We start from the raw sequence: 47,600 nt of genomic DNA, 5'->3' as shown, positions 1-47,600 counted from the left end.
TTTCCGGAGCAAGCAATAACTCAGCAAAAAAATTTCTTGTGTAAATATAATAGTGAGCAGAAATATTTTACTTTTTCAGGAGTCAGGCACTTACACAGCAAAAATTTTATTGTGATAAATATAATTTTTACTTTTCCCGGAAGTAAGCAATAACCCAGTAAAAAAATTTCTTGTGTAAATAAATAAATTTTCGTTAAAGATAACAGCGCAGAATACCGAGAATTAACACAAAATCAGAGTTACAAAAATTTTTATCAGTGAGAGGAGTGAACACGATGATAGGCAAAATTTCAGGGCAATATAACATTGACGCTCTGAATAACAGGAAAGCAAAACGCAATGTATCTTACAACGGCAATTTTTCGGCAGAGTCTGACAATGCAAATATAAGCTCATTCGGCTCACTGCTTGCAAAGGTAAACGCTGAAATGAAAAATATTCCCGAAGTACGTGATGACGTCGTGGCAGACTTTAAGGGGCGAATCGAGTCAGGGACATATAATCCCCCGTTAGATAAAGTTGCCAATGCCTTAATAATTGCGGGAATGCTTGATATTGAGTAATCATGCGTGCCGAAGTTGAGAATTTAATTAATGCTGTTCTTGATGAGGCAGATTCTATAGATGACCTTGTTGACGCTATTAGAGAACAGCGCGAGGCAATGAGAGCAGGCGACAAAGAGTCAATTAATTCTCTCATGGACGAAATTAGAGATTTATTCTTTGACTCTCAGACTCGTGAAAATCTACGCAATGATTTAGCAAAGAAACTCGCCGCAAAATTTTCATGTGAGCCAAAAGCAAGTTCTCTCGCGTCAAAAATGGAAAACGACGAACGCGCAAAATTTGACGGGGCTGCAAACAGATTAACACAGTCCGTCTTTGTATTAAAATCTGAAATGATCATACTTGAAGGCCTTATAGATCAGAACGAGAAATATACGGCAATGCTGCTCTCTGAATATCGCAGAATCTCAGCCGGCTCGCCGGGTTTTCCGTTAGGGGGAGACGTTGCACAAGCTGGTTCGGCTGATTTCACGGGCTAATTATTTATTTAGGGGGAAGTATAAAAATGGGTAGCACATTCGGAGGCTTAGAACTCGGCAGAAATGCTTTAAACGCTTTCAGACTGGGAATGCAAACTGTCGGGCATAATATTTCAAACATGGGCACAGAGGGATATTCTCGTCAGCGCGTAAATTTAGGGTCAGCCGTACCTATGGATTTGCCGAATATAGGCCAAGTCGGTCAGGGCGTAAATGTCGAGAGCATACAGAGAATCCGCGATCAATTTCTTGATTTCCAGTTCAGAGACAATCAAGCATTATTAGGTTACTGGGAGAAAATCAATGATTTATACGACAATATACAAAGCTATATAGCTGAGCCGAATTCTACGGGGATTCGTTCGGCAATGGATAATTTTTTCACCGAATTGCAGACCGTCCAGCAATCTCCTGAAGATACTTCAGCAAGAAGAAGTCTTGTTGAGGCGGCTCGTTCAATAGGTGATATGCTTTCTGCTTTGGACGCAAATTTTGACACTTATAATAATTCCATAAATCTTGAGATTCAGGAAACTGTAACGGAAGCAAACGGCATGTTATACGATATTGCCGCGTTGAATCATGAAATCTACAAGGCCGAAGCTATGAATCAGAACGCTAATGATTTGCGGGATCAGCGCGATTTATTACTTGATAAGCTCTCTAAAATGATCGATATTTCTTATAATGAGCCGTTAGAATCAAACGGAGTCCCCGGTGAATTCTTTGTTACTCTTAACGGTAAAGCTATAGTGCAGGGCGATAATGTTCGAGAGTTAAAGGCTCATGCTTTCATGTGGGACAATAAAGTTTATTATGATGTCCAAGTCGCGCAGAATGAATTTGACATTGTAGAGAATCCGGCAGTTGCTGACATTTTAGCGGCTGGCCCTGAAGGTAATTATCAATTAGCAGTTGACAGGCTCGCGAACGGTGTAGAATGGACGACGGGCGGCGGCGATGCTCACTGCTTAGAGACTCGTGCGGCTATTACTTCAAGTTTTGAGGACGGCATAATATTAAGTTATGATAACTCCGCTGATATTCCCTATAAATTATCATTTAGAAGTCTTGACGATGACGAGACACCCCACGTTTTGACTATTAAAATCGACAAGGACTCAGGCGGGTGGAAATTGCGCGCAAAAATTGACAATACGCCCGAAACAAGCACGGACTCCGATGGAAATGTTACAGTTATTTATGAGACTGTATCAGGAGATTTAGATATTCAGACTCTGGCAGATTTCATAAATAATAAAGCAAATTCTAACACACTAGGAATCCCCGTAAATCTTGAAGTTACAGCGGACACAACAAATAACACTCTTGAATTCCGCACGACTTCAACAAATGAAGAGTCCCCGCTTGAAATCACTGATTATACAGGAATGTTAGGAGCTTTAACCGAACAGAAAGCAGAATTAACCGGCGTAAACATGAGAAGCAGGCCACTAGATCCTGATGATGCGTTAAATATTTCGGGTTCGTTTAGGATTCAGGTCGGGACTCAGGGGACTCGCGTAACGTCAAAAATTTTTAATGATAATCAGGGACTCGGTCTCGAAAAGGGCGAAATTTTACCAGAAGGCACAGCGGGCGAAAAATATACTTTCAGAATCGGCGTATCTGATGATCAAGTTGATATTTCCGTAAATTGGAATAATTCAACAGGAAAATGGGTTCTTAGCAGCGACTTAGGCAACACTACAACGGCGGGCGAAACTTTAACAGTTCAGGACATGAATCAATTTATAGCTGACACCATCACGAAATCAAAGAATTCAGGCGGCGGCGATTCAATTGCTAGACTCAATGTTGTAGCAGGCCCGGCATCAGGAACTAAGACTCAATTTTATATTGAATCACGAGATAATTATTTGCTGTCAATTTCCGATATAACCGGCGATCTAGCTTCACGAATGGGACTCGCAAATGACAATCCCATTATTACAATTGACGTAGAAAGCACGGACTCACTCACGACTATACGCAATAAAATTAATGAAAAGTATCAGGCAGAATTTGGACTCACTCAGCCGGAACAATGGGTTCACGCGTCAATTAATCAAGCATCCGACCAGTCATATTATTTGACAATTTCCGCCGATGTTGCAGGAGAAGCACAGAGAATTACTCTAATGGGATCAGAAGACGGAAATATGCAGGTTTTGCGCAGGCTGGGACTCACTCGAAACGAACAGATTACTCTTGATAATATTCTTGATGACAACGGCGACCCTGTTACGAGTTATCGAGAAGTCGCGTATATTCCCAATGACGGCATAGCAATGGATGCTTCTTTCTCATTGAGCGGAGTGCGTTATTTATCAAGTGATAACATGTTTAACAAAGCCCGCAGGATTCCCGCAGCAGGTAAGACGGCCGATTACAGCGCGTCATTATTAACAGAAGTAAACGAGGGAATGTGGTTCAATCTCAAGAATACCGGAGTAACTGGCATAACAGTAAGACATCATGTGCGGGGCGGTTCAGTTAAGGGACTTGAGGAATTGCGCGACGGTTTTGTCCCGAATTTGAAAGATTCACTTGACGAGATAGCATACAACCTCGCAAAAAATATGAATGCTTATCAATATTCAGGCTACGGGATTTCTTCAGATATTAATATGACCGGAGTAGCTTTCTTTAACAGTCTTGCAACTAAGGCCGGAGCAGCAAATAATTTAACTGTTACTGATTTAATAGAGGCTAACCCTTCACTGATAGGCGCGGCAATGGGCAAGAAGGACGGGAACGGACTCGCAATGAGCGGAACAAGCGGGGGATCAGGAGACGGGACTAATGCGTCAAGAATGGTGAATCTTAACTGGGCTAAAGTAGTAGCAGACGGAACTATGACTATTGCCGGAGTTTATGACTCAATGCTCTCTGAAATCGGGGCGGACGCTTCACACGCAAAATTAATGTATACTACTCAAGCTACAGTGAGCGATCAAATTGATTCACAGCGTCAATCAGTCAGCGGCGTTAATATCGACGAAGAATTAATGGATATGATAATTCTAAATCGTGCGTTCGGGGCGATGTCGCGATATGTTACTGCAATGGACGAAATGCTGAATACTATAATTAACGGATTCGGACTCGTCGGCAGATAAAAATTTGCGTTAAAATCTGCGGGCGATTGATTGAATAATTTATATTTATTGACCGATAAATAATATAAACCCGTTGAAATTTGGCAGCTCTTCCGGAAGGATACGGGAGGGCGTTTATTTTATAGATATAGAGATTCAAAAAAGGAGAAAATAAAAAATGTATGGCCGGTTAACTACAGCGACAATGTACGGGAGTTTGCTAGATTCTTTACAGGCGAGTCAAAGAGGTCTGCAGGAATTACAAAAGCAAATTGCTACAGGAAATAAATATACAAAACTTTCGGATAATGCGGCGGCGATTTCGCGTTCACTCTCGATTCAGTCGGCATTGAGTGCTAATGATCAATATCAGGAAAATACAAGCAATGCTATAACACTTTTACGGCATTCACACAGCGCAATGAATAATATTTTAGACGCTGCCCAGGCTATTCGTGATCTCATTGTTGAGGCAGGGGACGCAGCACTTGACTCGAGTCAATTACGCGATATTTCTGACCAGATCGAGGCCAATAAAAAAATTATGCTCGATAATCTTAATACAAAAGTTGCCGGGCAATATATTTTCGGGGGCACTGACACGACGACTCAACCTTTTGTAGAATTAGCAGACGGGAGCATTGAATATCGCGGATCAGACGAACGAATTAAATACGCCCTTAGTGATAGCTTGCTCGGTGATGTGAGTTTTGCCGGAAATAATTTAATGCCCACTAATGAGAATACTTATTTTATCTGCTCGCATTATGTTCCCATTGATTGGCAGTGGACAGGCCGCGAAGAGAAAGTACAAATCACTGTAGGAAACCGCACACTCTCTGTATTTATTCCTGAAGACTGGCAGGACTATGACAGCAACAAGACTAATTCAGGCAATGTAAATTTTTCTGATGATAACGGTTATAGAGACCCGAACGAGGTTACAGGAATCAGCCTTGACGATTTAGCTACGATTATAAATAATTCGCTCGAACAGCAGGGAGCCGATATGCTTGTACATGCTTCAATTGAGAAGGACTACGAGAACGGAATCCAGCAAATGATTTTACGCAGCAACACAGGCGAGAAAATCGGCATAACAGGGTGGCCTGATACTGATTATATGCCTATGGAGGCGACAATAACGAGTCTTGATTTAGACGGAGTCGACTGGCAAAGCGGTTCAGGCAGCATTAACGGACTCATGGGCAATACAAATATTGTAGGCTGGCACGGCACGGACGACTCGGGAACTCTCACAATTTCAGTTGACGGCAATGATTACGATTTTGATTTAACGGGTATAACTACTTCAACGGCATTAATTGACAAAATCAACGAGACAATTTCAGGCGAGGCCGACGGGACTCCATTTGCCGCAATGACATCGGGGAATCTTTCAGGCCGGTTAATTATGCAGTCGACTAAGGGAGAAATCACCGTAACAGGAACAGGAAACGCAATTAATGAATTATTCGGAATCTCTGAAGACTCAATCACAAGTACTTCAAGCTCATTGACTATAATATTAGGCGATGACCCGGCTACAACTTCAAAAATTTTTATCAATGAAGGCGACTCATTAGAAGACGTTGCAGATAAAATTAATGCTATTTCCGGAGTATATTCGCGGGCTTCTGCTGATGGTAATAGATTAGTTGTTACTGCTCAGAGAACGGGGCAGTTACCTGAAGACAGACTCGCAATAAATGAGGCCTTAGAAGCTCTTAATTATCCCTCGCTTTCTATAATAGGCGACGGCGGAGCTTTAAACATGTTCGAATTCACGTCAAATAATTCAATAAAAGCTACTTATCAGACAAGAATAATAGATCACAGCCATATGGATGTATTTGATTATTTAGGCATGGAGACGGCAATGAAGAGTCGCGAGTTTGACCCGTTGAACGAAAATTTTACGGTGAAAGACGGCGAACAGTTACACTGGAAAGTTATGAGCGGCGGGAAGTCAGTAGAAATAAAATTAAATCCCGGTGATTACAGCCTTGATTACATAGCAGATAGACTCAAGAATGCCGGGGCGGGATGGCTTGAAGTTACAGTCAGTGAAGATAAAGACGATGACTGGGGACGCAGCACGGCCGACTCTGAAGCAGCAACAAAGAGACTCGTTATTCGCGGCTATAACGGTGAGCAAGTTATATTTTTAGATATGAACTCATATAATTACGCTGATAAATTAGGACTCTCGACTGCACTAAGAACTGACGGCTACACTGACTCAAGCGCAGGGACTGGCACAAAATGCGTAAACTTTCCTTCTGCTCCCTGTGTTGATGATAATATAGGCGTTCAAATGCGAGTCCAAATGAACTGCGGCATGACTTATGACGTAAATATCAAGAAAAACGCAGTAATTGACCCTGAAACAGGCTTTATTGATAGAAATAAAGTAATGAAGGCAATAGTTGACGGCGTAAATTCTCAAGCTGGCGAGCAAATTATGGGATATAATGCTCACGTTGACAGCACAGGCTCGGAACTTGAAGACTCTTCAGCGATTTATTTTCTTTCAGGTGAAGCCTTCACAGTTGTAGATCTGCCCTTCACTGATCCTGAATGGAATGATTATTCAGGCGGTATAGCTGCACAAATGGGAATTCACGGCGGAGTAACTTCAAATTTAAAGCAGACTCTTGTTCCCATGAAAGATAACGCAGCTTTTGAAGATGCCTACTCAGACGCAGGCGAAAATTTTAGAGACGGCACAATCAGACTCGAAAATCTCGGCCACTCCGTAGAAATTGACATCAGCGCAACTGACACAGTAAAAGACATCATGGACAGGATAAGGACTCAGGCGGGCGATTGGCTTTACGTGAATTATTATGACGAACATATGGGACAAGACGCGACAAGAAACACCGGCGATTATCCGTTAATTTCGATCTCATCAGTTGACGGCTCAGCAGTAAATATTATTGACGTAAAAGGCCATATTGCACAGGACGCACTCGGAATTTCTACCAGCATTCAAGGCAGACTCAATCCCGACGGCGATAATGACGGCATAATGGACTCTAGTTTTGAATGGGATATTGAAAATCAGAACTTCCCGGCGAATTCATTAACTATCAAAGTGGCGGGGTATTCTCACACTTTAGATTTAACGACTTTGCGCGATGTTACGGACGACAGCGTAATTAAGGCCGATGATGTTGCAGAATTCATTAATGCGAGAATGCAGGATTATGACGTAAGAGCCGAGATTAACGAAGATAATGAGCTTGTTTTATGGTCTCAGCGCGGTTATAGTCTTGAGATAAAATTTTCTGATGAGAACGGCAGCGACATAACAAATGATTTCTTAGGTGATGAAGAATTATTCAGGACTTATTACAGAGGCGGCTATAATCTTGAGGGCAAATCTTACGGGACTGACTCGCGGGGGATTGACTCGAGCAGCCTTTACGACTCCGGCATTCACACACAAAACGCAACAATCAGGAGCGGCGCAAATACTGCAAAACAAAACGGGTTCGGAGTAATCAATGATATTATTTCAGCTGTAAATTCAGGCAACAGGGACGCAATCACTGAAAAAATGATCCCTAAAATCGATAATATAATAAATAATATTTTAACTGTGATGTCATCAAACGGGGCATTGCAGGCAAGATATAATTATAATAATGATAGACTCATAAGCGAGAATGCAATCATGACGGAAAATTATGATAATCTCGTGAAAGTTGACCCGGCCGACGCAATTTCGCAGTTAATGGTAGCTGATTATATGTATCAGGCGAATTTAGCAATAATTTCACGTTTGATTCAGCCGTCATTACTTGATTTCTTGAGCTAAAAAATTTTATTATTCCCCTTGCTTGTATGAGTGAGGGGGAATTTATTTACTTCTTGACTCCCGGCCAAGCTGCATTAAATCGTCTTTGTTCCCTTGCCTCATTTAGTGAACGCACCGACTCATTAATTAATCCTGAAATTGTCTCACTCCTGCTGTAATTCTCATATTTTGCAAAGCCTATATTTACCCGCAGGAAAAATTTTAATTTATTCTTGGCCGCCTCATTGCTGATATAATTTCTCACTCTTTCTGTGAAAATCTCAATCTCGTTATTATTTATATTTGCGCTTATCATGAACTCATCGCCGTAATATCTCGCTATATAGCATGTATACTCGTGTTCGCTGAAATTTTTTAGTGCCTGAGCAGTGATAATTAGTGCCCTGTCGCCCTCAAGTCTTCCAAATTTGCCGTTAATCGCGCTTAAGTCTTCTATATCAATCGCAAATAAATGCAAATTTTCTCGTTCGCCCGTCATGAATTTATGAGTCAAATCCCGTATAAAACCGTTTCGATTTGAAATTTTTGTCAGTGGATCTATAGAAATCAAGCCGTCTACATAACTAATATATACAAGCATATCAGCTATAATCATAGCAAAGCACAAGAAGGGCACGCGGGGACTCAATAATTGAACAGGGCCGCAGATTAAGAATAAATCCGGATAAATTGCCGCAATGTCATATTTATTATTGATTCGTCCGCGAGAAAATACGAGAATCAACGCCGCCGCAGGATATAATAAATCAAGAATTAACATCACAGGAAATAACGCGCCTTCTTTCATGACAGGGCCGGAAATATCAAGATATAATCCCGTGAAGGGAGTCAATAAAAGCATTATGACATTAAACGCAACTGGCAAGCATGAAATAATTTTATTTTTCAGCGAGTCAAACATTTTCGAGTCCTGATATAATTCACTGTAAATGAATACAAGCCAGCTTATAAGGCCGAATAAAACAAAATTTATGAAAGCTGCTATATATTGCATGAAGGGGGAATTATTTATTATGTTCACGTCAGCGAGGACTCTAAAAATTTTAGCGAGGCAGTAAAGAAATTGCACAAATATAATTCTCGACCAAATTATGCGGACTTCTTTCTGATCTGAAAAATTTTGCTGCCTGAAAAATAATATTCCCAGTATTAACGCGCAAAATATATGTGCCTCAATGTTAAAGAAAGCATATCCCGACGAGTTAAAAGCCTCTGAAGTGTCCTGAATTAAACGCGATAAATTTTCCATGTAATAAATATAGTCCTCATTTGTTATAGAATTAACGATATTATAATTATAATAAATTTTTTGCCGTAAATATTATTGCACAAACAAACTTTTTAGCGAGTCTTGACTCTCATAATATAAAAGCTAAGTGCTTTAACTGTTGAATGAGCTTAAATTTTTTGTATAATAGCTTGCGTAATAATTCCATGACAAAATTTTATATATACACGCGACGGGAGGTGAACATTACAAAATGGCGGATAACCCTACAATAGCCGAGATTAAGGCCGCAGAGACTCAAGCAGCTGAGTCCGTTCAGAAAGCAAGAGAAGACGCAGCCAAGAAACTCAATCGGGCAACTGCAGACGCAGAAAACTCTTTGAAGGAAGCACGGCAAAACGCAGCACGACAATTCAGAGACAAAATCCGCAGAGCAGAAGAGGCCGCAGAAACTAAGGCAGCAGCTACACTCACAAAACGTGAGGCAGACGCAAAATCTTTCTATAATAAGCACAAAGATAAAATCCCTGCAGCTGCTTCATTCATAACGGAAGAGGTGATGAAGAAATATGGGAGTAGCCAGGCTTAAGAAAGCAGAACTGTATTATCACAAATCCGTTCATGAACAGATTGCGGCGATTCTTCAGGGCTTGGGAGCATGTCAAATTATCAGCACAGTTGAAGAAAGTATTAAACCTGCTGATATTGAGGCTTTAATCTCTCAGACTGATGAAAAACTTGCGGATGTTCGTTATTTGACTCGGACTCTTTCGCCTTTGTATGTTGACCCAGTTCCGGCACTTGATAGAATGCTGGGCGAACGAGACGAAGTTACTATGTCAGAACTTGAGCAGCTCGCAGCAAAAACGGATTTGAAGGCGATTAGCGAGTCTATTCGCTCAATTGAACAGGAAATCGGAGAAGTAAGAACTAAACTGTCTGAAGCACGATCTAATTCGTTATTATTATCAGGCTTGAAATTTTTTGCTTATCCCCTTTCAGTCGTAACAGAAGGCACCCGCACCCTTACAGCTTTAATCGGAACTATTAAGGCCGAGAATTTAAGCGGGCTAAAAGCGGCACTCGGTGATTTCTCCAAATTTGCGCAGGACAGTGAATTAATAGTAGCTCCCTATAACGAGAAGGACAAATCACAGGATATTTGCGCCGCTGTTATTTATTCGCGCAGTGTTGACTCGGAAATTCGGGAAGTTTGCGCGAAAAACGGATTAACAATTATTGATGTCCCTGCAGCTTTAACGGGAACTCCTGAAGAAGAGCATGAAAAATATTCAGCTTTGATAACTGAACTTGAAAGCAAAGAAAGTGAATTATCAGCCAAGTTAAAAGCATGTTCACAAGAATATATGCCGGCGATTCAGAAATTATCTGATTATTATAATAGTCTTTCAGCGCGTTATGACGGCATGGCCAAGAGTGAAGAGACGGAGTCAACAATGCTGACAAAATTTTGGATTCCAGTAGATAAGACTCAAGAATTGAGCGAAAAAATTAACGCAGTCAGCACAGATCTTGAATTAGTCTTGAATGACCCCGCACCCGATGAAGAGCCGCCGAGCCTGTTAAATAACAGCAACATGGTCAAGCCCTTCAATGTGTTAACTGAGCTATATTCTTCACCGACATATAGGGGCATAGATCCCACGCCTTTACTCGCGCCTTTCTTCTGGATATTTTTCGGGATGTGTTTAGGTGATGCGGGATATGCGCTTGTTTTATTCGGGACAATTATGTACGTCTTGAAAAAGTATAAAAAAATGTCAGGCGGCATAAAGGAATTTATAAGATTATTCTTGTTTTGCTCGGTCTCGACGTTTATTTACGGCGTGATTTCAGGCTCATTCTTTGGAGATTTTATTGACGCGTTCCTGCCTCCTTTAGTGCCTGTTAAGAATTCTTTAATGCTCGTTGACCCGATGAAGAATCCCATGCAGGTTTTAGGAATTTCGCTATTAATCGGCGTGATTCATTTAATGTTTGGATTATTGATCGCGGCATATGACAGAATGAGGCACGGAGAATTTATTGACGCAATCGGGCATGATATATCATGGTTCTTGTTTATAGTCGGCTTATGCTTACTGGGTGTAACAATGGGCGGAATGCTCCCGGCACATTTCCAGCAAATAGGCGCGGCAATGGCAGGACTCGGAGCGGTAATAATTTTCTTGTATGCAGGCAAGGGCGAGCGCAATATTTTCAAGCGTATAACTTCCGGATTATTGGCTTTATACGGCGCAACGTCATATTTAGGCGATATTTTGAGTTACAGCAGATTATTAGCATTAGGCTTCGGCTCGGCAGTAATCGGAGTAGTAATTAATTTGCTGGGCGGGCTTGCTTCAGATATTCCATATGTCGGCTGGCTCGTAGCAGTAGTAGTTGTAATAGGCGGGCATATTTTCAGCATAGCAATTAACTTGCTGGGAAGCTTTGTGCACCCGTTAAGACTTCAATACGTCGAATTTTTCGGCAAATTTTATTCGGGCGGCGGAGAACCGTTCACACCGTTGACGCTGTCGCAGGAATATGTAACTGTGAAGGCGTAAATATTTAAATTTTTACTCGAAAGGAAAGTGTTTATCATTATGGAACTTCTTGGACTTTCACTCGCACTGTTCGGAGCAGCATTAGCAGCAGCTCTGGCCGGCATAGGGTCAGCAATCGGAATCGGTATAGCAGGTGGAGCAGCAGCAGGAGTCATGACTGAAGACCCTAACAAATTCGGTTCGTGCTTAATTCTTCAGGCTTTACCCGGTACACAGGGAATTTATGGACTCTTAATCGCATTCTTTGTGTTGAGCAAAATCGGACTTCTTGGCGGCGCGGGTGCAGTGGCGTTAAATTGGAATCAGGGTTTGCAGATTTTCGCGTCATGTCTTCCCATAGCAGTTGTCGGCTGGTATTCAGCAATTTGGCAGGGCAAAACGTCAGCGGCATCGATTCAAATGATTTCAAAGAAGCCTGAAGCAATGGGCAAAGCAGTAATTCTCCCCGCAATGGTCGAGACTTATGCAGTCCTTGCACTTCTTACGAGTATATTAATGCTCATGGGAGTTCGGGTAGGTTAATTAGGCAGGTGTTGATAAATGGCACTTGCAGACATTAAAGCAAAAATTAAAGCCGATTCACAGGCACAAATTAAGGCACTTGAGGCAGAGAATGACGCAAAAGTCCGCGAGATCAGCCGCAAAGTAAACGCAGAAATTAAAGAAGTTCAGGACTCATATGCGGCCAGACTCTCAAAGGAAGAGCCGGAAGTTTTGAGAAGACGTGAAATAGTTGCAGAACTTGACGGCAAAAGAATCGATTTAGGCATTCGTCAAAAATTAGTCGGTGAGGCTTTCGAGGCATCATTAAAGCAAATGACGGAGCTTGCACCCGATAAATACGTAAAATTTGCTGATTCTCTCATGAAACAAGCTGTAGTAACTGGTAAAGAAGTCGTCTTTGTCGGCAAAAATGAAAAGCATTTAGATCAACGCTGGCTCGACGGCTATAATTCAGCAAATAATACGAGCTTGACTCTTTCAAGTGAGAAATTACCAATCAGCGGCGGTTTTGTGCTTCGTAATGAGAAAATCGACACAAATTGTTCATGGGATATGCTTTTAGCTGCTGCCCGTGAAGATATTGAGACCGAAGTCGTGAAGCGGTTATTTGCGTAAGGAGGTGCAGAGCCGGTGAGTTACGTTTATACCGTAGCAAGAATACGGGGAATGGAAAATCACTTGCTTGAGCCGGCATTTTTCTCGCGTCTTATGGATAGCGCGGGCATTGATGACGCATTAAAGGCACTGGGCGATACAAGTTATTCACAGTGGATTTCAGGAGCAGCAAGTTTTGACAAGGCAATTGACTCGGAAATTCTAGCAACCTGCAAAGAGTTAGAGTCATTTGTACCGGATAAAGAATTGCTTGATATTTTCAGGCTGCCATATGATTTTCATAATGTGAAAGTCTTGCTAAAGGGTTTATTCAAAGTCAGGGGCGGCGATTCTGAAGGCCGGCGTTATGATTTACTCTCTAAGCTGGGAACTATTGACACTGAAGAGTTAAAACTTGCGATTGAGACTGAAGAATACGGATTTTTGCCCTATGGACTCACTGATTTATTGCCTCTGTGCTGGCAGGTCTGGGATCAGACGAAAAACGCCCAGTCAGTTGAATTATTAATCGATGATGCAATGTTTAAGGCGTTATTAAAAGTTGCTGAAGGCCTGAATATGCCCGAAATTTTACACTGGGTTAAATCGCGTATTGATGTCGAGAATTTACGCAGCATAATAAGACTCGCACGAATGAAATACGAAAGCGCAAAGGCACTCCCATTTTTGCACGGCGGCGGGACTATTAGAGCCGATGACATGGCAAAATTATTGAATGAACCTCAAGAGACATGGGCGAGGATTCTTTCATATTCTGATATTTCGTCAGTGTTAAGCGCATTACAGGACTCGCAGGATATTAAATTATCGCTCTCTGAAGTATCTAAATCACTTGATGATTATTTGCTGAGAGTCTTAGAGAGTGCAAAATATTCAATGGATGCTCCGGCGAATGTATTATTATATTTATTGACGAAAGAGTCAGAAGCTAGAAATATGCGCGTCGCTCTAGTTTGTGTTGCAGGCGGATTAGATCGCGAGTTCGGAAGGAGGCTTTTGAGCAATGGCAGATAATAAGCCAATGGCCGCAATAGGTTATTATGAAATGGCCTTACCCTTTCAAGCAGTAGGAGTCAGAAGTGTTATATTAACTCCTGAAACGCGCGGAAAATTTTGCGATACACTTGAGCAATTAGCCCGTGAAGATTATGCAGTCGTATTTATTCAGGAAGATTTATTTGTCGAGTTCACGAGCAAAGTAGAAGAAGTTAATGATCAATATCAGACCAGCGTCTTACCGGTGCCGAGTCCTTCAGGGGCTACAGGTGCGGGGCTTGCTTCGATTCGGGGCAGCGTAGAGAAGGCCGTTGGAATGGATATTTTTGCGGAACGTTAAATTTTTGGAGGCGGGAGATATTAAATGCCTGAGAAGAAAGAAATCAAAGGAGTTATAGAGAGAATCTCCGGCTCTCTTGTAATCGCTGGCGGTATGGAAGGCGCAAGTATGCAGGACGTTGTGCATATCGGCAAAGAAGGACTTGTCGGCGAAATACTTGAGGTCAACGGTGATAAAGCCTCGATTCAGGTCTACGAGGAAACATCGGGATTAATGCCCGGTGAGCCTGTTGTCTCAACTGGAGAGCCACTAAGTGTTGAGCTTGGGCCGGGGATTATTGAACAGTTTTATGACGGAATTCAGAGACCGCTCGAATTAATCGAGAAAGCAGCGCAGAGTCCTTATATTTCACGAGGAATCAGCGTCCCTGCAATTGATAGAAGCAAAAAATGGAATTTCGAGCCTAAAGTCAAAGCCGGCGACGAAGTTATTGCGGGAGATATTCTCGGAGTAGTTCAGGAAACTGTAGTAGTTGAGCATTGAATAATGGTGCCCTATGGAGTTAAAGGCAAAATTACCAAAATCGAGAAGGGCGAACACACAGTAGAAGACGTTATAGCAGTAATTGACGACAACGGGACAAAACACGAAGTAAAAATGTTACAACGCTGGCCAGTCAGAAAGCCCAGACCCGTTAAAACCCGTCTTGCCCCTAATGTGCCTATGACAACAGGACAAAGAGTAGTCGATGCATTCTTCCCTGTTGCACTTGGCGGGACTGCTTGCGTACCCGGTCCGTTCGGTTCAGGAAAGACAGTTATACAGCACCAGTTCGCAAAATGGGCACAGGCTCAAATAGTCGTTTATGTCGGCTGCGGTGAACGTGGGAACGAGATGACGGACGTTTTGCTTGAATTCCCCGAACTTGATGACCCTCAGACAGGGCAGCCATTAATGAAGCGTACAACTTTAATCGCGAATACTTCAAATATGCCCGTTGCTGCACGTGAAGCGAGCGTTTATACAGCTATTACACTCGCAGAATATTATCGTGATATGGGCTATTCAGTCGCGTTAATGGCAGACTCTACAAGCCGATGGGCCGAGGCTCTGCGCGAAATGTCCGGACGACTTGAAGAAATGCCCGGCGAAGAAGGTTACCCGGCATATTTGGGAACTCGTCTTGCAAGTTTCTACGAGAGAGCGGGGCGCTGCATTGTAAACGGTAAGGACGGCCGCGAAGGATCTATTACAGTTATAGGCGCAGTATCACCTCCTGGCGGCGACTTGTCAGAACCTGTTACTCAGAATACTTTACGAGTTACAAAAGTTTTCTGGGGACTTGACGCGAATTTAGCATATCAAAGGCACTTCCCGGCCATTAACTGGCTGTCAAGTTATTCGCTTTATACTGATAGGCTTGATTCATACTGGGACGAAAAATTTGACGACCAGTGGAGCGGACTCAGAGTCGAGGCTATGGGATTATTAGAGCAGGAATCACAATTAAACGAAATCGTAAGGCTCGTAGGAATTGACGCACTTTCACGCGATGAGAGAATGGTAATGGAGACGGCGAAATCTTTACGTGAAGACTTCTTACATCAAAACGCTTTCCACGAGATAGATACTTACGCTTCAATGGACAAGCAATTTAAGATGCTGCGTATGATCGTAAATTTCCATCATGCCGGACTTGACGCTTTACACAAGGGCGCACCCATGAATAAATTATTTAATTTGCCGGTCCGTGAACAGATTGCAAGAATGCGCTATCTTGAAGAGAAGGATATAGCACAAATTGACAAGCTCGAAGATACTATCAAGGAGCAAATACAAGCAATTATACCCGTTGGAGGTGAACACGATGCTGCCTAGAGAGTATAGAACTATATCAAATATTTCCGGCCCGTTAATGATGGTCGAGAAAACTAAAGATGTACGTTATGATGAGCTTGTAGAAATTTCACTCTCAAACGGTGAGAAACGCCGAGGCCGAGTCCTTGAAATCGAGTCAGACCGCGCATTAGTTCAGGTTTTCGAGGGTACTTCAGGGATCGAGAACGAAGACACTAAAGTAAGATTTCTAGGTAAAGTCTTAACATTGCCGGTTTCTAAAGATATGCTAGGGCGAGTCTTTAACGGACGAGGCGAACCCATTGACGGAGGCGCGCCATTAATCGCAGAGCAGAATCTCGACATTAACGGAATGCCCATGAATCCATTTTCACGCGATTATCCGTCGGAATTCATACAGACAGGAATCTCAACAATTGACGGACTTAACCCGATGGTAAGAGGTCAAAAGCTGCCTATTTTCTCCGCGTCAGGTCTGCCTCATAACAGAATGGCCGCACAAATTGCCCGTCAAGCTACAGTTATAAGTGGACACGAAGATTTTGCGGTTGTTTTCGCAGCTATGGGAATAACGTTCGAAGAGGCTTCTTTCTTTATGGAAGATTTCAGGCGCACGGGCGCATTACAGCGTACAGTCTTATATATTAACTTGGCCGATGACCCTGCGATTGAAAGAATTTCAACTCCCAGAATCGCACTCACTGCCGCCGAGTATTTAGCATTTGAGTGTAATATGCACGTTGTTGTAATATTAACGGACTTGACGAACTACTGCGAGGCATTACGCGAAATTTCAGCAGCTCGTAAAGAAGTCCCAGGCCGACGCGGTTATCCCGGTTATTTATATACTGACTTGGCCACTATGTACGAGAGAGCAGGAAGACTCAAGGGTAAAAGCGGAAGTATTACACAGATTCCTATTTTGACAATGCCTGAAGACGACAAGACTCACCCGATACCTGACTTGACTGGATATATTACTGAAGGCCAGATTATTTTGAGCAGGAGTCTTCATAGACAGGGAATTTATCCGCCCGTTGATGTCATGCCGTCGCTTTCAAGACTTAAGGATAAGGGAATCGGCAAAGATAAGACTCGTGAAGATCATGCGGACCTAATGAACCAGTTATTTGCGGCCTATGCTCGCGGAAAAGAAGCAAAGGAACTCGCAGTAATTCTCGGTGAAGGCGCATTATCAGAAGAAGACAAGGCATTTGCTAAATTCTCTACAGTCTTTGAAGATAAATATGTTCGTCAGGGTGAATACGAGAACAGGACAATCAAAGGAACTCTTGAACTCGGCTGGGATTTATTGACGATGATTCCAGTTAAGGAACTCAAGAGAATCAGAGATGCCTATATCGAGAAATATTTAAATCCTTTACTGGCTGAGAAAAAGGCAAAAGCTGAGAAGGCCGGCAGCTAAAGGGGGAATTTGACAGATGGCACGCATCAACGTCAACCCTAACAGAATGGAATTATCGAGGCTCAAGAGAAGACTCGCAGTCGCAAAAAGGGGTCATAAATTATTAAAGGATAAGCAGGACGCATTGATTAAGGCATTTCTTGAGAAGGCGCGCGCTGGCAAGGAATTACGCGAGGCAGTCGAGAAAGAATTATCAGAGTGTTATGCAACTTTTGTATTATCCCGTGCACAGACTACACCCGAAATTCTTGAGCAGGCCTTAATTTTTCCGGGCGCAAAGTCGACTCTTTCTGTAAAGTGGCATAACGTAATGAGCGTAATGGTACCTGAATACGACGTAAAGCAAGAGGGCAACCCCGTAAATTATGGATTCGTAAATGTGCCTTTATTGTTGGACGCTGCATTAGAACAGTTCAGCAAGATTATATTACGTTTATTGCAGCTCGCAGCAGAAGAGAAAGCTATTAGACTTATGGCCGGAGAAATTGAGCGCACAAGAAGACGCGTTAATGCTCTTGAATATGTCATGATTCCTAATTTGGCCGAAACTATAAGATATATCAGCATGAAACTTGATGAGCAGGAAAGATCCACGTTAAGCCGCTTAATGAAGATTAAAGAAATCGTCTCGGCTTAGTATGTGAATTAGTATGATAGAATAATTCTTGAATTCCCCTCGTGTGAAAGCGGGGGGACATTTTTATATTTTGCATTTATGAAGGGAGAATTTATTTAATGATAAAGATAAATCAGAAAATTTTTAGACTCGTTATATTATTAACAGTTTTATTTGCGTTATCTTATTCCCCCGTTGAAGCAGCTTATTATAATTCAGGACAAAGCGGAAATTCTGAAGCCGACGCATATTTAATCACTTCACTCGAAGACTTTAAATTATTTAGGGATCGCATTAATTTTGTTGATTCAGGTTCTGGCAATGTCGATAAAGACCCGGCCGGAAAATATTATAGACTCGTAACTGATATAGACTTAAGCAATGAACAGAACTGGACAGCAATAGGGCGCGGCTTATCCCTGAATCAATCGACTCAAGAATTTGATTTAATACCCTTCAGCGGACATTTTGACGGCAACGGACACACAATTAATGTAAATAACTTGAATGCATCAGAAGTGTCATCAATTTTCTATATAGTCAAGACTGAAAGCGATTACGCAGTCAAAAATTTAAATATTGCCGGAGATACTAAGCCCCTTGCTCCGTTCGGTGCTGGTATATTAATATATGAATTGCAAAATGGAGTCGTCGATCATTGTAATTATGAAGGTAATATCACAATAAATTCTTATACGGCGGCACTCGGAGGCGGATTAATTAATGCAATTACAGGCGGAACAGTCAAAAATTGCACATTCAGCGGGACAATAAACGCGGTTTCAACAATGGAAGGCGATTTCTCCGTAGAAGGCAAAATTTTAGCTGCTGGTATAGGCGGGATAGTCGGCTCTTTGGAAGGAGACGGCAAAATAGAAAATTGTGCGGCTTTGGCAGGGTCAAAAATTTCTGTAACTGTAGGCGATTCTAGTTATATATCATATTTAGGCGGAATTGTCGGATATGCATATTTTCAAGAAGACGATTACGGCAATAGAATAGGCTCAAGCGCAGGAAGTATTAAAAATTGTACGTCAAATGCTGAATTAACCGGCGCGGCTTATATAGGAGGCATAGCAGGCTCGGCATATTCTCAAACTGTTTTGTCAGGAAATTCTTTCACTAACGCAAAATATGAGGTCGGAGATATGGACGATACAGGCTCACCGGGAGGCAGCAGCGACGGAAATAACAGCAATACAAATATATTAAAGATTACGACTGAATATATACCAGACGGCACAGTAAATGTTGATTACTCTTTTACGCTGCAGGCATCATCGAGCGGCGTTTTATGGACAAAAGAAAGCGGCGGACTTCCCGACGGTCTGAGTCTTAGTTCTACTGGACTAATCAGCGGAATCCCGGCAAAATCTAATTCGTTTTCTTTCACTGTAAAAGCAACGGACGGCGCAAATTCTGATACTCGCACATTTGTAATGAGAATAAATCCAGCTCCTGAAGTGTCATTAAATATTGACATTATCGAACGAGGGCGAGCAAATGATCCGCTAAGTTTTGACAGAGAAACAGGACTCGAAAATGAAAATATAATCTGCGGAATAAGTGATAATAATTATCTCGACTATGCAAATAATAAATATAATCCAGTAACAGAAGATTCTATTGCGAAAATTTTCCAGGATTCAGAGCTCGCAAATTCTTATCGCAAAAAAGGTTTCACAGCAGACGGAAATACAAGGCTTATTTTACGAGCTTATACAACAATGCCCGGAACTATAAAATTTTCTGTGCCTCAAGAAATAGGAGCCTCACTTGAGAATCTCAGCAGGGACAATCGCGGGACTTCAATAGAGATTAAGACAAAAAATGTTGCCGGCTCAATTTATCAGGCTTCAGCGGTCTTGATTTCTCCGAAAGATTTTCCGCAAAGTATGTTAGATAAATTCCCGGAAACAAATTTTAATGTCAAAGTAAATTTTACAGGCGACGGCGGCGAATTAGCTTCTAAAGACGAAAATATTTTACTTCATTCTGTGCCGGTTGTCTTGATTCATGGATTCTCAAGAACTAATGTAGATAATGCTTTTGGAGATTTTAACGCAGCCTCAGGAATACGCAAAATTCTTCAGGATTCAGGACTCGTAATTATGCCTTGTAATTATGACGGCACAAAAGGCCCTATGAATATAATTCCGGATTCTGAAGTTGAGAATTACGCAACAAATCCAATTTTCTGGCAGATTTCGCAGGCACTACAAAAAAAAGTAAGTTCGGGAATAGCGTGCACTCAAGCCGATTTAATATGTCATAGCATGGGAGGCTTAATTGCAAGACGTTTTATTCAGAATGATGCAGGAAATAAGAACACTATACGTTCATACGGAAATGGAATGATTCGCAGAGTTATTACAGTCGCCACACCTCACGAGGGAACTCCATGGGCTTCACTTGCTTATAATATTATACGAAATAGTTCAATGCCTGCAGTATGGGAGCTCATTATAGATAATATTCCTGTGATTAAAGAGTTTTTTGACGAAATTTTTTCACCGATTGCACAAAATATAAACTATCTCAGCGCATTTCAAGATTTAAAGCTAAACAGCGATCTCGTGAAATCTCTTAAAGCTCCTGAAGTCCCGTTTTTTGCCATTTATGGAGGCGTTCTCAATCAAGAATCAGAATATATTGCGCTGCCCATTTTTATAGATATACATACTATAATTAATCTCGGATTTATTGAGGCACTCACTGAGGGACTCAAAGAAAATTTATTATCTGGTAAAGTATTCATGAAAATAGTTTTCGGCCCTAATGAAGAAGATCATGATGTAGTTGTCGGCAAAAGCAGCGCAGTATCAATTTTTACGAATAATTCAACAGGTTTTACAGGCTGGAGATTTCAACATACAAGCATATGCAAACAAGATGACACCGGCCGAGAAATTTTGAATCTGCTCAAAGGCCCGGAGTCCAAATTCTATAAGGCTTCTGACTCAAGTTCTAATAAATATGCTTTATCGTCTTTACCTGCAAATATTCCCGAAAAATTTCGCTCAATAAAAACTAGCAGCGAAGATATTTCATATTCATTGAATTATACTCTAACTGTTAAGCCCGATAATTCAGACTCAATTACTGCCCCTGCTGCGTCAATAATTACGATTCCTGCGTCCGTAAAAATAACTGTCTCGCCTAAAGATAATATTTCAGATCGTCAAGTCTATATGTTAATAAGCAATATTTTAGAGAATAGACTCTACTCAACTTCACGGGATAATGACGGGAATTTTACGGCGGTCATTGATTTCGATTATGAAGATATAGGAGCTCTCAGAATCGCATGTTTTTCCGGAAAAAATGAGGGCAGCAATGAAGTTTATATTTCCGACGCAATTTATTTATTCTTAGTCCCTGACAATGGAAATATTACCGGAATATCCTTCCCGGAAAGTACTGACGCATTATTTACGAACGTAGACGCAGAAATCCCGATCAGCATTTACGCAGCAACTTCAAGTAATAATCACTATAATATTGCGATGCCTTCAATGGGTACTAAATGGACAATTGAAGATCCCTCAATTGTGAGTATTACAGAACTCGGCAGGCTTAAGGGTCTCAAAGAAGGAAGCACTACTATAACAGCAGAAAATAACGGCTTCAAAGCGTCTAGAATTGTCCATGTCGGTGCAGCTTATGGAACTGTCAGAGAAAATAATAATCAAGATGACAGTGATAATAATGACAATCCAGATTCATATCAGGATCAGGACCAGAATCAGCCTTACATTTATAATAATAATCGGGGCGGCGGAGGCGGCTGTCAAATGAATAATTCAGGACTTTACGCGGTTATATTAATTCTTGCTTGTGCTTTATTCATGTCTAAGAAAATATCATAGAAATTCATTATAAACTTGTTAGTGTCTTCTTTGAAAGAAAAAAATTTTTCAGGGGAGGCACATTTTTTTTTGCGAATAATTTAAAATCGATTAAAATATTCATTCATGTTATAAAATTTTTTTGGAGGCAATTAATGAAACACAAAAGTTTAGCCAGACAATTCGGCATATTGTTTATTATTTTCGCTCTTGCAACGATTATTATCAGCGGGGCAATGACTTATTATAACCGCACAGTTCAATATCACGATACTTGCATAAATAATCTAAGGCAGTTAACGACCCATTTATCGGACTTAATCAAGAGCAGCGGCACAGAGTTTATTACTCTAAAAAAATGGTTCGCCCAGCATACAAAAGAAGTGCAGATTCCCAAAGATTTCGAGGCAGATTTACCCCGTGCAAAAGACGCTTTCACGAATTATTTAAAATCAAATTATCCCGGTAAAATTTTCGGTGTAGATCTCTCGTTTGAAGATTTAGATTTTACGGCACAGCGTTTATATGTGATTTACAGGTTTGAATACTGGTTCAGCGTATTTTTTCAGGCAAAGGACGCATTTAATCTCAGTTATGTATATTTCATTTATCCTGAAGACATGAGCAAATTAACAATGAATTACATGTTCGATCCCACTATGGGAATAATAAGTGATGACAAGGGCCGAGAAATTTTATTTTTAGGCGATATTGTTTACGAAGATCCGGCTATTCATGCTAACATGTGGCTTGCTTGGAATAATTCGGACTCGGACTCGCTGACTTTTGACACTCTTAATAATGAATTCGGCTATGTTTACACGTATTGTAATGCTCTTGAGATTAACGGGGAGAAGGTCGGACTTATTTGTGCAGAAATCAGCGTCGAACGTGTTAATTCAGATATTTTGAAGTCAGTATTACAGCAAGTAGGCATTTCATTTATAGTGCTTGTTGTGTCAACATTCTTAATGTATTTATTTATCAAGAGCAAGATTTTAACTCGTATAATGAGGCTTGAGCAAAATATAGACTCTTACTCGCAGGATAAAAACGTTTCTATTTCGCATGTAATCACATCACAGCGCGGGCAGGATGACGAAATAGGCTCATTGTCAGATAAATTTGCGGGCATGATTAACGAGTTAGATATTTATATGAAAAATTTGCAGTCAGTAACAGCCGAGAAAGAACGCATTACAACAGAATTAAATGTAGCAACTACAATACAGGCCGATATGCTGCCCAGAATCTTCCCTAGATTCCCCGATGTTACAGAATATATAATTTACGCGACTATGAATCCAGCTAAAGAAGTCGGCGGAGATTTCTATGATTTCTTTATGATAGACAAGACTCATGTTGCCTTAGTAATTGCTGACGTGTCAGGCAAAGGAGTCCCCGCTGCTTTATTCATGGTAATTGCTAAGACTCTAGTCAAGAATCGCCTTCAAATGGGTGAAGAACCTTCTAAGGCACTTGCTAACGTAAATGAGCAGCTTTGTGAAGGCAATGAGGCTGGCTTATTCGTTACAGTCTGGGCTGGCGTTGTAGATCTCGAAACCGGCCGCGTAGTACAAGCTAATGCAGGCCACGAATACCCGGCAATCTGCAGGAAGGACGGAAATTTTGAGCTCGTAAAAACAAAGCACTCCCCGGCAGTCGCTACTCTTGAGGGCATGAGATTCAAGCAGGATGATTTTGATTTACACCCCGGCGATACTTTATTTGTATATACTGACGGAGTAACTGAGGCGACAAATGCAAATGATCAACTTTTCGGCGAAGAGAGATTAACTCAAACTCTTAATAAATATAAAGATTTAATGCCGAGTGATTTATTGCCGGCAGTCCGCAAAGATATTGACGAATTTGTCGGGGACGCGCCTCAATTTGATGATATTACTATACTGGGATTTAGATTTTACGGGTTTAACGCGAAATAAATTATCATGCTTGAAAATGTAAACTCGTTAGCTAATATTTGCTGTGAAAGAAATGGGACTCTCAAAACCTGCTATGATCACGGACAAATTACGCTAAATGAATTTCTTGATATTCAAGCCGGCAAAGTGAGAAAGAATCTAGGGATTACGCCGTTATGCAGTCCTGAAGATTTTTTCTCACTGGCTGAGAATTTCACAAGTGAGAGAGTCGGCCCTGAACTCGCAAAAAAAGTTAATTCGGCATTGAGACTCGGGGCGATATGTGCGGCAGATCATCACGGTGGGATTTATTGCGCTCAAACTTTTCAGTCTGATTTATTATTCGGGCAGTTACTCAAGAAATTAGGCGGTGAAGATTATAAAAATGTTATTCCGGTCATATCATGCGGCCAAGTCGAGTTAAACAGCTCAACTTATGCGCGCGGTATAATGTCATTTATGAATCGAGATAATATTTTGCACTTCCCTATATTCCCCTCAAAGCCTAGACCTTTATTAGCGTTTTCTGCTCCGGCTATGAGTCAAGAAATGTTATCAAGATTTCGCAAACGTTTTATAAGGAATTCCGGAATCCTTGAGTCTGCTCTGAATGAAATATTAAGCTCAGTCTATGAACACGAGAATATTATTAATTGCTCACGTTTTGAGTCTCAAGTTACTAAAATCGGCGCGGAACTCTCACACGGACTATTTAAGGCAAATTCTCCCGTTATTGTTTATTTGGAAATGGAGAGTCTATTAACTCCCTTGTTAATTCGCGAACTCAAAGACGGAAATAATTTAATTGCGCGTTTATTATTTGACTCGAGATTCAAGAAATATTTATCTCATGAGCTTTTATGTGATGTGCTATTCAAATTTGTAGACGAACAGGGCCGGAATATTGCTATAAAATTTACACCTGAAAATATTTTATCGGGGCGGGATTTTGACGGCAATGATATAGCGATTCCCTTAGAACTTGAGAATATTTTATCATTGATTGAACAGCGCAAATTAATTCCGGGTATATTCCTGCTTGCGTTAATTACTATATTTGAGCGCGGACTCACTTGGATTAATGGAGTCTTTGCGTCGGTGTATTTACCATTATGGCAGGAAAAATTAATTAATATTCTCGAATCAGAAGGCATGATTTACGAGTCTAATATTATTCGCGAGTATGACATGACGGGCTATATTTGCGGGCCAGTTTTCGCAGTTTGTCAGGGAGAAGGATATATAACTCCCGCCGGGCCTGTAGAATTCTGGATCTCTAAGCCTGATTTTAATTATATTGAGTCACTCATGAATAAGACTCTATTATGGGATTCGCAAATTATGGGCTTGACTACAATGTACGAAGATATTATTAATTCACACGAGCGAGAAAATAACTGGTACAAGACTATAACTGAAGGCTCAAATAATTGCTTTAACTTTAAGGAGAATATAATTATAAATGTGTAAAAAATTTTTTTGCTTGAGCGTGTTAATTTTGCTTTATTTTTGCGTGCCTGCAATGAGTGAGCAAATTTTCAGCACTGACCCGCATTTGAAATCTGACGGAAATAAATATTATTTTGCATTTGTCGATTATGATGAGTACATGCCATCGAGCAGACAATTTTATTATATTTTATCAGGACTTCAAGAAAGAGGCTGGATTAAACAAGGCGGGCTGCCTTTTACGATTCAAGAAATTGAAGATAAAAATATGTCAACTCGTGAAATGTTTGCAGCTTTACAAGATAGGGACTTAGGCGAATTTATAAAATTTGTTAAGGGCGGCTTTCACTACTTAGCATACGAGGAGGCAAATATTATCGCTGAAGATCTCACAAAACGAGCCGGGCAAGATATAGACTTGATTATAACGTTCGGGACAAGTGCGGGGCTGTTCGTGAAAAATTTAAAGTTGCCAGTCCCTATGGTGGATTATTCGGCGACTGATCCGGTAGCTTCAGGCATTATTGAATCAGCAACAGAAGGCAGCGGGAGTCCTAATGTATGGGCGCAGGTTGAGCCGTCTTTACCCTTGAGACAAATTAAATATTATTATTCCGTCAAACCTTTCAAGAAAATGGGCGTTATTATTTACGGCGATGAGACAATTTCAGGACTTCCAGATATTAGAAAGAGTGCGCAGGAAATCAGCTTTGATCTTGTCGTGTATCACATTGACGAGCAGCCAAGAGAGACCCGTGAAGAGTTAGAGAGATATTACCAGCTTGTAGCCGATAAGTTCCGCAGAATGTCAAATGAAAATATTGATGCGTTTTTCCTGACAGTTGATTTAATTAATGACCCGGCTAGAATATTAGCAATACTTAACCCGTTATATAATAAAAATATTCCCGTTTATTTGATGGACGATGTTACAAGCGTGAAAAACGGCGCATTAATGTTAATTTCGGCGTATGATTATGAGAACGTCGGGCGGTTCGTGGCTGATACTATAGCAAAAATTTTGAACGGTGCAGAGGCCGGCAAACTCCCTTGTGTCTATACCAGCGCGCCAAGTATTTATTTTAACTATGATGTCGCATTAAGAATAAATTATCCGTTACATTTTGAGTTCTTGACAGTTTGCGACGAAATTTTTTCACGAGGTGCTGCAAATGAGCGATAAAAAATTTTTATTGATTATGATAGCTTTATATGCCGTAAAATTTGCTAGCTTGCTTAATTCACGCGGGGTGTCTCAAGATGAGCGGTAATAAAAACTTTCAGCGTTTATATATAATTTTATTGATTGTTATAGCCTTGTTTGCCGTAAACTTTGTAAGCCTTCTCAGCTTTCTTAATTATAGATCTATGGTAATCGAGATGGAGGAGCAGTTAATTTCACGAGCCGAGCAGGAGACTATATCATCAATGGAAATAGCGTTAAATTTCGGCAAAGATTTCTATAATTTTTACGGGATTCAGGAAATATTCAAAAATTTTGAGTCGCGTTTTAAAGCTCCATATCCGTTTATAATCAGGTCAGATAATAATAATGTAATTTACGAGTCAGAAAATAATAAATCTGCAAATTCCGGGCAGCTTAAAAGGTTTATAGCTGATAATTCAGTGAGACGCGCAATAAATTCTATTCATTCAGGAGAATATTTCAAGGCCGAGTCAAGAAATCATAAAGCAATATTTACTCCCATAAAATTAAATCAAAAAGTTATAGGCTATTTCGGATGTCTATATACTAATCAAATTTTTTCGGACGGGCTAAATTCTATATTGCGCAGGATTATATATATCTCGTTAATTTTTTCGGTCTTAGTTTGTGCGTGCGTGGTAATATTTATTTTTGTGATACGCGGGGATACATGGGTCAAGAAACACGGAAGCATGAATCACAATTTAGAAAGATTCTTAGCTGTCTTAATAATGCAAGTCGGAATTTTATTATTATCGGGTCTCAACATGTATAATTATCAGCAGGATTACAGAAATAAAATCGAAAATTTTGTCAGGTTCTCACTTCAGAATTTAGGCGAAAATATAAATAAAATCCGGGAGCAGGGAGTCGACTTAACACGAGTCCAAGATCTAAGAAGTTATATCGAGAAGCGCGTAATATCTTTAGGGATTCTTAGCAAAGTTCGAGTCTCCGAGCGTATTTCAGAAATTAATTTAACTGATGAATCTTCAGGGCTTATAACATTTATTTATGAGACCGGCAATAATAGAGAGTTCCTAACTATTGAGGCTGAAATCTCAGATCAGGCTATACAAAAACAAAAATGGGATACTTTGCTTGTTTTGATGTCGACTATGATAATTTTGCTGATATTTATATTTGAGCTTAATAACTTGCTGAAATTCTTTGACGTTGACTCGAATAATAATAATATGGGCTTCTCGGAGGAAAAAATAGCGTTGTCCCTAAGATTTGCGAGTTTCTTGTGTGCTACTGCTGAATATATGTGCCTGCCCTATGCTGCCATGATGATTCGTGAAAGTAATGAGTCATTATTCGGCCTCTCTGTAGGAATGACTGCAGCCCTTCCCATTTCTATAGAAAGTTTTACGCAATTAATAACTATAATGATTTTGCCGCGTCTCGTTAAAAAGTTTAATATACGGGTTCTATTAATTTTCTCGGCTATTCTCATGGCTGCGTGTAATATAAGCTCGTTCATAATCGGGGGCGCATTAACTATTGTGAGCTGCAGGGCACTGGCTGGAGTTGCTTATGCAGGATTCAAGCAAGTATCAAATTTCTTGATAACTAGGGGCTATGAGACTGAAGGCGGACGAAGTAATAATATTTCACAGGATATAGCGGGACTCTTGGCCGGAATAACTTGCGGGGCAGGAATGGGCGCGATCCTTTCAGCTAATGCAGGCTACGGAATAACTTTTTTATGTTCGTCAGTAGTATTTATTTGCTATTTAGTGATGACTCTTGCATTAATCCCGTGGCAGGCTTTGAACGCTCATAATAAATTAATTGACGACTCGACAAAGAAATCAGCTCGATTAAAAGATTTTGCAAGAATAATTTTCTCTCGTGAAGTAATATTTTTTGCGATAATTATATGCACTCCGCTTTATATAGGCACGATGTTATGTATGACTCTGATTCCTGCTATATGTCAATCTGAAGGAATCTCGGCCGTAATGTTGAGTTATTGCTATATTGCAAATGGCTTGACAGGGATTTATTTAGGGCCTTCTCTAGTCTCATCAGCTAAGAAAAAATTCGGCTCACATTATCCCCTTGCGCTTGTTTTCGCGTTGACCGCACTGGGATTGTTTATCGTGAAGATTCCGCCCGTTGCCTTAATGGTAATTATTACGAGCATGATTCTGGGATTTCTTGACGGGTTCGGGACTCCTATGGTAACAGATAATTTTATGAGCCTAAATATAGTAATGAATCATATCGACGAGTCTACGGCTTTGAGCTTTTACTGGGTATTATCTTATTTGCTTTCAACAGTCGCGCCCATAGTTGCGGAGTTATTATTGATTCCGTCGGACTCGTTTTTCTCGCCCATTGTGATAGGAGCATTGTTATATTTAGCAGCGGGAATATTAATTTTCATGAGCAGAATATTTCTTGGCTATAAGAGAATCAAACTATCACGCAGGACATTCAGGAGAAGATAAACTATAACGCCCCCTCGTGTAAAAGCAAGGGGGATTTATTTTGCGTGAAAATTTTAGTGCCAGTTGCCCGGCCATAAGTACCTAAAAATTTTTTGGGATTTGCGGAAATATAAGCCGACTGCCAGCAGTAATAATATAGTGAATAAAATAATCGTATGCCAAGACATACCGGGGTCGGGTTCAGGCGCATAGAAAGCCCACAATTTGACCACGTTAAGTGCTAAGTCAATTAGCGAGCTAACAAGACCTACAATAAGACCCATATCAGCGTGTGCCGAGCTTGGAAAGCATGTCCCTAACGTTATAACGATAAGCAGCAAGACAGCAATTTTTTTACTGGCCTTCATGATAACATCCCCATTAAAAAATTTTTGAATATAAGCAATTATACATAGGGGGGGGGGGGCATTGTCAATAGGCTATTAACGCATAAATCAAGCCTAGAATAAAGCTCACAGAATTTGTGAATGCAAGAGTCTTAAAAAGTTTTCGCGAGGTCATAATATTCACGCAGGCACACAGGGCAAATTCAAGCATAATTATAATAAACTCGCTGATAAATAATATAATCATGAATTCCGGAGAATCTCCCGCAAAAGTTATCGAGTCTAAATATTGATTCAGCATTAAATTTGTAATTATGTTAATTCCCGCAAAATATAAGCACTTACTAAAATTTTTATAGCCTGACATGTAAAATAACGGTGTCTCAATCAAAGCCGTAATAATCGCAGTAAAAATATTGATCCCCCCTGAATGTATAAATGTGTACGCAAAATAGTATGTTATTTATTCCCAGCCAGTCAACAAAATAAGAAATGTCTAAATCAAATAAAGCCGCAAAAATATAAATATATGTATCAAAATCGTGTGTTATTTACTCCCACCCACCCTGTCCGCATTCGCGAACAGAGTAAATAGTTAAGAACTTTGCGATTCATAAATCAATCCCGCAATAAATAGACTCAAAAATTGAATCACTGCCATAATATAAGGCGACACGGCAAAATATTCACTCAAGAAATACCCCGGCACTAAGCACCCCGCAGCAAGTCCGAATGTCAAGCCGGGATAACTAGGGAAGTATTTATGTAAGAGTCTCAACGTCAACGGCATAGTCATATTAAACGCGAAAACGAGCAAAATAATTTTATAATTTCCTGATAATTGCAGAGCCGCGAAACTCATAAAAAAAATTGCAAGTATACTTTTCCGCCAGCCTATAAAATCGCATAACACTCCGCCCGCCGACTTCCCTAAAGCAAACACGCACGGCATTAACATAATACAGCCCGCAATATTCGCACTGCCTCCAAAGCCCCGCAAAATCACACAGCCAAGTAATAAAGACGCTCCGACTATTAACGAGCAAGAAACTTTTTCAGATTTTGACTCGTTTATGGATTCAAGCTCGAAATTAAATTTTTTAGCGAAATATAAAGCAATCAACGTGAATATAACGCAAATTGCCTCGAATATAGGCGCGCTTATTATCTCAGCAAGGCCAAGTCCTAGACCTAATGCACCGCTTGATACAAATATGCCGGGTTCACGAAAATTTTTATATTGAGTCAAAATTAACACTCCTGCTGAAACATGAAATAAACAATTACCCAGCGCAATTAATATAACTTGCCAAAATATTCCCAGACTCGTAAATAATCCCCCGGCAAGTAAAACAGGAGCAGCAACAAACGCAGGCAGCACAAAATTTTTGCGTCTATCAAGAAGCAAGCCCGCTAGAAATTGCAGCCCAAACGCTATCACCGTGTAAAGCCCGAAATAATAAATTATCTTGTCAAAATCAGGCTCATTCACGGCGTAACTTGCAAGAACTGCCCCGCAGAGTCCGTCTACTGAAAAATGCAGGACTGTACACAAATATAGCATTATTTAATTCGTCATGAAATAAATCACGTCGTTCACGTTATACAAAGTTATGCGCTTTATATAATTTATTTCTCGGCGGCCTTCTGCTTTACACTTGGCACTAAGTAAATATTTTATTTCTTGATTCTTTTCCGGACGATTATATTTAAATACGTGCTTTATTTGAGATTCTCCGCTGCTTTTAGCTTTAACTGAGTCAATTACTTTTTTAGAGTCAAGATCCCTGAATGTAATAAAATAATCGACATCTTTAGAAATATTAATAGCAAGTTCGAACGCACAATCTTGATCTTTAACGGGTACTAAATTAAATTTTGCGCGTGTTCTTGCTCCCTGACGATTAGGAACAGGAATCGGCCTGAAATTTTCAGTAGTCGCAGGAACGGGGCGGGGCTTTCTGAATCTCTCAGGGCTGGGAATATCTGCAAATGCTGTTACACTAAGAGATATAATTATTACAATTGCGAATATAAAACGCTTCATAAATAAATCACATACTTTCTTTCTTACTTGAAAAATTTTTTATTATTATACACTTGACAAAAATTTATTTATCCCTCATAATTTCGCACCTGAAAAGAAAATTTTTTCAGGAGGTTTATACATGGCCAGAAAAATGGTTTATGGCATCAACGATCGGCCGCCGTTCGTAATAATGCTTCTTTCGGGAGCGCAGCACGTTTTAACACTTTTTGGTTCAACAACACTAGTTCCGTTAATATTTGGTCCCGCGATGGGAATGGACGCGTTACAAATAGCCTCGTTAATCTCTTGTGTATATTTCGGAATGGGTGTAGCGACATTAATTCAGACAAGCAAAAAGCTCGGTTCAGGACTTCCAATAGTACAAGGATCGAGCTTTTCTTTTATCCCCTCGGTTATGACGGTAATCGCGCTTTACAAGGCAGCAGGACCTGAAACAGTAATGCAATACATGGGCGGAGGTCTAATCGCAGGCGGAATAATTTTATCGGTCATAGGCTACAGCAGAATCGTTGGAGTGATTCGCAGAGTAATAACGCCTGTTGTAATCGGTCCGGTTATAATGGCTATAGGATTTTCCCTTGCAAATACTGCAGTACAGGGCAACGCTGCTAATTATTGGCCGGCCTCCCTCGCAGTAGTTATATTAATTTTCCTGTTCAGCTTAGTAATCAAGAATAAATATATAAACATTTTCGCGATTTTGCTTGCTATAGTAGTAACTTATTGCGTTTGTCTAGTTTTATCAAGTAATGGAGTTTTCGGGCCGGATCACCCTGCATATATAAATCTTGCAAAAGTCAGTGAAGCTCCATGGATTCGCGATTTCAAAAATGTAATAATTCCCTGGGGTATGCCGAAATTCAGCTTAATGACAGTTGCTGCTTTACTGGCTGGATTTTTCGCTACAATGATTGAATCAATCGGCGATTATCATTCAGTTTCTTATGCGTCGGGCGTTGAAGATCCTGACTCTGACACTATAAGCCGGGGGATCGGAGCTGAAGGACTTTGCTGTGCTTTATCGGGCGTGTTCGGCTCAGTAGGTACGACTTCATACACTGAAAATATAGGCTTGATAGGATTGACCGGAGTCGCTTCAAGAGTCGTAGTTCGTACAGGTGCAGTAATATTAATTCTCATGAGCTTTGTCGGGAAGTTGAGCGCGTTAATTGCAACAATGCCCTCGCCCATTATCGGAGGTGCTTATATAGCTTTATTCGGGACAATCGGCGCAATGGGTATACAGACTTTAATGCGTGCTGACATGTCGAGCCAGAGAAATATTTTAATAGTCGGCTTTGCTTTCTTGATGGCTTTAGGTCTTCCCGGCTGGGTTGAACAGAATCAAGCATTATTTATTAACCCTGAGAGCAGCCAGTTATATCAAACTTTAGGCGGAATGATCTGGGCAGTGTTAAAGACTCCGATGGCAGTTGCAGGAATTTGCGCGGCAGTTTTTGACTCACTCATTCCGGGAACTGACGAAGAACGCGGCATAAAAAGAGACTATCAAATAAATTTAGTAAAGTAAAATTTTTCAAGTTCTCCCAGTCAAGAAAGGCCGGGAGAATTTTTTTATTGTGTTATAATCAGGCATATTTATATAAGGAGTCAATTAATGCTATTTAATTCGTGGCAGTTCGCTGTATTCTTTCCGTTTGTGTTCGCTCTTTACTGGGTGCTGCCTGATAAATTCAGGGGCGTTATTATTCTCATATCGAGCTATTATTTTTACATGAGCTGGAACGTTAAATATATCGCATTAATATTATTTACGACAATAATTTCATACTTGGCCGCGTTGTTAATCAGGCGTTATGACTCGACAAAAAAATTTATTCTCGCATTCTCGTTAATTGCTTGTCTGGGAGTATTATTTGTATTCAAGTATTATAATTTTTTCGCGGCGAGTCTCGTTAATTTCTTGAATATATTCGCGCTGAAATTGCAGCCTCTCACGTTAAAATTTGTCCTGCCAGTCGGAATCTCGTTTTATACATTTCAGACTTTGAGCTATATTATTGACGTTTACCGCGGCGATATTGAACCGGAGAAAAATTTTATATATTATGCTGCATTTGTCTCGTTCTTCCCTCAATTAGTAGCAGGCCCGATTGAACGCACAAAAAATTTACTGCCTCAGATAAAAGCAAGACACGTTTTCAATTATGAGCAGGCAATGTACGGCACTAAATTATTATTATGGGGATTCTTCAAGAAATTAATAATTGCCGAGATAAGCGCGGCTTTTGTCGATCAAGTTTTTAATGACGTATATAATTATAAAGGCTTGCCGTTAATAATAGCTTCTTTCTTGTTTGCTGTGCAGATTTACTGTGATTTTTCCGGATATTCTGATATTGCAATAGGGACGGCCAAGTTAATGGGAATTGATTTAATGCAAAATTTCAGGAGCCCATATTTTTCCGCAAGTATAAAAGAATTCTGGAGCTGCTGGCATATCTCGCTGTCTACATGGTTCCGCGATTATGTTTATATACCACTGGGCGGCAATCGAGTCAAAAAATTTCGTCATTGCTTGAATTTATTTATAACGTTCATGATTTCAGGACTCTGGCACGGAGCAAATTATACTTTTATAGCATGGGGGAGTCTTCACGGAGTCGCTCAAATTCTCGAAAATTTTATACGTCCTAAGAAATATAACGGCCTTAAATGGGTCTTGCAAGTAATTTCTACTTTTATATTTGTAATGCTTGGATTCGCAATTTTCCGGGCAAATAATATTAACGACGCGATTTATATATTCTCGAATCTTTTCGCGGGTAATTCAGGCCTTGAACTCATTGATATTCGAGCGTCAAAAATTTACGGGTTAAGCATATCAATTATTATATTAGCTTTATGGGATTATTTCTCGCTAAAATATGACGTTATCGAAAAAGTTACATCGTGCAAAAATATTTACTTGAGATACGGATTTTATTTCTTGCTGGTGAATGCGTTAATATTCTTCAGGTCAATAGGCAGCACTCAATTTGTATATTTCCAGTTTTGAGTTTGAGCGATATTTTATGCTGATATAATAACGTCATTATAAATAATGAGGTGTCGGAGTGAAAAAATTTCTTGCTGGATATTTAATAATTTTGCCTGTGCTGATTCGTCCTTCACGCAATAATATCAGGGATAATATATAAATTAGGAGTCTCGATATAATTATGAAAAAATTTCTCGTAAAATTTTCGTTCCTTGCTGCATATTTTATAATTATTCAAGTCATTTTGCCTGTGTTAATAGACCCGTTTAACGTCTTTCACGCGTTCAATATCAGGGACAACGGAGTAACGCCTAATCAGAATTATATCAAGATGAAATATATTCTTGCTAATCCTGAAAAGTTTAATGGCTTTATATTCGGCTCATCACGAGTCACAGCCCTCAATCCTGAGAAAATCAATAACGGCGGAAAAGTTTATAATATGACTTACCCGGCCGGACTTCCTTGTGAACATTTAGCAAATATAAAAACTTTTCTAGCTAATAATATAAAGCCTGCAAAAATTTATATGGCCTTTGACAGTATGAGCTACACTGTTTCATATAGTGAACATATTACAAAGCCTCTTAACTGCCCGTATGAATATTTGCGCGAAAATCCCGAACATTTTTACTCGCTTTACTTAAATGCAGCTGTAACTTTTCAATCAATCGGGAAGATTATAAAGCACTCACCTGTGAAAAATTTTGCTGATAAATTCTATAATTACGGCTATGAATTTGACTATAATATGACTTCAAATTATGACTGGGATAAAGCAGTGCCGGCTATGGGAGATTTTAACGGGGAGAAATTTATGGATTCGACACTGAAGGACATTCGCGAAATCGTGAAAATTTGCCGTGATAATAATATAGAACTCGTAATTTTCACAAATCCCATGCATTATATTACTTACTTGGCCTCACTTGAGAGAAATTATATTTATTTCCTTGCTGAACTGGCAAAAATAACGGACTTCTATAATTTCAGCGGGCTGAATAGTATTACTATCAATAATAATAATTATCTCGAAACAAGCCACTATAAAGCAGAAATCGGCGATATTATTATAAATATTATTTGCAACGGCGAGTCTTATCCGGAATTAGAGAGTCAAGGCTTCGGAGTCAAGATAACGCGTAAAAATATAAATAATTTGCTTAATTTACTGGAATCACAGGCAAAAAATTTTATTACTCAGAAAAGTAAAGATATATAATTGCAGCCTCAAAGACTCGGAGTCAAGATAACGCGTAATAATATAAATAAATTGCTTGATTTACTGAAAGCACAGGCAAAAAATTTTATCTCGCAGCGAATATAAATATATAATTGCACTCTCAGGGATTAACGCGTGAGAATATAAGTAAACTTATTTACTTATTAGAATCTCAAGCTAAAAATTTTATCGCACAAAGAAATATATAAAATTTATGCTATAATGCCCTTGAAATTTTTATAAAGGCGTGATAATCATAATGGAGTCAGGAGTCAGGAGTCAGGAGTCAGGACAAGAACAAGAATTTGACTCATTTGCAGAGAACTATTCAAGCGAAGTAGATAACGAATTATCTGCAGTTCTTAAGGGCAACCCGCACGAATATTTTAATCAATACAAAATTTTTTATCTCAGGAAGATATTTAATTCTCAACAAAAATTGACTTCAAATCCTCTGAAAATTTTAGATTACGGCTGCGGGGTCGGGCTATTCTCTAAAACTATTTATGACGCATTTAATAATATTATTATTCACGGATTCGATGTCAGCAGCAAAAGTATTGATCAAGTCCCTGAAGAGATTCGCACTGGGAGAAATTTTTTCACGAGTAATCTTGCTGAATTAGATTCGGACTATGATATTGCTTTATTAATCACAGTTTTACATCACGTTGTCCCCGAGTCCGAGCGTCCCGGCAAAATATTTATAAGCGTCTTAAGCCCGGCGGAAAATTAATAATAATCGAGCACAATATGACGAATCCCCTCACGCGAAAACTCGTGAATAACAGCCCAGTCGATGACGATGCAATTATGCTTAATATTTCAGAGTGCAAAAATTTGCTTACATGTGCAGGCTTTAAGAATATTTCAGGAAAATATATAGTCTTCTTCCCTAAACAGTTAGCAGGCTTGAGATTTCTTGATAAATTTATTTCTCGGATTCCTTTAGGTGCTCAGCATATGACTTGCGGCGGAAAATAAATAATCTCGTTATCGCTTGAATAACATGATACAATTTTCACGAGGTGATTTATTATTATGAAGACAGCAGCAATTTTCTTAATTGACGGTTTTGAAGAAACAGAGGCACTCACGACTGTAGATATTTTACGTCGCGGCGGTGTTGTAGTAACGATTGTATCACTCACAGGGAGTCAAGAAGTTACCAGCAAAAATAAAATTCGCGTGAGGACTGAAGCAATGTTTGACTCAGTTAAAGACGAAAAATTTGACATGCTGATTTTACCGGGGGGAACTCTTGAGATAGCGAATCACGAGGGATTACAGGAATTACTCAAGAAATATAACGCTGAGGGAAAATATATCGCGGCGATTTGTGCAGCACCGGCGGCACTGGGTAAAGCTGGAGTCTTAGCAGGCCGCAAAGCAGTATGTTATCCGGGACTCGAACATCATTTAACGGGAGCGTCAAAAGGTTCTGAAAGAGTCGAGACAGCTGGTCATATCACGACAGCAAAGGGGCCGGCAGTAACTCCGATATTTGCGTTAAAGCTGCTTGAGATTCTTGAGGGGAAGGCGATGGCAAATGAAGTCGCGGAGGGATTCCTGATTCCTCTAGTATATAAGAATTAAAGCGTGTGTAGCAAGCCGCCGTCGAATGGGGTGGGCGGGTGGGAATGAGACGGCGGCAAAAATTTTTATTGAATCATATAATTTTGAGAACGCTTTAACATTTTTTCACGGTCAAGAGGCTTTACATTATTTACTATGTATTCACGCATTAACGCACCTTCCGGAGTATCTTGAGACGATGAGAGAAATTCAAGCTCGACTCCTAAATTTTTAGCGACATCATGAGCAATTAACGGCCAGACTTTGCCAATATCCCCGACAATAGGCAAGCTCCCTTCATGACGTGCAAATGCTGACATTTCCATTCTGAATGGAATCTTTGCGGCCTTAGTTTTCGGGAGTCCTTTGTCAATTGCTTCCTGAACAGTTTTATTTAATTCGACTGCCCGGCGTAAATTCTCGTCAAGATCGATTCTGATTAAATTTTTGTCCCGTAAATTATAAGTCGCTTGTCCCGAATAATCAGCCCAGATCCCGTGCCCCGTGTAGCATTCAAATGGGCCGTCATGAATTTCTTGTGTCAAAGCAACTGCCGACTCAATTATTACATCACATGATGCTAGCATTCTTGAAATTCTCATAGAACGCTCAGAAACAGGAATCGAGTCGCCTATTGACATTCCTACAGCTCCGCCGCCGACTAATTGCGGAATAGTAACGAGAACAGGAATATTTTTTTTGTCCGCAGCTCCCAGCATTGTTTTATCATCACAGCCCCAGCCCGCAACTTTTTCAAATGGGAGTCCGTAAATTCTCGCGAGACTCAATACTTCATGCGCGAGTCTCTCTGTTCTGAGTCCCATGGGATAAGCCATATTTCCGGCTGCTTTGATAATCTCGTTCAATTTCGGCAAATTCTTCCCGCGTGTTAATAAATCGTCGTCTAAGGGCATTTCACGTTTAAGCGCGTTAATTTCGTCATCAGTCATGCAAGTGAACTCATAGACATCTCCGCGGGGCATTTTGCTTAAGTCCATATTTAAAGATTTTGCGTCAACCCTGAAAACTTTATCGAGAGAGCCGGCCATTTCGTGGGCAATTACTGCCGAACTTGTAGATACAGCGTCAACGATTCCGACTCGTATTAACTCGGCTATAAGAGTCGTTACTCCCTCGTGAATATTCGGCCCGCTTCCTGTTACTACCATTACACGGCCGCCGCTTTGTTTAGTTTTCGTGATTCTCTCTACTGCTTTATTTAGAGTCTCAAGACTTTGAGAGTCAAGCGATTCCCTGAAAAAATCAAGCTGTGAGAGCCCGAATAAATTTCGCATTAATAAATTACCTCCATATTATATAAGCTCATAAAATAATTATCACACTTATTTAACGAGTTATTATGCTGTGATTTATATCAAAATTTTATAATAAACGCTAAAAAATAAATTTGACAAATTCGGCATGTTACAGTAAAATTTCTTTCGTTGTGTTCCACAATAGCGCAATCGGCAGCGCGGATGACTGTTAATCATTAGGTTCCAGGTTCGAGTCCTGGTTGTGGAGCCAATTTTTTTTTGCCCATTTTACCCCGCCTATAAAATATATTATCACTTAAATCACGAAAATATTTCACAATAAAATTTTTTGCACACATTTATGAGACTTGATTTTGAGTCTGAACAGGTTTAATCTTTTGCGAATTTGTTAGATTGTTAATTAGAAAGTGTGATTAATTTATTATGATTCTAAAAATTTTATTAGTCGTGTTATTTTTCGGGCTTATGCTTGGAATCGGTTTATATTGCCGTAAACATTCAGTAGATGTCAACGGTTTCGTCCTTGCTGACAGATCAGTCGGGCCGTGGCTCTCAGCGTTTGCATATGGAACTAGTTATTTTTCTGCGGTTGTCTTCGTAGGATATGCGGGGCAATTTGGCTGGCGTTACGGAGTCGCTGCTACATGGGTCGGGCTTGGAAATGCATTTATAGGCTCGTTAATGGCGTGGGCAGTTCTTGGCCGTCGAACTAGAATAATGAGTCAGTATTTATCAAGTGCTACAATGCCTGACTTTTTCGGGAAAAGATTCACGAGTGATGCTTTAAAAATTGCCGCGTCAATAATTTGCTTTGTGTTCCTGATTCCATATACAGCGAGTTTATATAATGGCTTAAGTCGTTTATTCGGGATGGCATTTAATATAGATTATTCGTTATGTGTTGTAATAATGGCTGTCTTGACGGGGATTTATGTAATAGCGGGCGGCTATATGGCAACTGCTATAAATGATTTCATTCAGGGTATAATTATGCTGCTGGGAATTTCTGCCGTTGTAATTGCAGTTCTTGAGAGTAAAGGCGGATTTTATGCGGCCTTGTCGGGAATTTCAGAAATTGCAGATCCTAAGGCGATAACACCTCTTGCAAAATCACGGGGGATTTTCGCGTCATTCTTCGGCCCTGATCCAGTTAATTTATTAGGAGTAATAATTTTAACGAGCTTAGGAACATGGGGACTCCCTCAAATGGTACAGAAATTTTATGCGATTAAGAACGAGAGCGACATTTCAAAGGGGACAATTATTTCGACATTATTTGCGCTTGTTGTTGCTGGAGGCTGCTATTTTCTGGGAGGATTCGGGCGTTTATTCACCGCACAATTAGACCCCGCCGGAGTTGGAGTCCCCGTTGAAGGTTATGACTCAGTTATTCCCGTTATGCTGTCAGGACTGCCTGATATTTTGCTGGGAGTCGTAGTAATTCTCGTATTATCGGCCTCAATGTCGACTCTTTCGTCGTTAGTGCTTGCGTCAAGTTCGACTCTTACTCTTGATTTACTGAAGGGACATATAATTAAGCAGATGGACGAAAAAAAGCAATTATTTATAATGAGAATCTTAATCGTGATATTCATAATAATTTCTGTTATTCTCGCGCTGATTCAGTATAAATCAAATGTTACGTTTATAGCTCAATTAATGGGAGTCTCATGGGGAGCACTGGCCGGGGCATTCTTAGCACCTTTCATGTATAGTCTTTACTGGAAGGGAGTTAGTAAATTAGCTTGCTGGGTTAATTTTATTTTTTCGAGTGCCGTAATGATTGCGAATATATTTATACGTTCAGATTTTCCGGTTCTATTACAATCGCCCATTAATGCCGGAGCGTTTTGCATGTTAGCAGGATTTATTATTGTGCCTGTTGTGAGCTTTATTACTCCTAAGCCGGATAAAAATTTCATTGATAATGCGTTCTCTTGCTACACAAAGACGGTTACTGTCAAGCAATCCAGCGCGCTCGGTGATGATGAGTAAATATTTTATTGCGAGCTATAAATTTTCCTTGTTGTCATCACCCACTCGTTACAAAAAATTTTTCCTGCCGCCGCTCCCACCCACCCGCCCCGCGGCGGCTTTATTCACTCACGCTGTAAAGGAGTATATATCACATGAATATAATAGATTTTCACGTTCACACATTCCCCGAAAAAATAGCCTCTCATGCCCTGAAAATTTTATCAAGTAAGAGTCACACGAAATATTTTACTGAGGGAACGCTTGAGTCTCTCATTAAATCAATGTCAAATGCTGAAATATCAGCGTCAGTCCTGCAGCCAGTAGCCACCAAGCCCGAACAAGTCAGCAAAATAAATGACTCCGCAATCTCAATAAATAATACCGGCAAAATTTTTTCATTCGGGGCAATTCACCCGGACTGCAATAATAAATTTATCCGTGAAGAGTTTGCAAGATTATCAAGTTCAGGCGTTAAAGGCGTTAAAATTCACCCGGTCTATCAGGGAGTAAATATCGATGACGAGAGATTTATAAATATTTTGAAATTTGCCGGCGAGTTTAATTTATCCGTGATGATTCATGCTGGTTTTGATATTGGATTTCCTGATGATGATAAAGCACTCCCCGAACGAATCGCAAAATCTCTTGACTTGGCCGGGAATAATTGCCGGGTAATTCTCGCTCATATGGGCGGCTGGCGTTGCTGGGAAGATTCTATAAAATTTTTTGCTGATCGTGAAAATATTTATATAGATACTGCGTTCTCACTGGGAGAATTTATCCCTAATAATGATAATTTCTATACGAGTCAAGATCAGTGCAAAATGTTAAACTCTCAAGAATTCACGCGAATTATAAAAATTTTCGGGGCGAATCGAGTCTTATTCGGGACTGACTCGCCGTGGAGTTCACAAATTCAATGCGTTAAAGATTTTGACTCGCTCGATTTAAACGAGTCCGAGAAAAAATTAATATTTTACGATAACGCAGCAAAGATTCTCGGACCTGAATAAAATAATTTACTCGTCAATCAACGGTATAAACATATTGCGCTTTAACTCTTCACGGGGCAAAAACGGGGCTAAATCTTCAAGCGGTGAACTTACTAGAGTCCCATCTTCTAATTTTCTTGCGCTGCTCTTGGGCTCCCAGTTCTGCACTGTGTCCGTGAAAATTTCGCAAAATAAAGCTCCGTCAAAATTTAAAGCCTCATCTACTGCACGTTCCATCTCTGAATTATCATGAGCGCACAAATATTTATATCCGAACGCCGTTGCAATCCTGCTGAAATCAGGGAATGACAGATCACCGGACTCCGGACCGATTCCGACTCGTGTGTGATTGCTGAATAAATTTCGCTGGGTCTGCCTGATTGAGTGATAGCCTTGATTGTTTACTAGGAAAATTTTTATAGGGAGCTTATTTGTTATTACTGTCTGGAGTTCCTGCAAGTTCATCATTATGCTGCCGTCGCCTTCGAGACAAATTACTTGAGTCCTTGCGCCAGTTGATGCCCCCCCCCCCCCCTATGTAATTTACGCATGCTCCGATTGAAGCCGGGAGTCCATAGCCCATTGAAGCAGTTGCGCTATTATTAATAAATCTCGCGTCTTTCTTGATTCTATATGCCTGACTGCCTGCAACACAGCACGCGCCGTTTGATACAACCGTTAAATTTTTATCATGTAATTTACTGCTGAGATAATCTATAAATGCATATATATTAGCAAGTTTTTTCTGCTCATAGTGTCGAGTCAATACAACGGGATAATTTTTTTTCCAGTTTGAGCAGGTCTCAAGCCATGACGAGTCATTAAAAATTTTGTGATCTATTGCAGCGTTTAATTTATTCATAAAATCTTTAGCATCTGCCCATATTTTAAAATCTGCGTGTATAGTGTGCTTGTTCATTTCGTTTTTATCGATGTCGACCATGATAATTTTTGCAGCCCTCGCCCATGTGTCCCAGTTATAGCCGACTTGACGAATCGATAAGCGAGTCCCTATTGCCAGCACTAAATCTGAATTCTGAACCGCAAAATTTCCGGGTCTGTCGCCCATATTGCCGCCCCTGCCCGTGTAAAGCCTGTGAGAATTCTCTATTAAATCTATCGCATTCCAGTATGTAACAACGGGAATATTTAATTTTTCGATTAACTGCCTGAAAATTTCATAGCCGCCCGATAATCTTATGCCATAACCTGCATATAAAACCGGACGTTTTGACTCTTTTATGAGCGAGATAACATCTTTTATAACGTCATCACTCACAGCGGGAGGCAGTAATTTATCATCTTCTGAAGGGTCATAGCTTTCAAGATTGCTAGTTTCTATATATGCGCCCTGAAAATTTACGGGAATATCAAGCCAAACCGGGCCGGGCCGTCCTGTTGTCGCTAAATGATAAGCTCGTTCGAGTTCGTATTTAATTCGTTCGGGGTTCTCGATCATTACGGCGTATTTTGTCATTGCTTTGACTGAATTAATTATGTCGTATTCCTGATCACCGAGCGCACGCAAATTTATACCGCGCAATTTTTTAGCATATCTCGCTGTAGTGTCATAACGTACTTGGCCGCTTATAATAAACATGGGAATAGAGTCAAGCCAGCCGCATAATACGCCCGTTAAAGCGTTCACACCTCCCGGCCCAGTTGTAACACAGACAGCAGCAATATTATTATCGAGTCTCGCATATGATTCCGCAGCAATTGCAGCCGCCTGTTCGTGATGAGTATAAATTACTTTGAGGCCGTCCTTATGTCCTAACGCGTCATTTAAATGCATTGCCCCGCCTCCTACGACACTGAAACAGTGTTTTATGCCGTGTGAGACAAGAAAATCAGCTACATAATCCGCAAGTCTTTGCTTCACGTTATAGATTCCTCCTTATTAAATAAATATATAGCAATAATTATAATATAAAAAATGGAACTGACTCGCGCGAATCAGTCCCGGAAAAATTTTTTAATATTTTATAGAGCCGATAAAGTTTCTTGATTCATTATTCTGACTCCTGCTTTCATGAGCGAATCAGAAGCCGACTCGTTGTCATTTACCCTGAAAATTATATACGCGTTTTCTGATTTCTGGTTGCCTAAAATCGCGTACATGTATTCAACGTTGATATTAACGCCCTGCAAAATTTCTAATACTTTATTCAGGCCGCCGGGAACATTCGGAACTTCAACGGCTATAACGTCCGTGATGCTCGCAATAAATCCCGCCGATTTCAAAACATTTGCTGTCCCGTAAACATCATCGACAATTAAGCGCACTATACCGAAATCACTCGTCTCAGCAAGTGAAAGCCCCCTCATGTCTATATTATTATCAGCGAGTGCCTTTGTCATCTCGTGAAGACAGCCCGGCCTGTTCTCAAGAAATACAGAAATTTGTTTAACGCTCATAATTTGCACACTCCTTTAAATTTTGCGGTTGTCTATGACTCTTACTGCTTTACCCTCGCTGCGTGCTATTGTCTTAGGCGCGACAAGAGTAACTTTAGCAGTTAATCCCAGCATTGAACGAAGACCGTCAACTAATTTTGCCTGTCTCTTGTTTACTTCGCCGAGATTGTCCGTGAACATTTCCGGAGTCATTTCGACTCTTACGTCAAGTGTATCAGTATTATTTACTCGATCAACTATAATTTGATAATTTGCAGGATAGCCCTGATTGATTAATACGGTCTCGATCTGGCTCGGGAAGACGTTTACACCGCGAATTATCAACATGTCATCGCTCCGGCCTTTGAGTTTCGTCATTCTCACATGAGTACGGCCGCACGGGCATTTTTCGCGAGTAAGTGAGCAAATATCACGAGTCCTATATCTCAATAACGGGAATGCTTCTTTGTCTAAAGTCGTGAAAACAAGTTCGCCGAGACTCCCTTCTGGTAATACTTCGCCGGTTTCAGGGTTAATAATTTCTGCTATAAAATAATCTTCGTTAATGTGCATTCCGTGTTGATCCGAACATTCAAACGAGACTCCGGGCCCGCAAAGTTCTGTCAGTCCGTAAATGTCATAGGCTTTGATTCCCATAGTTGCCTCAATATCATGTCTCATACTTTCTGACCATGCCTCAGCCCCGAAAATTCCCGCCTTCAATGGAATATCAGACGGAGTCATTCCCATTTCTTTCATGCGTTCACCGATAAAAGCCGCATAACTCGGAGTGCAGCATAAAATCGTCGCCGATAAATCTTTAATGAACATTATTTGTCTGTCAGTATTTCCTGAAGACGCAGGAATCGTGAGAGAACCGACTAAATGACTCCCGCCGTTAAGCCCCGGCCCGCCAGTAAACAGCCCATAACCGTATGAAACTTGTACAACATCTTCATTTGTTCCGCCTGCTGCTGTAATCGCTCGTGCGCACATTGTCTCCCAGATATTCAAATCGTGCTGAGTGTAAAACGCTACGACTCTTTGTCCTGTTGTGCCTGATGTTGACTGAATTCTGACGCAGTCTTTTAACGGTTTGCCCATTAAGCCGTATGGATATGCTTTGCGTAAATCGTCCTTTGTCAAAAATGGGAGCTTGTATAAATCGTCCTGTGATTTAATATCATCGGGAGTCAAATTTTTTTCCTGCATTTTAGCGCGGTAATACGGGACATCTTCCCAGACATGACGAACTTGCTTTAATAACCGCTCGTTTTGTAATTCGCGAATTTTTTCGTGCGGCATTGTCTCAATTTCGGGCTGATAATATTTCTGCTTAATTTCCATCGTGTAAATAATACCTTCTTTATAAAATATTTATGCGTCTCTACCTAAATTAAAGGCTTTGAGATTCAGCTCTAAGAATTTAGCAGGAACACATGAATTTATTGACTCTTCCCATGCTTGAACGGGTATATCATCAAAATAATTACTTAACCGGCCAAGTAAGACAAGATTTACAGCTTTTGAGCTCCCGGCCATTTCTGCGAGTTTCAAACAGTCAAGCGCGTCAACTTTAACTCCGAGCGATTTAATTTTTGCTAATAAATTTTCCGGATAAGTCATTGCACCTGTCAAAACCGGCATGGGATCAGTCTCTTGTGTCGACGTTACAATTTGGCCGTCATGCTTTAAATATTCTAAATTTCTTGCTGCCTCTAACATTTCAAACGAGACTATAAAATCAGCTTGGCCTTTGTCTATAACTGGTGAATAAACTTTTTCGCCGTATCTCACATAAGTAACGACACTCCCGCCCCGCTGGCTCATTCCGTGAACTTCAGAGACTTTTACGTCATAATTTTGTGAAGTCAGCAGATGACCGAGTAATTTACTAGCTAAGACACTGCCCTGACCTCCGACTCCGACTATCATAATATTTTTTGCTGCCATGATTTATTCAGCCTCCTGAGATTCTAAAGCGTCGAATTTACATAATTGCTGACACACTCCGCAGCCTACACAGAGAGTCGAGTCAATTTTTGCCTTACCGTCTTTAATTGCGATTGCAGGACAGCCTATTTTCATGCAAGATTTACAGCCGACACATTTAGAATTATTTACGAGTAATGAGGGCTTATGCTTGACATATTTTAATAGTGCACAGGGACGGCGGGAAATTATTACACTGGGTTGATTTGATTCTAGCTCTTCACGAATAACTGACTCGCATTCCTGCAAATTGTAGGGATCTATTACTTTTACGCGGTTAAATCCCATTGCCCTGCATAGACTCTCTAAATCTATTCTCCCGGCCGGGACACCTTTAATATTATATCCTGTTGTAGGATTCTGCTGATGTCCTGTCATTCCCGTTATAGAATTATCAAGAATTATGACAAGTGAATTGCTTTGATTATATGCGATATTTGCGAGTCCCGTCATTCCCGAATGCATGAAGGTTGAATCGCCTATTACTGCGACAGTTTTTAATTTCGTGTCTGAATTCTCAAGTGCCTTATTAAATCCGTGAAGTGCGCTTATTGAAGCTCCCATACAGAGAGTCATTTCCATTGAAGACAGCGGCGCAACTGCTCCCAGTGTATAACAGCCTATATCACCCAAAACCGTACAATTTAATTTATTGAGCGTGTAAAATAATCCTCTATGCGGGCAGCCTGCACACATTACAGGAGGACGCGGAGGGATTTTCTCGTCAAGTTTAAGGCCGTTATTTGTAGCAAGATTTAACTTTTCAGCGATAATATTTTGACTTAATTCGCCCTCAAGTTTGAATAAATTTTTGCCCTCACATTCGAGTCCGAGCGACTTACAATAAGACTCAATAAACGGGTCAAGCTCTTCAACTATGATTAAACGCTTAACACTTTTTGCGAAAGATTTTATTTTCTCGTCAGGTAACGGCCAAATCATTCCCAGCTTTAAAACAGGGTACAAATCACCGCATGACTCTTTAACATATTGATAGCTCGTTGACGAAGTAATTATCCCGATTGAGTTATCACGGCCGGAGTCGATTTTGTTTATATCAATATTTTCTGCGAGTTCCTGCAATTTTTTAATACGTTCTTCTACTATGGGATGACGTTTAATTGCATTTCCGGGCATCATTACATATTTTGCAATATTTTTCACATATGGGCGCGCGTTGAGTTCGACTCTTTCTCCGGTTTCGACTAAAGATTGCGAGTGAGCTATACGAGTGCACATTTTTATAATTACGGGCGAGTCAAATTCTTCTGATATGTCAAATGCTCGTTTAAAGAATTCTAGTGATTCCTGTGAGTCAGAAGGCTCAAGCATGGGCAATTTTGCAGCTCGTGCATAGTGTCGCGAATCCTGTTCGTTCTGCGATGAGTGCATACCGGGATCATCAGCTACACAAATAATCATGCCTGCATTAATTCCCGTATATGACACAGTAAATAAAGGATCTGCGGCGACATTGAGTCCGACGTGCTTCATTCCGCAAAAACTCCGGACTCCTGCCAGTGATGCCCCGAAAGCTGTCTCCATAGCAACTTTTTCATTAGGTGCCCATTCGCAGTAAATCTCGTCAAATTTTGCGGCTTCTTCCGTTATTTCAGTGCTGGGCGTGCCGGGATAACTCGACACAACACAACATCCGGCTTCATAAAGTCCCCGGGCTGCTGCTGAGTTCCCCTGCATTAACTGTTTCATTTAAAGATTATCCCCCTTCAAGATTGCTGAAAATTTTAACACTATATAACAAAATAATAATCTATCATTAATGAACGCATTATATAATTCATGTCAAATTTTGTGCTATTCACGAGCGGTATAATATCA

37 protein-coding genes, 1 tRNA gene and 1 pseudogene are annotated in these 47,600 nt (G+C 40.3%); 27 read left to right on the top strand and 12 right to left on the bottom strand.

What is annotated here, in order from left to right; translation table 11 throughout:
- Window positions 1-275: 275 nt before the first annotated feature.
- From IJT21_11460 to flgL, 4 genes are all read left to right on the top strand, one after another.
- On the top strand, window positions 276-563 hold the full coding sequence (locus IJT21_11460; protein MBQ7578868.1) for a flagellar biosynthesis anti-sigma factor FlgM: 288 nt from the start codon (window positions 276-278) through the stop codon (window positions 561-563).
- Window positions 564-565: 2 nt separating this feature from the next.
- Window positions 566-1,045 carry a flagellar export chaperone FlgN gene (flgN, locus tag IJT21_11455; GenBank protein MBQ7578867.1) on the top strand — a complete coding sequence of 160 codons (480 nt, stop codon included), beginning with the start codon at window positions 566-568 and terminating at the stop codon, window positions 1,043-1,045.
- Between the two features lie 26 nt (window positions 1,046-1,071).
- Window positions 1,072-4,167, top strand: a complete 3,096-nt coding sequence (gene flgK / locus IJT21_11450) for a flagellar hook-associated protein FlgK (GenBank protein MBQ7578866.1) — start codon at window positions 1,072-1,074, stop codon at window positions 4,165-4,167.
- A 157-nt stretch (window positions 4,168-4,324) separates the two neighbouring features.
- The gene (gene flgL, locus IJT21_11445; GenBank protein ID MBQ7578865.1) at window positions 4,325-7,972 is read left to right on the top strand and encodes a flagellar hook-associated protein FlgL; all 3,648 of its coding nucleotides are present in this window, start codon (window positions 4,325-4,327) and stop codon (window positions 7,970-7,972) included.
- A gap of 46 nt (window positions 7,973-8,018) precedes the next feature.
- On the opposite strand, the gene IJT21_11440 is transcribed toward flgL, so the two are convergent.
- Window positions 8,019-9,221: a GGDEF domain-containing protein gene (locus IJT21_11440; GenBank protein MBQ7578864.1), complete on the bottom strand. Its 1,203-nt coding sequence runs from the start codon at window positions 9,219-9,221 to the stop codon at window positions 8,019-8,021.
- Window positions 9,222-9,453: 232 nt separating this feature from the next.
- Here IJT21_11440 and IJT21_11435 point away from each other — a divergent pair, with 232 nt between their 5' ends.
- The 14 genes and pseudogenes from IJT21_11435 to IJT21_11370 all read left to right on the top strand — a co-directional run bounded on the left by IJT21_11435 (window position 9,454) and on the right by IJT21_11370 (window position 28,952).
- Window positions 9,454-9,789 (top strand): hypothetical protein, encoded by a 336-nt coding sequence (locus tag IJT21_11435; GenBank protein ID MBQ7578863.1) that lies wholly within the window; start codon window positions 9,454-9,456, stop codon window positions 9,787-9,789.
- A complete protein-coding gene (locus IJT21_11430; protein ID MBQ7578862.1) occupies window positions 9,770-11,770 on the top strand; it encodes a V-type ATP synthase subunit I in 2,001 nt (666 codons plus the stop codon). The genes IJT21_11435 and IJT21_11430 overlap by 20 nt, the downstream gene beginning before the upstream one ends.
- Before the next feature lie 39 nt (window positions 11,771-11,809).
- Window positions 11,810-12,292: a V-type ATP synthase subunit K gene (locus IJT21_11425; protein MBQ7578861.1), complete on the top strand. Its 483-nt coding sequence runs from the start codon at window positions 11,810-11,812 to the stop codon at window positions 12,290-12,292.
- 18 nt (window positions 12,293-12,310) lie between these two features.
- Window positions 12,311-12,889 carry a V-type ATP synthase subunit E gene (locus IJT21_11420; GenBank protein MBQ7578860.1) on the top strand — a complete coding sequence of 193 codons (579 nt, stop codon included), beginning with the start codon at window positions 12,311-12,313 and terminating at the stop codon, window positions 12,887-12,889.
- 15 nt (window positions 12,890-12,904) lie between these two features.
- Window positions 12,905-13,903, top strand: coding sequence for a V-type ATPase subunit (locus tag IJT21_11415; protein MBQ7578859.1), 999 nt, complete (start codon window positions 12,905-12,907; stop codon window positions 13,901-13,903).
- Window positions 13,893-14,225, top strand: a complete 333-nt coding sequence (locus tag IJT21_11410) for a V-type ATP synthase subunit F (GenBank protein ID MBQ7578858.1) — start codon at window positions 13,893-13,895, stop codon at window positions 14,223-14,225. Before IJT21_11415 ends, IJT21_11410 begins: the two co-directional genes overlap by 11 nt.
- A gap of 24 nt (window positions 14,226-14,249) precedes the next feature.
- Window positions 14,250-16,043: pseudogene (locus IJT21_11405) on the top strand (V-type ATP synthase subunit A).
- Entirely contained in the window at window positions 16,033-17,448 is a 1,416-nt protein-coding gene (locus IJT21_11400) for a V-type ATP synthase subunit B (protein ID MBQ7578857.1), read from the top strand. The pseudogene IJT21_11405 and the gene IJT21_11400 overlap by 11 nt, the downstream one beginning before the upstream one ends.
- 16 nt (window positions 17,449-17,464) lie before the next feature.
- On the top strand, window positions 17,465-18,085 hold the full coding sequence (locus tag IJT21_11395; GenBank protein ID MBQ7578856.1) for a V-type ATP synthase subunit D: 621 nt from the start codon (window positions 17,465-17,467) through the stop codon (window positions 18,083-18,085).
- A gap of 98 nt (window positions 18,086-18,183) precedes the next feature.
- Complete coding sequence (locus tag IJT21_11390) at window positions 18,184-21,933, top strand: putative Ig domain-containing protein (GenBank protein ID MBQ7578855.1); 3,750 nt, start codon at window positions 18,184-18,186, stop codon at window positions 21,931-21,933.
- Between the two features lie 134 nt (window positions 21,934-22,067).
- The gene (locus IJT21_11385; protein ID MBQ7578854.1) at window positions 22,068-23,858 is read left to right on the top strand and encodes a SpoIIE family protein phosphatase; all 1,791 of its coding nucleotides are present in this window, start codon (window positions 22,068-22,070) and stop codon (window positions 23,856-23,858) included.
- Between the two features lie 6 nt (window positions 23,859-23,864).
- Window positions 23,865-25,307 (top strand): hypothetical protein, encoded by a 1,443-nt coding sequence (locus tag IJT21_11380; protein MBQ7578853.1) that lies wholly within the window; start codon window positions 23,865-23,867, stop codon window positions 25,305-25,307.
- Window positions 25,300-26,469, top strand: coding sequence for a hypothetical protein (locus IJT21_11375; GenBank protein MBQ7578852.1), 1,170 nt, complete (start codon window positions 25,300-25,302; stop codon window positions 26,467-26,469). Before IJT21_11380 ends, IJT21_11375 begins: the two co-directional genes overlap by 8 nt.
- A gap of 77 nt (window positions 26,470-26,546) precedes the next feature.
- Window positions 26,547-28,952 carry an MFS transporter gene (locus tag IJT21_11370; protein ID MBQ7578851.1) on the top strand — a complete coding sequence of 802 codons (2,406 nt, stop codon included), beginning with the start codon at window positions 26,547-26,549 and terminating at the stop codon, window positions 28,950-28,952.
- A 53-nt stretch (window positions 28,953-29,005) separates the two neighbouring features.
- Here IJT21_11370 and IJT21_11365 read toward each other — a convergent pair whose 3' ends face one another.
- The 4 genes from IJT21_11365 to IJT21_11350 form a co-directional block, all read right to left on the bottom strand.
- The gene (locus tag IJT21_11365) at window positions 29,006-29,299 is read right to left on the bottom strand and encodes a hypothetical protein (protein ID MBQ7578850.1); all 294 of its coding nucleotides are present in this window, start codon (window positions 29,297-29,299) and stop codon (window positions 29,006-29,008) included.
- Window positions 29,300-29,363: 64 nt separating this feature from the next.
- The gene (locus IJT21_11360) at window positions 29,364-29,645 is read right to left on the bottom strand and encodes a hypothetical protein (GenBank protein ID MBQ7578849.1); all 282 of its coding nucleotides are present in this window, start codon (window positions 29,643-29,645) and stop codon (window positions 29,364-29,366) included.
- Between the two features lie 228 nt (window positions 29,646-29,873).
- A complete protein-coding gene (locus tag IJT21_11355; GenBank protein MBQ7578848.1) occupies window positions 29,874-30,842 on the bottom strand; it encodes a hypothetical protein in 969 nt (322 codons plus the stop codon).
- A 3-nt stretch (window positions 30,843-30,845) separates the two neighbouring features.
- On the bottom strand, window positions 30,846-31,325 hold the full coding sequence (locus IJT21_11350) for a hypothetical protein (GenBank protein MBQ7578847.1): 480 nt from the start codon (window positions 31,323-31,325) through the stop codon (window positions 30,846-30,848).
- A 121-nt stretch (window positions 31,326-31,446) separates the two neighbouring features.
- On the opposite strand from IJT21_11350, the gene IJT21_11345 reads away from it, so the two are divergent.
- The 6 genes from IJT21_11345 to IJT21_11320 all read left to right on the top strand — a co-directional run bounded on the left by IJT21_11345 (window position 31,447) and on the right by IJT21_11320 (window position 37,147).
- Window positions 31,447-32,859: a purine/pyrimidine permease gene (locus IJT21_11345; GenBank protein MBQ7578846.1), complete on the top strand. Its 1,413-nt coding sequence runs from the start codon at window positions 31,447-31,449 to the stop codon at window positions 32,857-32,859.
- Window positions 32,860-32,946: 87 nt separating this feature from the next.
- Entirely contained in the window at window positions 32,947-34,347 is a 1,401-nt protein-coding gene (locus IJT21_11340) for an MBOAT family protein (GenBank protein ID MBQ7578845.1), read from the top strand.
- 163 nt (window positions 34,348-34,510) lie between these two features.
- Window positions 34,511-35,551, top strand: coding sequence for a hypothetical protein (locus IJT21_11335; protein ID MBQ7578844.1), 1,041 nt, complete (start codon window positions 34,511-34,513; stop codon window positions 35,549-35,551).
- Window positions 35,552-35,810: 259 nt separating this feature from the next.
- Window positions 35,811-36,287, top strand: a complete 477-nt coding sequence (locus tag IJT21_11330; protein MBQ7578843.1) for a class I SAM-dependent methyltransferase — start codon at window positions 35,811-35,813, stop codon at window positions 36,285-36,287.
- A 17-nt stretch (window positions 36,288-36,304) separates the two neighbouring features.
- Entirely contained in the window at window positions 36,305-36,535 is a 231-nt protein-coding gene (locus IJT21_11325; protein ID MBQ7578842.1) for a hypothetical protein, read from the top strand.
- 57 nt (window positions 36,536-36,592) lie between these two features.
- Entirely contained in the window at window positions 36,593-37,147 is a 555-nt protein-coding gene (locus tag IJT21_11320) for a DJ-1/PfpI family protein (GenBank protein MBQ7578841.1), read from the top strand.
- Between the two features lie 65 nt (window positions 37,148-37,212).
- Here IJT21_11320 and IJT21_11315 read toward each other — a convergent pair whose 3' ends face one another.
- The gene (locus IJT21_11315) at window positions 37,213-38,421 is read right to left on the bottom strand and encodes a deoxyhypusine synthase family protein (GenBank protein ID MBQ7578840.1); all 1,209 of its coding nucleotides are present in this window, start codon (window positions 38,419-38,421) and stop codon (window positions 37,213-37,215) included.
- A gap of 156 nt (window positions 38,422-38,577) precedes the next feature.
- On the opposite strand from IJT21_11315, the gene IJT21_11310 reads away from it, so the two are divergent.
- From IJT21_11310 to IJT21_11300, 3 genes are all read left to right on the top strand, one after another.
- Window positions 38,578-38,653 (top strand) — tRNA-Asn (locus IJT21_11310).
- A gap of 173 nt (window positions 38,654-38,826) precedes the next feature.
- Window positions 38,827-40,398, top strand: coding sequence for a sodium:solute symporter family protein (locus IJT21_11305; GenBank protein ID MBQ7578839.1), 1,572 nt, complete (start codon window positions 38,827-38,829; stop codon window positions 40,396-40,398).
- Between the two features lie 134 nt (window positions 40,399-40,532).
- Entirely contained in the window at window positions 40,533-41,393 is an 861-nt protein-coding gene (locus IJT21_11300) for an amidohydrolase family protein (GenBank protein MBQ7578838.1), read from the top strand.
- Between the two features lie 6 nt (window positions 41,394-41,399).
- Here IJT21_11300 and IJT21_11295 read toward each other — a convergent pair whose 3' ends face one another.
- From IJT21_11295 to iorA, 6 genes are all read right to left on the bottom strand, one after another.
- Window positions 41,400-41,867 carry a hypothetical protein gene (locus IJT21_11295; GenBank protein MBQ7578837.1) on the bottom strand — a complete coding sequence of 156 codons (468 nt, stop codon included), beginning with the start codon at window positions 41,865-41,867 and terminating at the stop codon, window positions 41,400-41,402.
- Entirely contained in the window at window positions 41,800-43,254 is a 1,455-nt protein-coding gene (locus IJT21_11290; GenBank protein ID MBQ7578836.1) for a thiamine pyrophosphate-binding protein, read from the bottom strand. The genes IJT21_11295 and IJT21_11290 overlap by 68 nt, the downstream gene beginning before the upstream one ends.
- Before the next feature lie 101 nt (window positions 43,255-43,355).
- Window positions 43,356-43,790: an acetolactate synthase gene (locus IJT21_11285; GenBank protein MBQ7578835.1), complete on the bottom strand. Its 435-nt coding sequence runs from the start codon at window positions 43,788-43,790 to the stop codon at window positions 43,356-43,358.
- A 15-nt stretch (window positions 43,791-43,805) separates the two neighbouring features.
- Window positions 43,806-45,116, bottom strand: coding sequence for a phenylacetate--CoA ligase (locus IJT21_11280; protein MBQ7578834.1), 1,311 nt, complete (start codon window positions 45,114-45,116; stop codon window positions 43,806-43,808).
- Window positions 45,117-45,146: 30 nt separating this feature from the next.
- On the bottom strand, window positions 45,147-45,722 hold the full coding sequence (locus tag IJT21_11275; protein ID MBQ7578833.1) for an indolepyruvate oxidoreductase subunit beta: 576 nt from the start codon (window positions 45,720-45,722) through the stop codon (window positions 45,147-45,149).
- Window positions 45,723-45,725: 3 nt separating this feature from the next.
- Complete coding sequence (gene iorA, locus IJT21_11270; protein ID MBQ7578832.1) at window positions 45,726-47,471, bottom strand: indolepyruvate ferredoxin oxidoreductase subunit alpha; 1,746 nt, start codon at window positions 47,469-47,471, stop codon at window positions 45,726-45,728.
- Between the last annotated feature and the right edge of the window lie 129 nt (window positions 47,472-47,600).

It is taken from the genome of Synergistaceae bacterium (genome assembly GCA_017443945.1).
Taxonomy (GTDB): domain Bacteria; phylum Synergistota; class Synergistia; order Synergistales; family Aminobacteriaceae; genus JAFUXM01.
This window is presented reverse-complemented; position numbering and strand designations above follow the sequence as displayed.

Coding starts and splice junctions, on each gene's coding strand:
- IJT21_11460 (MBQ7578868.1), top strand. CDS start 276: ATGATAGGCAAAATTTCAGGGCAATATAACATTGACGCTCTGAATAAC.
- flgN (MBQ7578867.1), top strand. CDS start 566: ATGCGTGCCGAAGTTGAGAATTTAATTAATGCTGTTCTTGATGAGGCA.
- flgK (MBQ7578866.1), top strand. CDS start 1,072: ATGGGTAGCACATTCGGAGGCTTAGAACTCGGCAGAAATGCTTTAAAC.
- flgL (MBQ7578865.1), top strand. CDS start 4,325: ATGTATGGCCGGTTAACTACAGCGACAATGTACGGGAGTTTGCTAGAT.
- IJT21_11440 (MBQ7578864.1), bottom strand. CDS start 9,221: ATGGAAAATTTATCGCGTTTAATTCAGGACACTTCAGAGGCTTTTAAC.
- IJT21_11435 (MBQ7578863.1), top strand. CDS start 9,454: ATGGCGGATAACCCTACAATAGCCGAGATTAAGGCCGCAGAGACTCAA.
- IJT21_11430 (MBQ7578862.1), top strand. CDS start 9,770: ATGGGAGTAGCCAGGCTTAAGAAAGCAGAACTGTATTATCACAAATCC.
- IJT21_11425 (MBQ7578861.1), top strand. CDS start 11,810: ATGGAACTTCTTGGACTTTCACTCGCACTGTTCGGAGCAGCATTAGCA.
- IJT21_11420 (MBQ7578860.1), top strand. CDS start 12,311: ATGGCACTTGCAGACATTAAAGCAAAAATTAAAGCCGATTCACAGGCA.
- IJT21_11410 (MBQ7578858.1), top strand. CDS start 13,893: ATGGCAGATAATAAGCCAATGGCCGCAATAGGTTATTATGAAATGGCC.
- IJT21_11400 (MBQ7578857.1), top strand. CDS start 16,033: ATGCTGCCTAGAGAGTATAGAACTATATCAAATATTTCCGGCCCGTTA.
- IJT21_11395 (MBQ7578856.1), top strand. CDS start 17,465: ATGGCACGCATCAACGTCAACCCTAACAGAATGGAATTATCGAGGCTC.
- IJT21_11390 (MBQ7578855.1), top strand. CDS start 18,184: ATGATAAAGATAAATCAGAAAATTTTTAGACTCGTTATATTATTAACA.
- IJT21_11385 (MBQ7578854.1), top strand. CDS start 22,068: ATGAAACACAAAAGTTTAGCCAGACAATTCGGCATATTGTTTATTATT.
- IJT21_11380 (MBQ7578853.1), top strand. CDS start 23,865: ATGCTTGAAAATGTAAACTCGTTAGCTAATATTTGCTGTGAAAGAAAT.
- IJT21_11375 (MBQ7578852.1), top strand. CDS start 25,300: ATGTGTAAAAAATTTTTTTGCTTGAGCGTGTTAATTTTGCTTTATTTT.
- IJT21_11370 (MBQ7578851.1), top strand. CDS start 26,547: ATGAGCGGTAATAAAAACTTTCAGCGTTTATATATAATTTTATTGATT.
- IJT21_11365 (MBQ7578850.1), bottom strand. CDS start 29,299: ATGAAGGCCAGTAAAAAAATTGCTGTCTTGCTGCTTATCGTTATAACG.
- IJT21_11360 (MBQ7578849.1), bottom strand. CDS start 29,645: ATGTCAGGCTATAAAAATTTTAGTAAGTGCTTATATTTTGCGGGAATT.
- IJT21_11355 (MBQ7578848.1), bottom strand. CDS start 30,842: ATGCTATATTTGTGTACAGTCCTGCATTTTTCAGTAGACGGACTCTGC.
- IJT21_11350 (MBQ7578847.1), bottom strand. CDS start 31,325: ATGAAGCGTTTTATATTCGCAATTGTAATAATTATATCTCTTAGTGTA.
- IJT21_11345 (MBQ7578846.1), top strand. CDS start 31,447: ATGGCCAGAAAAATGGTTTATGGCATCAACGATCGGCCGCCGTTCGTA.
- IJT21_11340 (MBQ7578845.1), top strand. CDS start 32,947: ATGCTATTTAATTCGTGGCAGTTCGCTGTATTCTTTCCGTTTGTGTTC.
- IJT21_11335 (MBQ7578844.1), top strand. CDS start 34,511: ATGAAAAAATTTCTCGTAAAATTTTCGTTCCTTGCTGCATATTTTATA.
- IJT21_11330 (MBQ7578843.1), top strand. CDS start 35,811: ATGGAGTCAGGAGTCAGGAGTCAGGAGTCAGGACAAGAACAAGAATTT.
- IJT21_11325 (MBQ7578842.1), top strand. CDS start 36,305: ATGACGAATCCCCTCACGCGAAAACTCGTGAATAACAGCCCAGTCGAT.
- IJT21_11320 (MBQ7578841.1), top strand. CDS start 36,593: ATGAAGACAGCAGCAATTTTCTTAATTGACGGTTTTGAAGAAACAGAG.
- IJT21_11315 (MBQ7578840.1), bottom strand. CDS start 38,421: ATGCGAAATTTATTCGGGCTCTCACAGCTTGATTTTTTCAGGGAATCG.
- IJT21_11305 (MBQ7578839.1), top strand. CDS start 38,827: ATGATTCTAAAAATTTTATTAGTCGTGTTATTTTTCGGGCTTATGCTT.
- IJT21_11300 (MBQ7578838.1), top strand. CDS start 40,533: ATGAATATAATAGATTTTCACGTTCACACATTCCCCGAAAAAATAGCC.
- IJT21_11285 (MBQ7578835.1), bottom strand. CDS start 43,790: ATGAGCGTTAAACAAATTTCTGTATTTCTTGAGAACAGGCCGGGCTGT.
- IJT21_11280 (MBQ7578834.1), bottom strand. CDS start 45,116: ATGGAAATTAAGCAGAAATATTATCAGCCCGAAATTGAGACAATGCCG.
- IJT21_11275 (MBQ7578833.1), bottom strand. CDS start 45,722: ATGGCAGCAAAAAATATTATGATAGTCGGAGTCGGAGGTCAGGGCAGT.
- iorA (MBQ7578832.1), bottom strand. CDS start 47,471: ATGAAACAGTTAATGCAGGGGAACTCAGCAGCAGCCCGGGGACTTTAT.